This window comes from Stenotrophomonas sp. CASM114 (assembly GCF_049384325.1).
Lineage (GTDB): Bacteria > Pseudomonadota > Gammaproteobacteria > Xanthomonadales > Xanthomonadaceae > Stenotrophomonas > Stenotrophomonas muris.
The window spans coordinates 1-57,181 of the sequence record NZ_JBMRGJ010000025.1; the positions used below are offsets into that span (position 1 = coordinate 1).

The following is a 57,181-nucleotide window of genomic DNA, read 5'->3' on the forward strand; positions in this document are numbered from 1 at the left end:
ACCACACACGCGCATCAGGATTCATGAGGTTGCCGGCCAGCGGCCGGCACTACCTGCATCGCCGATGGAAACCAGCGTGTCGCCAGCTCCACATGCGGCCCCGCTAGAATGACTGCATGACCGAATTCATCCCGCCCGGCACCCGCTTCCACGCCCTGCCCTCGCCGTTCCCGTTCAAGCGCGGTGGCGCCCTGCATGGCGCACGCGTGGCTTACGAGACCTGGGGCACGCTGGCCGCTGACGCCGGCAATGCGATCCTGATCGTGACCGGCCTGTCGCCGGATGCGCATGCGGCGGCCAACGAGGCCAATCCGGCGCCGGGCTGGTGGGAAGCGATGGTTGGCCCCGGCAAACCCATCGATACCCGCCGCTGGTTCGTGGTCTGCGTGAATTCGCTGGGCAGCTGCAAGGGATCGACCGGCCCCGCCTCGATCAACCCGGCCAGCGGTGAGCCCTACCGCCTGGACTTCCCCGAGCTGTCGATCGAAGACGGCGCTCGCGCCGCGATCGAAGTCGTGCGTGCGCTGGGCATCGCGCAGCTGGCCTGCGTGGTCGGCAATTCCATGGGCGGGATGACCGCGCTGGCCGTGCTGATGCTGCACCCGGGCATCGCGCGCAGCCACGTCAACATTTCCGGCAGTGCGCAGGCGCTGCCGTTCTCGATCGCGATCCGCTCGCTGCAGCGCGAGGCGATCCGTCTCGACCCGCGCTGGAATGGCGGCCACTACGACGATGCCGAGTACCCCGAGTCCGGCATGCGCATGGCGCGCAAGCTGGGCGTGATCACCTACCGCTCGGCACTGGAATGGGATGGCCGCTTCGGCCGCGTGCGGCTGGATTCGGACCAGGCCGACGACGATCCGTTCGGGCTGGAATTCCAGGTGGAAAGCTATCTGGAAGGCCACGCACGGCGCTTCGTGCGTTTCTTCGATCCCAACTGCTATCTGTACCTGAGCCGTTCGATGGATTGGTTCGACCTGGCCGAGTACGCCGACGGCGACGTGCTGGCCGGGCTGGCGAAGATCCGGGTGGAGAAGGCACTGGCCATCGGCGCCAACACCGACATCCTGTTCCCGGTGCAGCAGCAGCAACAGGTCGCCGACGGCCTGCGTGCCGGCGGTGCCGATGCGCGCTTCATCGGCCTGGAATCGCCACAGGGCCATGATGCCTTCCTCGTCGATTTCGAGCGTTTCGGCCCGGCCGTGCGCGGCTTCCTCGACGCGCTGTAAGTGGCGTGGCGGCGTAACCTCGCGCTGGCCGCCTTCGGCGCGCTGACCGCCTTGATGATCAGCGGCGTGCTGCCGCTGTGGCTGGGTGGCTGGTGTCTGCTGGCCAGTGCGGTGTCGTTCGGCCTCTATGGCCATGACAAGCGCGCGGCGCAGCGAAAGCGATGGCGCATTCCCGAGCGCACCCTGCAGCTGCTGGCCTTCGCCGGAGGCTGGCCCGGCGCGCTGCTGGGCCAGGCGCTGTTCCGCCACAAGCATCGCAAAGCCGCATTCCAGTGGGTGTTCTGGCTGTGCGTGCTGGCCAACGTGGCCTCGATCGCGGTGATGCTGCGCGAGTTCTCCCATTGACCGGCCTGTAGAGCCGAGCCCATGCTCGGCTGGCTTGCTTCCGGAGCCGAGCATGGGCTCGGCTCTACAGTAGATCCACGCCATGCGTGGATGTGCCGACCAAGGTCGGCATCTACCGAAGCACTTCGCGCTCCAACGCCCCGTCGCGCAACCGGTACTGCGCATCGACCACGCCTTCGGGCAGGTCGTCGTGGGTGATCATCAGCAGGCTGCGCCCGTCCAGCAACCCGGAAAGGTCCTGCAACAGCGCACGTGCGGTATCCACGTCCAGGCCTTCGGTGGGTTCGTCGAGCAGCAGGATCGGCGCATTGCGCAGCAGCGCGCGCGCCAGCGCCAGGCGTCGTGCCTGGCCCGCCGACATCGTCGCGCCGTTCTCGCCCACCCAGGCCTGCAGGCCACCGTTGCGCTCGGCCCAGTCGCCCAGGCGCACGCGACGAAGGACCGCCCACAACGCGGCATCGCGGGCGTCGGGATCCCCCAGCTGCAGGTTCTCGGCCACGGTACCGGCAAACACCGGTGCGTTCTGCGGAAGCCAGGCCAGCTGGCGGTGCCACTCGGCCTGGGCGACGTCGCGCAGGTCGCGTCCGCCATAGGTGATTCGCCCCTGTTGCGGATCCCACAACCGCAGCAGCAGGCTGGACAGCGTGGTCTTGCCGCTGCCGCTGTCGCCACGGATCGCGATGCGTTCCCCCGGTGCCAGGGTCAGCTGCAGGCCGGACAACACCGGCCGAGCGGCACCTGGCCACTGGAAGTGCACGTCATCCCAATGCACGCGCGCCACCTGGGGTACCGGCTGCGGCGTCTGCGGATCCTCCACCGTCGGCGGTTGTTCGACGATGGCCTGCAGGCGGTCGGCAGCAATGCGCCCGGACTGCAGCGACTGCCAGGCCAGGCCCATGCCGGCCCAAAGTTCGATCAGCGCCACGGTCAGGAAGACGAGGCCTGCGGCCATTTCCGGCGCGATGTGCTGCTGTTCGGCGGCGTGCAGGGCCAACGCCAGCATCGCCACCAGGCCCAGCCCCGCCACCAGGCCGTGCAGGGTCGAGGCCGCGATCAGGCGCCAACGCCGACGACGATCACGCGAGGCCAGCTGCTTGGCGGCCACGCGTACCTTCAGCTGCCAAGCCGCATCGGCATGCAGCGCAGCCAGGTCACCGGCCCCCTCCAGCCCTTCGAATGCAGCGGTGCGCAACGCCGCGCGGTGCGCGGCACGATCGGCCTCTTCGTCATCGTGGCCACGCACGCCCAGCCACGGCACGCCGAAGGCGATCAGCAGCGCCAGCACCGCCAGCAGTACCGCCGCCGAGGGCAGGATCAGCGCTGCCGAGGCAACCGCCACCAGCGACAGCGCGCCCAGCGCCACCAGCGGCCCGATCGCACGCACCAGCAGCCCATCCACTTCGCCGATGTCCCCCAGCAGCCGCGCCAGCAGCTCGCCGGTGCGCGTGGCGCCCAATCGTGCCGGCGCCAGTGGCAGCGCGCGGCGGAAGAACCACACGCGCAGGTCGCGGGCGATGCGCAGCGTGGCATCGTGGCCGACCAGCTTTTCGAAGTAGCGCGACACGATGCGCGCCATGGTCAGGCCACGGATGCCGGCCGAGGGTGAGAAGAAGTTGAAGCCCTGGCCGAGGCCGGCCGCACCGGCCAGCGCGGCCGCCGTGAGGAAACCACCGGACAGGCCCAGCAGCGCCGTGCCGGCCAGCATCGTGGTCCACAGCAGCAGCAGGGTCAGCAACAGGCGCGGCCGGTGGCGCAGGAATACCGCGCGCAGCGAATCAGGCGAACGGCTCATGCGCGCACCGCCTGTGCCGGCTCGACCAGGCGGCCTTCCGGCAACAGCAGGCAACGATCGGCCCAGGCGATCACCGCCGGGCTGTGGGTGGCGACCACTACGCTGCGCCCGCGCGCATACGCGGCCAGGCTGCGCAGCAGCGCCGCCTCGGTATCGGCATCGAGGAACGCGGTGGGTTCGTCCAGCAGCAGCACCTGCGGGTCGCGCAGCAGCAGGCGGGCCAGGCCAATGCGGCGGGCTTCACCACCGGACAGGCCGAAGCCGCGTTCGCCGATCACCGTGTCCAGCCCCTGCGGCAGGCGCTGGGCAAACTGCAGGACCTGCGAAGCCTCGGCCACCGCGCGCAACCGCGCATCGCTGGCTGCGGGATCGGCCAGGCGCAGATTGTCGGCGATGCTGCCATGGAACAGGTACGGTCGCTGGCTGGCATAGGCCACCTGCACGCCGGGGCGCAGCTGCAGCTTGCCGGCACGCGGCGGCAACCAACCGGCCAGCGCCTCCAGCAGCGTGCTTTTGCCGGACCCGCTGGGACCGACCAGGGCCAGGCGCTGGCCCGGCTCCAGCAGCAGGTCCAGATCCCGCAGCACATCCTGCGGCGCACCCAACGGGCGCAGTACCAGTCCTTGCGCCTGCAGTGGCGGCAAGGCGGCCTCGGCCGGCTCCACCGCCAGCGGCGCAACCTCGTTCTCGATCAGGCCCTGCTCGTCCGGCAGCGACTGCAGCAGGCGCTCCACTTCGGCGGCGGCGGCCAGTGCATTGGCGCGATCATGGTAGTGCGCAGCCAGCCGTCGCAGCGGCGCATAGAACTCCGGCGCCAGCAGCAGGCAGAACAGGCCCGCACCCAGCGTCGGCACCGCTGCATGCAGCGACATCATGCCCAGATAGCTCAGGCCCAGGTACAGCGCCACCATCGCCACGCTCACCGAGGCGAAGAATTCCAGCACGGTGGACGACAGGAACGCGATGCGCAGCACCTTCAGGGTGCGCACGCGCACGCCTTCGGCGGCGGCCTCGATGCCGGCCAGTTCGGCTTCGCCGCGGCCATACAGGCGCAGCAGGCCCAGGCCCTTGATGCGGTCGGCGAAATGGCCGCTCATGCGCGCCAGTTCGCCCAGCTGCGCGCGCCCGGCGGCTTCAGCGCCCCAGCCCACCAGCATCATGAAGAACGGCACCAGCGGCGCGGTGAACAGCAGGATCAGCGCCACCACCCAGTCCACCCAGGCGACAGCGGCCAGGATCAGCAGCGGCACCACCACCACTTCGGTGCGCACCGGCAGGAAGCCGCTGTAATAGCTCTCGATCGCATCACCGTGATGCAGCATCAGTTCGCCCAGTTCACCGGTGCGGCGCTGCCGCAGCCAGAGCGGGCCCTGGCCCAGCAGGCGCGCGAACACGCGTTCGCGCAGTGCCAGCCGGGCGGCGTCGGCCACGTCACCGGCGGCGGCCTGGGTGGCGCTGCCCAGCAGGGTGCGCAGCACCAGGATCACCGCCAATCCCGCCAGCACCGGCAGGCCAGAGGCCAGCGGCACGCGCTCCACCAGCACCTGCTGCACCAGCCAGGCGATGGCGGCAGCCTGCCCGATCAACAGCGCGCCGGACAGGCTGATGCACAGCGCGGCCAGGCGCTGGCGGCCCCGGGCGGAGCGTGCCAGGTCGGCCAGCCAGGCCGTGCGCACACGCCGCTGGCGGGCGGTTTCAGCTTCCGGGGACAGGCCGTCAGGGGTCGTTTCGGCAGCGCTCAAGAGGTCTTCACGGGCAGCGGGGGAGACACGGCATTGTAGGCGCAGGCAATAGCCCGCCCCTGCGGCCGGCGGTCGCAGTCTTCATCAGGTTGGCATACGATCAACCGGGGCACCTGTTCATACATTGATCTGGATCAAGGCTGTTTGAAGTAGTCGGTCACATCATTCACGTCGTAGACCACCCTTCCCGCCACCTGCAACGGCACTATCCAACGAGGTAGCCAGGCCATGATTGATCAGACAGTCGTAGAACTGTCGCGGCTGCAATTCGCGCTGACCGCGATGTACCACTTCCTATTCGTACCGCTCACCCTCGGCCTGTCCTTCATGGTGGCCATCATGGAGAGCGTGTACGTGATGACCGGCAAGGAGATCTGGCGCAGGATGACCCTGTTCTGGGGCGTCCTGTTCGGCATCAACTTCGCCATGGGCGTTGCCACCGGCATCGTCATGGAATTCCAGTTCGGCATGAACTGGTCCTACTACAGCCACTACGTGGGTGACATCTTCGGTGCGCCACTGGCGATCGAAGGCCTGATGGCGTTCTTCCTGGAAGCGACCTTCGTCGGCCTGTTCTTCTTCGGCTGGAACCGCCTGAGCAAGGTCAAGCACCTGATGGTGACCTGGCTGATGGCGCTGGGGACCAACCTGTCGGCGATCTGGATCCTGGTGGCCAATGGCTGGATGCAGAACCCGACCGGTGCGGTGTTCAACCCGGAAACCATGCGCATGGAAGTGGTCGACTTCATGGCGGTGGTGTTCAACCCGGTGGCGCAGGCCAAGTTCGTGCACACCGTCAGCGCCGGCTACGTGACCGGTGCGGTGTTCGTGATGGCGATCAGCGCCCTGTTCCTGCTGCGCAACAAGCACAAGGACCTGGCCCGTCGTTCGTTTGCGGTGGCCGCGGCGTTCGGCCTGCTGTCATCGCTGTCGGTGGTCGTGCTGGGTGACGAGAGCGGTTACGCCGCCAGCGAACACCAGAAGATGAAGCTGGCCGCGATCGAGGCGATGTGGGAGACCGAGCGAGCGCCGGCCGACTTCACCGCCTTCGGCATCCCCAACCAGGAGACTCACCAGAACGACTACGCGGTGAAGATCCCCTACCTGATGGGCCTGATCGCCACCCGCTCGTTGAACCAGCCGATTCCCGGCATCCTGGAACTGGTCGAGCGCGCCGAACACCGCGTGCGTGGCGGCCAGCTGGCCTACGGTGCATTGGAACGCCTGCGCGCCAACAAGAACGACGTTGAAGCGCGCGAGATGTTCGACCGCCACTGGCAGGACCTGGGCCACGGCCTGCTGCTCAAGCGCTATCGCGATGACATCCTCAACGCCACCCCGCAGGAGATCTCGCAGGCGGCGATGGACACGGTGCCGCGCGTGATGCCGTTGTTCTGGACCTTCCGCGTGATGGCCGGCCTGGGCTTCTACCTGATCGCCTTCTTCGCGCTGGCCTTCTACTACTCCTGCCGCAACAACTTCCAGGACAAGCGCTGGTTCCTCAAGCTGGCCCTGTGGACGCTGCCGGCACCGTGGATCGCGATCGAGTGCGGCTGGTTCGTGGCCGAGTATGGTCGCCAGCCGTGGGCGGTCGATGGCGTGCTGCCGACCTTCTATGCGGCGTCGGGCCTGGCCCTGCATGAAATCGTGCTGACCCTGGCCGGCTTCACTGCCATCTACACCGCGCTGATCGTGGTCGAGATCAAGCTGATGCTCAAGGCGATCCGCAAGGGTCCGGACGAGGTGCTGCCGTCGCTGCAGTCGCCCCAGCCGCATGCTTCCCACAATGCCTCGGCGCCGGCCGCCGGCCAGGCCTGAGGCAGGAGAACCAAGATGGATTTCATTCTTCTGGACTACACCACGCTGCGCGTGATCTGGTGGCTGCTGCTCGGCATCCTGCTGATCGGTTTCGCCGTGATGGATGGTTTCGACCTGGGCGTGGGCACCCTGCTGCCCTTCGTCGCCCGCAACGACGCTGAGCGCCGGCTGGTGATCAATACCATTGGTCCGGTCTGGGAAGGCAACCAGGTGTGGCTGATCCTGGGCGGCGGCGCGATCTTCGCCGCCTGGCCGCCGCTCTACGCGGTCAGCTTCTCCGGGTTCTACCTGGCGATGTTCGTGATCCTGTTCGCCCTGATCCTGCGTCCGGTCGGCTTCAAGTTCCGCAGCAAGATGCCCAGCGAGCGCTGGCGCAACACCTGGGACTGGGCGCTGTTCATCGGTGGCTTCATCCCGGCGCTGATCATGGGCGTGGCGGTGGGCAACGTGGTGCTGGGCGTGCCGTTCCACTTCGATGACAGCATGCGCATCTTCTACACCGGCTCGTTCTTCGGCCTGCTGATGCCCTTCGCACTGCTGGCCGGCCTGCTCAGCGTGTCGATGCTGGTCGCCCACGGTGCCGCCATGCTGGTGCTGAAGACCGACGGCCCGGTGGCCGAGCGTGCGGCCCGCTTCGGCAGCATCGCCGCGATCATCGCTTTCGTGCTCTTTGCGGTCGGCGGCGCCTGGGTGGCCTTCGGCCTGCCGGGCTACCAGATCACCTCGCAGGTGGTCACCGACGGCGCCACCAATCCGCTGCTGAAGACCGCCGAACTCGGCGCCGCCGGTGGCTGGATGCGCAACTACAGCACGATGCCGGCCACGATCCTGGCCCCGCTGCTCGGCCTGGCCGGCCTGCTCGCCAGTGCGGTGCTGCTGCGTGCCCGCCGCGGCGGCCTGGCCTTCATTGCCTCCGGTGCGGCCATCGCCGGCATCATCCTGACCGTCGGCTTCGCCATCTTCCCGTTCCTGCTGCCGTCCTCGAGCCAGCCCACCTCCAGCCTGACCGTGTGGGATGCCTCGTCCAGCCACCTGACCCTGTGGATCATGCTGCTGGCCACGGCGGTGTTCCTGCCGATCATCCTCGCCTACACCACCTGGGTGTACCGCGTGCTGAAGGGCAAGACCACCACCGAAGAGATGGGCAACAACCCGAACGCGTATTGATTGCTTGCACGTGTGCCGACCAACGGTCGGCACCTACCCGGAATGAAGGAGACTGATCATGTGGTATTTCGCCTGGATTCTCGGTGCCGGCCTCGCCTCCACGGTGGCCATCCTCAACGGCATGTGGTTCGAAGCCCGCGAGCAGAACCGCATCGAGAAAGAAAATCGTCGCTGAGCTGTAAAAAAACCTTGCCGCCTTGGCCTTCACACGGTATCTTAGGCGGCTCCTTCGGGGTGTAGCTCAGTCTGGTAGAGCGCTACGTTCGGGACGTAGAGGTCGCAGGTTCGAATCCTGTCTCCCCGACCACTTCGGTGGTCGCATTGAAGCCTGGTGAAGTCGTCCAGGCTTTTTTGTTCCCTGAAGTGGCACTGCTTCGGCAGTGTGAAGAAAACAGCATTCACCCCTTGCCGCCATCGGGGTGAATCGCTAGAATAGGCGGCTCCCTTCGGGGTGTAGCTCAGTCTGGTAGAGCGCTACGTTCGGGACGTAGAGGTCGCAGGTTCGAATCCTGTCTCCCCGACCACTTCGGTGGTCACCAAGAAGCCTGGAAGACATCACTGTCCTCCGGGTTTTTTTGTATCAGGCACCTGGCCGCCCGCATGACGGGACCTTGCCGGAGCCCGCACGTACAATGGCCGCGCTGCCGGCCCGCCAGCAGCCCCTCCCCCACCTGCCGCTTCGGCGTAGACCGATGCCGGCGCTGCATGCCATTGCCCCGGCGTGCGACACCTGCAAGGACCACCGATGAGTTCCTCCCCTTCCGATTCGCCGTCGCTGCTGCACGGCCGCGTCCTCGCATTCGCCGCGATCCTGCTGGCAGCGATCAACCTGCGCACCGCGGTCACCTCGATCACTCCGCTGCTGGACGTGCTCGGCCAGCAGTTCGGTTTCGGTACCACCATGACCGGCGTGCTGGGCATGCTGCCGACCGCGTCGTTCGCACTGTTCGGCGTGGCCACGCCGGCACTGGCGCGGCGCCTCGGGCTGGAGCGCACCACGCTGCTGGCGATGGTGATGGCGATGGCCGGCCTGCTGCTGCGTTCCAGCGCCGGCAACGTCGGCACGCTGCTGTTGGGTTCGGTGGTGGCACTGGCCGGCATGGGCATCGGCAACGTGGTGGTGCCGCCGCTGGTGAAGCGCTATTTCGCCAACAAGGTCGGCACCATGAGCACGCTCTACATCAGCGTGCTGCAGCTGGGCACGATGCTGCCGGCACTGCTGGCGGTGCCGGTGGCCAACGCCGCAGGCTGGCGCGTGTCGCTGGGCATGTGGGCGCTGCTGGCGCTGGCTGCCGCACTGCCGTGGCTGGTGCTGGCCACGCGCGCGCCGAAGCCGCAGTCCAACGTGTCCGATCCGACCGCGCAGCCGCATGGCAAGGTCTGGCGCACGTCACTGGGCTGGAGCATGACGCTGATGTTCGGCATGACCTCGCTGATGACCTACTCGATGTTCACCTGGCTGCCGCGCATCGTGGTCGAGGCCGGTGGCACGCCCGCGTTCGGTGGCGTGATGGTCGCCGTGTTCTCGGCGCTGGGCCTGCTGCCATCGCTGGTCATTCCGTCGATGGCGGTGCGCATGCAGAACCCGTTCCCGCTGGTGCTGATCGGCTTTTTCTCGTTCGTGATCGCCTTCACCGGCCTGCTGCTGGCACCGATGAAGGCCCCACTGCTGTGGGCCTGCCTGCTCGGCGTCGGCCCATCCACCTTCCCGCTGGCACTGACCCTGATCAACCTGCGCACCCGCACCCCGACCGGCTCGGCGGCGCTGTCCGGCTTCATGCAGGGCGTGGGCTACAGCTTCAGCTGCCTGGGCCCGTTCCTGGTCGGCTGGCTGCACACGGTCAGCGACGGCTGGACCCTCCCGTTCAGCTTCCTGTTCGGCTGCGCCGCCCTGATGCTGTGCGCCTCGTGGGTGGCCTGCAAGCCGCGCAAGCTGGAAGATCTCTGGTAAGCCACGTGGGGCCCGCAACCGGGCCCACCTACCATTCGTCAGCCCGTCTGCGCATTTTGACGCCGGGCTGACAATTCCGGGCGGATAGTGCCCACGAATGCCCATCCTTGCCGCGTGCCGGCATCGGGCATGGGGGCGGCAGCGCCGCCCGGGCCACCACTCGGTGTGCGGGGGACTTTCGTTTCAGACAAGACATCGCAGGTCGCTGTCCGGGTTGTATCCGTCTTCGCTGGGCGGGAATGCACGAAGGGAGTGACGCGGGCCACGGCCACGCCAAAAGCTGGCATGTGATGTGCGTCACATTTTTCAGGTTGTCTGGTTCGGAAGCCAAGGGGGTCCCCAATGGTTGTCCACCGCCGGCTGGCGCTCTGCGTCGGCCTCGCCTGCACCGCCCTGGCCTGGGCCAGCAGCGCTGCCCCGCCCGACCGCGAAGCAGCGTTGGCCGAGATCGGCCGCTATCGAGACCAGGCGCGTTGGCTGGACGCCCTGGGCACGATCGAGCGCGCCAGCCAGCAGCAACCCAACGACGACCTGCTGTTCAAGCTGCGCGTATTGACGCTGGGCGACATCGGCAACGCCTGGCGTGCGTGGGAGCTGTACCAGCAGCGCCCGCAACTGTTCGACGCTGCGCAGAAACAGCGCCTGGAAGGCGACTACCTGGCCAAGCTGGTGGTCTGGAGCCTGGCCTACAGCAGCAGCGAGGACAGCCGCCTGGAAGAAGCCGAATCGACCCTGGCCCGCATGCAGCGCTACCTCGGCGGCGAAGGCACCCCGTCCTCGCAGGCACCACTGCGGATCCGCATGGACCGGCTGATCCTGCTCAACCGGCTGGGCCGCCATGCACAGGTCCGCGAGGAAGCGCGGGCACTGCAGGCCGAAGGCCACACCCTGCCCGACTACGTGCTGCCCGCAGTGGGCGATTCGTTGATGGGCACCCTGCACCCGGAAGAAGCCATCCCGGTGCTGCAGGCGGCCGTCGCTGGCGACCCGACGCGCGACGCCTCGCATTCGGAACTTGCTTACGCCTACCTGGAAAGCGAGCAGCAGGAAAAGGCCATCGACCTGCTGCAGGCATGGCGCGACAAGGAGCCGGCGTGGCGCTGGAGCAACGGCAAGTCGCCGTACGCGAACTGGTCGCGCTACGAGGCCGATCTCAACCTGGCGATGGTGCGCGCCTACAGCGGCGACCTGCACACCGCGCAGCACGACCTGGAGTCGATGGTCGAGATCGCACCCGGCAACGGCGGGCTGCAGAGTGCGCTGGGCAGCGTCTACATGATGCGCGGCTGGCCACGCCGGGCGCTGCAGCGCCAGCAGATGGCACACGCGCTCGATCCGCGGGACATCGAACCGCGGCTGGGCATGGAAGAGGCCTATGTCGCCCTGCAGCGCGACGACCTGGCGCGGCCGCTGCACGATGACCTGGTCGCACGCTACCCCACCCAGCCGGCAGTCGAACGCATGGACCAGGCCTGGCGCGCGCATCGCGGCTGGCAGCTGAAGGCATGGACCGACATCGGCCGCAGCTCCGGGGGCGGTGGTACTTCGCCCCTGGGCAACAACGACCGCCACTACGGCGTGGACGTGGAGACGCCGGTCCTTGATGACCGCTGGCGGTTGTTCGCCCTCGCCGACCGTCGCGTGACCGACTTCCAGGACCAGCGCATCGATCCCCTGTGGCTGGGTGCGGGCGTGCGTTACCGCTTCGGGCAGCTGGATGCGGAAGCGGCGGTCCTGCGCGCCAACGATCACATCGGCGACACCGGCCTGCGCGTCGGCGTCGGCTGGCAGTTCAACGATTCCTGGCACGCCGGCGTGGTGGTCGCACGCAATGACCCGGAGGCCTCGATGCAGGCGCGCGCGGCCGGCATCACCGCCGACAGTGTGAGCGCACAGGTGGACTACCGGCGCAGCGAGCTCACCCACTGGACGTTCGGCGCGAGCCGCTTCCGCTATGACGACGGCAACCACCGCGAGCTGTTCGGCACCAGCGTCCAACAGCGCCTGCTGACCCGCCCACGCTGGCTGGTCGATGGCCTGGCCAGTGCCTACACCAGTCGCGGCAGCCGCGATGATGCGCCCTACTTCAACCCGAAGCGCGACCGCATGGTCGAGATCGGCATGCGCATCGACCAGCAGCTGTGGCGGCACTACGAGCGCCACTTCCGGCACCGGCTGACCGTCTCGCTGGGCGACTACTGGCAGGACGGCTTCGGCAGCGCGTTGGTGCCGTCGGTGTCCTACATGCACGAGTGGCAGCTGGGCCCTGGCCGCGTGTTCGAGTATGGCGTGCGGTGGTCACGACCGGTCTACGACGGCCATCGCGAGCGCCATATCGGCTTCGAAGCCGCATTGCGCTGGGGAGACTGACATGGCCCGCTTCCTGCGACTGATCGTGCTCCTGCTGCTGGCCTGCGTGCCACCGGCGTTCGCGCAGCAGCCCCTGCATCTTGATGCGATCGACAACGGCCTGCTGATCCTCAGCTACCACGACATCCGCGACAAGGTGGCCGCCAAGGGTGATGCCGATTCCTATGCGGTGAGCACGCAGAACTTCGCCGCGCACCTGGACTGGCTGGGCGCGCACGGCTACCACCCGGTTTCGCTGTCGCAGCTGATCGAGGCCTCGCAGGGCCGCGCCACGCTGCCTCCCAAGCCGGTGCTGCTGACCTTCGACGATGGCCTGCGCAGCGTCTACGACAAGGCGTTCCCGCTGCTGCAGGCCTACCACTACCCGGCCCTGGTGGCGGTGATCACCGATTACGTGGACATGGCACCGGGCCGCACCATCGACTACGGCTACCGCCCGTTCGGCCATGATGACTTCGTGACCTGGGCGCAGCTGAAGCAGATGCACGACAGTGGCCTGATCGAAGTGGCCAGCCATACCGACGACCTGCACCACGGCGTGCTTGCCAATCCGCAGGGAAACTCCACGCCCGCCGTGGTCACCCGCATCTACACCCCGGCCACGCGCAGCTACGAGAGCGGGACACAGTATGAGCAGCGCCTGCGCGCTGATCTTTCGCGCAGCGTGCAGCGCATCCAGCAGCACCTGGGCGTGCGCCCGCGCGCCATCGTCTGGCCATATGCCGCGTACAACCAGTTGAGCAACGACATCGCCGAGCAGCTGGGCATGCCGGTTTCGTTCGACCTGGAAGGCCGTAGCACGCCAGTGGCCAGCGACCTGCACGGGCTGGCACGATTGCTGGTGAGCAACAACCCGACCGTGGAAGGCCTGGCCTACGAACTGCGCCGTGACGTGGCGCTCGATGGCATCCGCGCCCTGCAGATCGATCTGGATGACATGTATGACCCGGATCCAGCGCAGCAGGCACGCAATCTCGATGCATTGATCGAGCGGGTCAAGCGCATCGCGCCGACCCATGTCTATCTGCAGGCCTTTGCCGACCCGGACGGCAACAACACCGCCGATGCGCTGTATTTCCCGAACCGGCACATGCCGATGCGGGCGGACCTGTTCAGCCGCGTCGCCTGGCAGCTGAAATCCCGCGCGGGCGTGAAGGTCTACGCGTGGTTGCCAGTGCTCGGCTTCGAACTGCCCGACCCGGAGCAGCGCAAGGTGCTGGCGATCCGCAATGGGGATGCCGACGGCATGTACCGGTTGGATTTCACCAACCCGAAGGCCAGGCAGATCATGCTCGACATCTACGAGGACCTGGCGGTCAATTCCTACTTCGAAGGCCTGCTTTTCCATGACGACGGCTACCTGCGCGACACCGAGCTGCCCGCCCTGGCGGCCGGCGAAGATGGCAGCGCACGTACCCAGGCACTGATCGACTTCACCCTGGCCCTGCGCAACAGCGCGCAGCGCTGGCGGCCGAAACTGGCAACGGTGCGCAACCTGTATGCCGAGCCGGTACTCCGCCCGCAGAGCGAAGCCTGGTTCGCGCAGCGCCTGGACCTGTTCAACAAGGCCTACGACCAGACGGCGCTGATGGCGATGCCGTGGATGGAAGGCAGCAGGCACCCCGAGCGCTGGCTCGGCCAGTTGCTGGCCGCGGTACGCGCGCACGACCCGCAGCTTCAGCACACGCTGTTCGAGCTGCAGACCGTCGATTGGCGCAGCGGGCAGCCGATTCCCGCCGGGCGCCTGCGTGCGCAGATCCGCCAGTTGCAGGCGCAGGGCGTGCACCACTTCGCCTGGTACCCCGATGACTTCATCGCCGACCAGCCCTCCACCCGCGATGCCCGCGCGGCAATGTCCGCCGGCAACTTCCCGTACCCGGAGAAGTGACGTGGACATGCATCCGCTGCTGCAGGTCCTGTTCCAGTTCGCCTTCTACTACCCGATGGTGATGGCGTTCTTCTGGATGTCCGGTGGCCTGTACTACTACTTCCGGCGCGAGCGTCACTCACGTCCGCGCAACGATCCGCCCTTGATGATCGCCCCTCCCTTCGCGACCTTGCTGGTGCCCTGCCACAACGAAGCAGAAAACCTGGACGACACGCTCACTGCGGCGCTGGCCCAGCGCTACCCCGCCGATTACGAAGTGATCGCCATCGACGATGGCAGCAGCGATGACACCGGCGCACGGCTGGATGCGCTGGCGGCAAGGCATCCACGGCTTCGCGTGCTGCACCTGGACCGCAACCTGGGCAAGGCCAATGCGCTGCGCATGGGCGCACTGGCCGCACGCTCGGAGTACCTGGTGTGCATCGATGGCGATGCGATGCTGGAAGAGCATGCACTGCACTGGATGGTCTGGCACCTGGTCAGTGGCAACCGGGTCGGTGCGGTCACCGGCAACCCGCGCATCCGCAACCGCTCCACCCTGCTCGGACGCCTGCAGGTGGCGGAATTCTCCTCGATCATCGGCATGATCAAGCGGGCACAGCGCGTGTATGGCCGCATCTTCACCATCTCCGGCGTGATCGCCGGCTTCCGCCGCACTGCCCTGCACCAGGTCGGCTGGTGGTCGGATGACATGGTGACCGAGGACATCGACATCAGCTGGCGCCTGCAGCGCGCGCACTGGGACATCCGCTACGAACCCAATGCGCTGTGCTTCATCCTGATGCCGGAGACGCTCAAGGGCCTCTGGCGGCAGCGCCTGCGCTGGGCCCAGGGCGGCGTGGAAGTGATGCTGCGCCACGCGCGCTCGCTGCTGCACTGGAAAGAGCGGCGCATGTGGGGCGTGCTGCTGGAGTACGTGTTGAGCGTGGTCTGGGCCTACACGATGCTGTTCATCGTGCTGCTGTGGGTACTGGGCAAGTTCATCGAGCTGCCGCCGCAGCTGCATATCGCCAGCCTGCTGCCGGAGTGGCATGGCGTGATCCTGGCGCTGGTCTGCCTGCTGCAGTTCGCCAGCAGCCTGATCATCGACCGGCGTTACGAAACACAGATTGGACGCAATTACTTCTGGGTCATCTGGTACCCGATGGCGTACTGGCTGATCAGCCTTTCCACCACCCTGGTGGCGCTGCCCAAGACGCTGCTGCGCCGTCGCAGCAAGCGCGCCACCTGGACCAGCCCTGACCGGGGGATCCGATGAACGCGCAACGCCCGTCCAACCGCTTCGACTCGCGGATGATCCGCAAGCCGCATCGCCAGCCACACTTCCAGCGCACGGCCTGGGGCTTCGTCACCCTGGCGTTCTGGGGCTTCTACTTCTATCTGTGGGCCCCCTTGGTGACCCTGCTCTCGTGGTTGATCGGTGGCCAGCTGGCCTGGCGGCAGCTCTACGAACGGCAGAACCAGTTCGACCCGTACGTGCTGGTCGCGCTGCCATTGATGCTGCTGTGCGCCAGCGTGCTGCTGATCACCTGGGCCGAGTACAACCGCGCCCGCTTCCGTGGCCGCGAACGCCGCCTGCCGCGGCCCCTGGCCAGCCTCAACGAAGTGGCCGCCGATCTGGGCGCCAGCACCGGGCTGGCCGAACGCCTGATGGGCTGCAAGGCCGCCACGCTGCACATGGATGATCACGCACGGCCGGTCGGAATCCGCCGCGAGGTGGTGTAACCCGACGACCTGGTAGCTGCCGGCCTTGGTCGGCACCGGGGTTTGCCGCGAAGAGCATCCACGCGCGGCGTGGATCCACTTATGTACGCGTCTGCCCTTCGCCGCGCACGACAAATCGTTCAACGGTGAGGGCTTCCAAGCCCATCGGGCCGTAGGCGTGCAGGCGCGTGGTGGAAATACCGATCTCACTGCCCAGGCCCAGCTGGCCACCATCGGAGAAGCGCGACGAAGCGTTGACCATCACCACCGCCGAGCGCAGCGCGTTGACGAAGCGCTCGGCGTGGCCGGTGTCCTCGGTGGCGATCACTTCGGTGTGGTCGGAGGTATAGGTGCGGATGTGCGCGATGGCTGCATCAAGATCATCGACCACGCGCACCGCCAGCACCAGATCGAGGAACTCGGCGGCGTAATCCTCCTCGGTCGCCGCCGTGCTGCCCGGCAGCAACGGCTGCGCCTGCGCATCGGCGCGCAGCTGCACCCCACGCTCACCCAGCGCCTGCGCCACGCGCGGCAGGAACGCATCAGCCACGGCGCGGTGCACCAGCAGCGTCTCCAGCGAATTGCACGCCGCCGGCCGGCTGCACTTGCCGTCCACCAGCAGGTCGATGGCCTTGCCGAGGTCGGCGCTGGCGTCCACGAACAGGTGGCACACCCCCTTGTAATGCTTGATCACCGGCACGCGCGCGTGCTCGGCCACGAAACGGATCAGGCCTTCGCCGCCACGCGGAATGGCCAGGTCGATCAGCTCATGCAGCTGCAGCAGTTCCAGCATCGCCTCGCGGCGCAGGTCGGTGAGCACGGTCACCGCCGCCGGCGGTACGCCGTTGGCCTTCAATGCACCGGCCAGCGCCTGGGCGATGGCGGTATTGGAGTGGATCGCTTCGGAACCACCGCGCAGGATCACGCCATTGCCGGCCTTCAGGCACAGCGCGGCGGCTTCGGCCGTCACGTTCGGGCGCGCCTCATAGATCATCGCGATCACGCCCAGCGGCACGCGCACCTTCTGCACGCGGATGCCGTTGGGACGTACGTCGTCGCGCGTCACCTGGCCGACCGGGTCAGGCAGCGCGGCCACCTCGCGCACCGCCTCGGCCATCGCGAACAGCCGCGGCGGGTCCAGTGCGAGGCGGTCGAGCATGGCACTGCCAACGCCCTTGTCGCGCGCGGCGGCGAGGTCGCGTGCGTTGCCGGCCAGGATCAGTCCGGCATTTACTTCCAGGGCCTGCGCCATCGCCAGCAGCAGCGTGCGTCGCGCCGCACTGTCCAAGCCGGCAACGATCTGCGCTGCATCACGGCAGGCGCGCGCCTGGGCTTCGATTTCGCTCATCGGGGTGTCCTTCAAACCGGTCATGGCAGCACCAGGTCGTCACGATGGACGACGCTACCACCGTAGTTGTAGCCCAGCACGGCCTGGATGTCGCGCGAATGATGGCCGGCGATCCGGCGCACGTCGTCGGCCGCGTACTGGCTGACGCCGCGGGCGACACAGACACGCCCCTGCGGTGCGATCCAGCACACCTGCACCATGTCGCCGCGGCGGAATGCCCCCTCGGCAGCGGTGATGCCGCCGGGCAGCAGCGAGGCGCCCTTCTCCCGCATCGCCTGTGCCGCACCGGCATCGACGACGATCGCGCCCTCGGCCAGCGGCGCGTGCCGCAGCCAGTGCTTGCGGGCAGCCTCGCGGCTGCGTGCGGCGTGGATGCGGGTGCCGAACAGGCGGTCCTGCGCCAGCGCGCGCACCACATCGCTGCTGCGGCCGTTGAACAGGTAGGTCTCGATGCCGAGGCGGCCCGCCTTGGCCGCCGCCTCAAGCTTGGTACGCATGCCGCCGGTGCCGGCGCGCGAGCCGGCGCCGCCGGCCATCGCCAGCACATCGTCACTCAGTTCCGGCACGTCGTGCAGTGGCCGCGCGTCGGCCACGGTGCGCGGATCTGCGCTGTACAGGCCGTCGATGTCGGTGGCGATGAACAGTGCATCGGCATCGACCAGCGCGGCCACGGTCGCGGCCAGGTTGTCGTTGTCACCGAGCTTGAGCTCGTCCACCGATACGGTGTCGTTCTCGTTGACCACCGGCAGCGCACCCAGCCGCAGCAGTTCGCTCAGCGTGGCGCGTGCATTGAGGTAGCGGCGGCGGTTGCGCAGGTCGTCGTGGGTCAGCAGCACCTGCGCCACCGGGCGCTCGAAGAAGCGCTGCCAGAGCCCGATCAGCTGCGCCTGGCCGAGCGCGGCCAGGGCCTGGCGCGCCGCCATCGCCGCACCGGGTTCATCGGCCCGCGGCAGGATCGCGCGCCCCGCCGCAACCGCGCCGGAGGAGACGATCACCACCTCGCGCCCAGCCAGTACGTTGGCGGATACAAACTGGGCCAGGCCCAGCGCGTGGCGTGGCGACAGGCCGCCACCATCGGCCGCCAGCAGGCTGCTGCCAACCTTCAGCACCGCACGCCGCCATGGCGGCAGCGCCTGTTGCGGGAACGGCGAAGCGACGGTGGCGGCGTGCAGGGTCATCGGTCAGGGCCTCAGCGGGTATTCCATTCGTGCACGGTCAGCTCGGAAGCGTGCATCGTCACCAGCGGATCGGTGGCGACGATCGCCCGCGCCTGTTCCAGGCTCTCGACGTTGCACAGCACATAGGCGCCACCGCTGCCATCGGCGAAACCACCGGTCAGCTGCAGCTTTCCCTGTGCCTGCAACGCCTCGAGGAAATCGCGGTGCGGCTGCACCGCCGCATCGTTGAAGTCCGGCCGGCGCATCGCCATCACCAGGTAGACAGTGCCCGCCATCAGGACAGCGCCTGCCAGCGTGCGCGCAGTTCGTCCAGGCGCAGATCGGCGGCCGAGCCCGGCGATACACGCGCAGCCAGGCTGCCTTCCGGGGTACGTCCCTGCCCTGCGCTGTCGGCACCGGCTGCAGCGGCCTTGTAGGCCTCGCGGAACGGCACACCGGCCACCGCCGCTTCCACGGCGACGTCGGTGGCATACATGCCCGAATCGATCGCTGCGCGCAGCCTGTCGTCACGCCACTCCAGATTGGCCAGCAGCGCCGGCAGCAGTTCCAGCGCGGCCAGGCCACGGCCGAAGCCGTGGAAGATGGCGCCCTTGGACGACTGCAGGTCACGGTGATAACCCGAAGGCAGCGACAGCAGCTGCTCGATCTCGGTGCGCGCGGCGGCGACGCTGGCGTGGGTCGCACGCATCAGCTCGATCACGTCCGGGTTGCGCTTGTTGGGCATGATCGAACTGCCGGTGGTGTACTGCGCCGGCAGCGCGACGAAGCCGAACTCGGCGCTGGTGAACAGCGACAGGTCCCAGGCGATGCGGCGCAGGTCCAGCGTAGCGCCACCGAGCGCTTCCAGCGCGGCCAGCTCGAACTTGCCGCGCGACAGCTGTGCGTAGATCGGCGAGATCTGCATGCGCGCGAAACCGAGCGCGGCCGTGGTGTGCTCGCGGTCCAGCGGCAGGTTCACCCCGTAGCCGGCGGCGGTGCCGAGCGGATTGGCGTCGACCAGCGCATGGGTGTCACGGGCGCGGATGGCGTTGTCGATGAAGGCCTCGGCCCATCCGGCCCACCACATGCCGGCCGAAGAAACCACGGCGCGCTGGATATGGGTATAGCCGGGAATCGGCAGGTCCTTCTCGGCCTGCGCACGGTCCAGCGCGATCTTGGCCACGTCGGTGCTGAGCCCGGCCACGCGCAGCAGCTTCTCCTTCAGCCACAGGCGGGTGGCGACCAGGATCTGGTCATTGCGGCTGCGGCCGGTGTGGATCTTGCGGCCAGCGTCGCCGAGGCGTTCGGTCAAACGCGCTTCGATTGCTGAGTGACCGTCTTCGTACTGCGTATCCAGCACGAAGCGGCCTTCACGGAAATCCTGCGCCAGCACGTCGAGCTCGCGCAGCAGGCCTGCCAGCTCGTCGGCGCTGAGGATGCTGATGTGCTGCAGGCCCTGCGCATGCGCGGCGCTGGCAGCGATGTCATGCAGGAAGAACTCGCGGTCGAGGATCACGTCGTCGCCGGCGAGGAAGGTCTGGATCTGGGCGTCGACAGCGACGCCGGGCTTCTGCCAAAGAAGGTCTGCCATGGGGGCTCCGGAAGGCGTGTTCAGTGCGGGATCGACGTCAGTTCGTCGATGCCCAGCGCAAGGTTGAGGTTCTGCATGGCCTGGGTGGCCGCGCCCTTGAGCAGGTTGTCCAGGGTCGCCACCACCACCACCCGCTTGCCGCCCGGGGCCAGGGTGAAGCCACCGACCTGGGCACCGTGGCGGCCGGCGATGCGGCTGACCCACGGCGCTTCATCCACCACTTCGATCAGGGGTTCGCCGGCATAGGCCTGCTGGAAGCGCTCGACGATCTGTTCGCGGGTCTGCACGCGGTTCAGCCACAGGTTGGCGGTCAGCGTGATGCCGCGGAAATGCGGCGCGACGTGCGGCATGAACTCGACGGCCACGCCCAGCTGCACCGACACCTCGCGCTCGTGCACGTGGTTGGTCAGCGCATACGGCATCAGGTTGTCGGCCAGCAGTTCGACGTTGTTCTTGTCCGACGGCGTGGTACCGGCACCGGAGTAGCCGGAGACACCGAAGCACTGCGGCGGGCCGGCCAGCAGGTCCAGCAGCGGATGCACCGCCAGCTGCATCGCCGTGGCATAGCAGCCCGGGTTGCTGATGTGCTTCTGGCCGTTGTAGCGGCCGCGGGTCAGCTCCGGCAGGCCGTAATACCAGCTGTTGTCGAAGCGGTAGTCGGCCGAGAGATCGACGATGACGGTGTCCGGCTTGGCGGCTTCAAGCGCGGCCACGAACGGTGCGGCCAGGCCGTTGGGCAGGGCCAGGATCACCGCGTCCACGCCTTTGGCGGCCACCGCGTCGGCATCCAGGTTCTCGTACTGCAGCTCGCCCTGGAATTCCGGGTGGTGGTCGGACAGGCGCTGCCCAGCGCGCTCGCGCGAGGAGACGAAGGCCAGTTCCAGGCGCGGATGGGCGGCCACCAGCTTGATCAGCTCGGCGCCGGTATGGCCGCGGGCCCCGACGATGCCCAGGGTGAAAGTCGAATCGTTCATGCGTGGCTGTCCAGGCGGTACTGCAGGTGGCGCTTCACGCCCTGCCATTCCGCATCGATGATGGAGAAGATGACGGTGTCGCGCGGCGTGCCGTCGGCGTGCCGCTTGTGGTTGCGCAGCACGCCATCCTGCTTGGCGCCGAGGCGTGCGATGGCGGTGCGCGAAGTGAAGTTGAACCAGCTGGTCTCGAACACGACGCTCAGGCACTGCAACCGCTCGAACGCGTGGCTGAGCAGCATCAGCTTGGTCTCGGTGTTGACCCCGGTGCGTTGCGCAGACTCGCCATACCAGGTGTAACCGATACTCAGGCGCGGCACGTCCGCTTGCAGATCGTAGTAGCGGGTGGTGCCGACAATCTGGTCGTTGGCATCGAACACCACGAACGGCAGCACCCTGCCTTCGGCCTGCGCCTGCAGCGCTGCCTGCACGTAGCCGGCCATGGTCTTCGCATCGGGCACCTGGGTGTACCAGAGCCTGGACAACGCGCCATCGCCAAGCGCGCCGCGCAGGCCATCGATATGCCCCATCTGCAGCGGCTCCAGCCGCGCATGGGTGCCCGCCAGCGTAGGGACCTTGGTCCAGTCGGCATGGTTCATGTGTTCAGCCCTGCAGGCTCGGCGCGCGCCGGGCGCAATGGTCGACATAGGTCTTGATCCGGTCGATGCCGTCGGCGCCGAACCAGAACACCTTCCAGTGGTCCTGCTTGTAGCAGCCGTCGGATTCAGCGTAATAGAAGTGGTTGATCGGATTGCCATGGCGCGAACGCCAGAACAGCTGCGGGGTTTCCTCCAGCATCACGTTCCAGACCGCGCGGCCCAGGCCCTCGCCCTGCGCATCGTCGAGCACGGCGAACTTGTCCAGGTACACGCCCTCGGCCTCGTCGGTGAGGATCACCGCGGTGCGGTAGTTCTCGCTGACGTAGGCGCGCAGCAGCTTCGTCTTTTCGAAGTACTCCGGCACCAGGGTGCGGCCGAAGCTGGATTCGATCAGGCCTTTCAGGCGCGGCAGGTCCAGCTCGTTCCAGGCGGTGGCGCGCAGCACCTTCTCGCCCTTGCGCACCAGCGTGCCCGACCCCTTGTGGGTGAACAGTTCCTTGGCCAGGTCGGCCGGGCGCGTGATCGACACCGACGATTCCAGCGGCAGGCGATCGAGCAGATCCTTGATCTGTTCGATCTTCACCTTCATGCCGCCGTGGATCCACGGCTGCGCGATCAGGTGGTCGTACTCGGTGGACAGGTTGATCGAATCGATCACGTTGCCCTGCTCGTCCAGCAGGCCGCCAGTGCCGGTCAGGAAGATGATCTTGTATGGCTGCAGTTCCTGCACCAGCTCGTTGGCGGCGAAGTCGGCGTTGACGTTGAGGATCTGGCCGCCAGCGGTCTCGCCCAGGCTGGTGATGACCGGGATCGACCCGGCACGCAGGCTGGCCTCGATCGGTGCCAGGTTGACCTTCTTCACCTCGCCGACCAGGCCGTAGGTGTCCACGTCCAGGTACTCGGCCTCGAACACGCCGCCGGTGATCGAGGTGGCGCGCGCGCCGTTCTGCTGCAGCGCCTCGACCAGGCGCAGGTTGGACTGCTGGAACACCCGGCGCACGATCGCCAGCGCTTCCGGCGACGTCACGCGCAGGCCGTTGACGGTCTGCTTCTCGATGCCGGCGGCCGACAGTTCGGCATCCAGCTGCGGTCCGGCACCGTGCAGCACGATCGGGGTCAGCCCGACTTCCTGCAGGAACGACAGCGAAGAGGTCAGCGCGTCGAGGTCGTCGCGCAGCACCGCGCCGCCGACCTTGACCACGGCGAAGCGCTTGGCGTCCAGCTGCGAGAAGCGCTTGAGGTACTGGCTGATCTCCTTCGCGCTGGCCATGCTGGAAAGCAGGCGCACGATGGTCTGGCGGGTCTGGCGGTGGGGCTGGAGGGCAGGAGACATTTCGGTTTCGTCACAGGCGGCGGTCGCCGCGTTGCAGTTCCACCCGGCCAGGGCCGGGCGGCGTTGTAGGGTCGATCAGGCGCCGGCGGCGATGATGCGATGCACGGCGTCGGTGTAGCGCTGCAGCTGCTCCAGCGTCACGAACTCATCGGCGGTGTGGGCCTGGGCGATGTCGCCCGGGCCGAACACCAGCGTGGTGTAGCCACCGGCGGAGAACAGCGAGGCCTCGGTCCAGAAGTCCACCGCGTTGCCGATCGGCAGCTCCAGCGCATCGGCCACATCGCGCGCCAGCAGGCGGCGGTTCTCGGCCTCGGCGATGTCACCGGCCGGCAGGCTGGGGCCACGGAACGTTTCGGTGAAAACGGCGGCTTCCGGTTCGGCGAAACCGGCGAAGGTCGCCAGCAGGCCATCGATGTCCATCGACGGCAGCGGGCGGAACCCGAAGCGCACCTCAGCAGCCGGTGCGATCATGTTGGCCTTGATCCCGCCTTCGACGCGACCGATGTTGAAGCGCAGCCCGGTCAGCCCGCCGAAGCGGGCCGAGGCCAGCGATTCCACATGGTCCAGTGCACGGTTGCCCCAGCGCATGGCCTGGTGCAGCGCGCTGGCGGCCGCGTCCTGCTTGCCGGACGCATGGCCGGCACGGCCGGCGAACTGCATCAGCACCGAGCTGATGCCACGATGCGCCAGCACCGCTTCACTCATGGTCGGCTCGGCCACCAGCACCGCTTCATACGGCAGGCCACGGGCCAGGAACGCGGCGATACAGCGCGGATCGTTGGCTTCCTCGTCGCTGGAGAACAGGAAGGCGGCATCGCCATCGCTGGCATTGGCCGCCGCCACCAGCGCAGCGGCGGCGCCCTTGATGTCACACACGCCCAGGCCGACCACGCGGTCGTCCAGGCGGCGCATCACATGCGGGTCGGCACTCCAGTGCGGCGAGTCCGGCACGGTGTCCAGGTGCACGTTGAACAGGTACTTCGGCGTCCCGCGCACGGCGTACAGGCTGACTGCGCCCGCGCCATGGTCGATCACCTCGACGTTGAAGCCGGGCAGGTTGTCGCGCAGGTAATCGAAGATGCCACCGGTGGTGATCGCACGCGGCGGGTTGCGGGTGTCGAAGGACACCAGGGCCTGCAGGTGATCGAGCGTCTGTTCAAGCATGTGTCTGAATATCCGTAGGGTTCGAAATCGGTAGTGCCGGCCGCTGGCCGGCTCCGCAATGATCCAGCGGTGCCACGAGCCGGCCAGCGGCCGGCACTACCCTCCATCGACGTTGCGAGGCGCCGGCCAGCGGCCGGCACCCCGTCACAGGTCAACCGCGGTTGACCTGCGCGTAAACGGTGGAGCTCATGCCGAACAGCTTGATGAAGCCTTCAGCCTCCTCCACGCCCCAGTCGGCCGACTGCGCGTAGGTGGCGCCCTTGGTGTTGAGCAGGTGCGGCGACTTCACGGCCACCGCATCGACGCGGCCACCACGGGTTTCCAGCACCACTTCACCGTTGACCTTGGCCTGCGAGGACTTCAGGAAGGCTTCGATGTCGGTCTTCAGCGGGTCGTGGTAGAAGCCTTCGTACACCAGCTCCACCCACTTGCGCGCCACGTCCGGCTTGAAGCGGTTCTGCTGCTTGGTCAGCACCGCATCTTCCAGCGCACGGTGTGCGGCCAGCAGCGAAACCAGGCCCGGGGCCTCGAACACGATGCGGCCCTTCAGGCCGATCACGGTGTCGCCGGTGTAGACGCCGCGGCCCACGCCGTACGGCGCGAACAGCTTGTTGAGCTGGGCCAGGATCTGGTCACCCGGCAGCGCCTTGCCGTCCAGTTCGACGGCTTCGCCTTCAACGAACTTCAGGGTCACGGTCAGGGCCTGCTCCGGCCACTCGCTGCGCGGTGCGCACCAGCCACGCGCACCCTCGCCCGGGGCTTCCCACCGGTCGATCTCGCCGCCGGACATGGTCAGGCCCAGCAGGTTCTCGTTGATGGTGTAGGCCTGCTGCTTGGCGCGCACGCCGAAGCCACGCTCTTCCAGGTACTTCTGCTCGTAGGCGCGGGTCTGGGTGTGTTCCTTCTGGATCTCGCGGATCGGCGCGATGATCTGGTAGTCGCCCAGCGCCTTCACGGCCAGGTCGAAGCGGACCTGGTCGTTGCCCATGCCGGTGCAACCGTGGGCGATGATGTTGGTGCCCAGCTCGGCAGCACGCTTCAGCGCGGCATCGACGATCAGGTAGCGGTCCGAGACCAGCAGCGGGTACTGGCCCTGGTAGCCTTCGCCGGCCCACACGAACGGCTTGACGAAGCCTTCCCAGATGGCCGGGCCACCGTTGACGGTAAGGTGGCTCGCCACGCCCAGTTCGGCGGCGCGCTTCTCGATGAAGTCACGCTCTTCATCATCGACGCCGCCGGTGTCGGCGAACACGGTGTGCACGTTGTAGCCGCGCTCCTGCAGGTACGGCACGCAGAAGCTGGTATCCAGGCCGCCGGAGAAGGCGAGAACGACGTCTTTGTTGCTCATGGGGGTCAGGTCCACTTGGGGGATGGGAATTCGGTAGAGCCGACCGTTGGTCGGCTGGAATATTGGATGCGCCGCTGCGGGAGCAGCCGACCAACGGTCGGCTCTACCCCTTGTTCGATCTAGCGCCCGGCAACCGCCGCCATGATCGCCTTCTGCACGTGCAGGCGGTTCTCGGCTTCGTTGATGGCGATGCACTGCGGCGAATCCATCACCGCGTCGGTGGCCTTCACGTTGCGGCGCAGCGGCAGGCAGTGGCTGAACACACCATTGTTGGTCAGCGCCATCTTCCGCTCGTCCACGATGAAGTGCTTGAACTGGTCGCGGATCGGCTTCTCCGGTTCCCAGTTGCCGAAGAACGGCAGCGCGCCCCAGCTCTTGGCGTAGACCACGTCGGCGCCGGCGTAGGCGCTGTCGATGTCATGGCTGATCTTCAGCGAGCCGCCGCTCTCGGCCACGTTCTGCTCGGCCCAGCCCATGTAACGCTCGTCGAGGATGTAGTCGGCGGTCGGGCACAGCAGGGTCACGTCCATGCCCATGCGGGTGGCGATGGTCAGCGCCGAATTGGCAACGGCGGTGTTCAGCGGCTTGGGGTGGTAGGTCCAGGTCAGCACGTACTTCTTGCCACGCAGGTCCTGGGTGCCGAAGTGCTCCTGCAGGGCCATGATGTGGGCCAGCTCCTGGCACGGATGGGTGATGGTCTCCATGTTGATGACCGGCACCGGCGAGTACCTGGCGAAGCTGTTGAGGACGATGTCCTGGCGGTCGTAGGCCCAGTCGATGAACTTGGGGAACGCACGCACGGCGATGATGTCGCAGTAGCGACCCAGCACCTTGGCCACTTCAGCGATGTGCTCTTCGGTATCGCCGTCCATCACCGTGCCGAGGTTGAACTCGATCGGCCACGCATCCTTGCCCGGCTGCAGCACCACCGCGTGGGCACCGAGCTGGAACGCGCCCAGTTCGAAGCTGGTGCGGGTGCGCATGGACGGGTTGAAGAACACCAGCGCGATCGACTTGCCCTTGAGCTGGTCGCCGAGCTTGTTGCGCTTGAACAGCGCCGCCTGGGTCAACAGCGCGTCGAGATCGCTGCGGCTCCAGTCCTGGGTGTTCAGGAAGTGCTTGGGGGACATCATCTTTCCTTGCGTGGCGGCGCCGGTTTCGACGCGGTGGAAGGGAAAACAGGAATCAAAGGTGGAGCGGGAAGATTGCAGTTGCAGCTTTCAGAAGATGCATTTTCGAAGCGCGGAAACGAAAAAACCCAGCCGGCGGGCTGGGTTTTTTCGGACGAACAGCAAAAAGCTCCGGTTACCCAGCGAGGATGTGGGGTTCCGGTCGACGCGCACGCGAGGTCATGCCCGACGCCTGTCGGGCTGCGCTGCTGTCGTGCTGGAAGTCGGTGAGCTTCATGGTCAACCATCTTTGCATGCGGCCGAGGCCGGCGCAAGGGCCGGGGTCCCAGAATCAGGGATTGCTGGCCGTGCCCTGCTCCGGGCCGACCCAGGGCGTGATCGACACCCGGATCTTGAGCCGGTTGCCGGGGTCTTCCGGCAGCCGCGAACGGTACTTGGTGCCCTTGTAGACGTAATCCACGTCGTAGGCGATGGGCCGGCGGAATTCACGCCCCACCGGCACGATGCGGCAGTCGCGGGTCAGCATCGGGCCAGTGTTCGCCGGTGCCGGGGCCGGCGTCTCGGCTCCGGGCTCCTCAACGGCCTCTTCGTCGCTGCGCTTGAACATCGAGCGCACCGAGTCCCAGAAGCGGCTGATCCGGCCCTTGTCCTCGACCGGCTCCTCGCCGGTCACGTTCACCGGGGCCAGGGTCCGGGTCGACACTGGCTCGCAGTGCTCCTCGGTGCGGGTCGCGCGCAGGGTCTGGAACACCGGCTCCACGTTCAGCACCTGGGCGTAGTCGAACTTCACGTTCTCAACGATCACCACCCGGTTGCGGGGCTCGGCCTCCTGCGCCAGCACCACGGCGGGCAGCGCCGACAGGCAGGCCAGGGTCAGCAACGCGGTGGATTTCATTGGCGACGGGAGCAAGGACACGGCAATAGTGTAGGCAGTGGCGAGCGCAAGGGGCTGAACATTACCCGTCCACGCCGCTCCTGCCCACCCCACCCCGGGTGGCCCCGGCGTCCACCGGTGGCAACGGGTGCCCCCAAAGGGGGCCGACACGTTCTAAAATCACAGGCTTGTCCCCCAGCCACAGCCCCATGACCCTGCGCCTGCACAACAACCTGACTCGCCAGCTCGAACCGTTCACCCCGCTCGATCCGGCCTGTCCGACCCTGTATGTGTGCGGCCCGACGGTCTACAACTACGTGCACATCGGCAACGCCCGTGGCCCGGTGGTGTTCGGGGTGCTGGCCGACCTGCTGCGACGCCGTTTCGGTGGCCTGCGCTACGCGCGCAACATCACCGACGTGGACGACAAGATCAACACCGCCGCGCGCGAGCAGGGCGTACCGATCAGCACCATCACCGACAGGTTCGCCGCCGCCTACCGTGAGGACATGGCCGCGCTGGGCGTGGTGCCGCCGGACATCGAGCCGGAGGTGACCGCGCACATTCCGCAGATCATCACCATGATCGAGCAGCTGATCGCCAACGGGCATGCCTACGCTGCCGAAGGCCACGTGCTGTTCGCGGTGGCCAGCTTCGATGGCTACGGCAAGCTCTCGCGCCGCGATCCGGACGAAATGCTGGCCGGCGCCCGTGTCGACGTGGCCCCGTACAAGCGTGATCCGGGTGATTTCGTGCTGTGGAAGCCGTCCAGCGACGACCTGCCCGGCTGGGCGTCGCCCTGGGGCCGTGGCCGCCCGGGCTGGCACATCGAGTGCTCGGCAATGGCCGCCGCCCACCTGGGCGAGACCATCGACATCCATGCCGGCGGCGTCGACCTGCAGTTCCCGCACCACGAGAACGAGCTTGCGCAGAGCGAGTGCGCCCACGGCGGCAAGATCTTCGCCCGCTTCTGGCTGCACAACGGCATGCTCAACTTCGGCGGCGCCAAGATGAGCAAGTCGCTGGGCAACATCGAGCGCGTGCACGACCTGGTGCGCCAGCACCCGCCGGAAGCACTGCGCCTGGCCCTGCTGTCGGCCCACTACCGGCAACCGCTGGACTGGTCCGATGGCCTGATCGAACAGTCGGTGCGCACCCTGGACCGCCTGTACGGCACCTTGCGCGAACTGGCTTCAGTCGAGGCGGTCGTTGCGATCCCGGCCACGGTCGAAGCGACCCTGGATGACGATCTGAACACCCCGCAGGCACTGGCCGAAGTGGCCCGCATCGCCGCCGATGCGCGTCGTGCCACCGATCCGGCCGAGCAGGCGCGCCTGAAGGGTGAACTGCTCGGCGCCGGACTGGCACTGGGCCTGCTGCAGGCCGATCCAGCGCAGTGGTTCGGCACTGCGGCCAGCGACGGCGGCGACGATGCCCGCATCCAGGGCCTGATCGATGAGCGTGCCGCTGCCAAGAAGGCGCGCGACTTCGCCCGTTCCGACGCCATCCGCGACCAGCTGGCCGCCGAAGGCATCGTGCTGGAAGACACCCCGCAGGGTGTGCGCTGGTCGCGCAAGCGCGGCTGACCCGCCCTGCCCCGTGGCCGGTACGCCGGCCACGCCCCCACCGTAGAGACTGTTGTGATCGACTCCCCGTTCCCGCTTGAACCCACCGCCGCCGAGGCACAGGCCGCCATCGCCGAGGAATTCGGCTTCTTCGGCGACTGGTCCGAGCGTTACCAGTACCTGATCGACCTCGGCCGCAAGCTGCCGGCCTTCCCGGAAGAATGGAAGACCGAAGAGCATCGCCTGCTCGGCTGCCAGTCGATGGTCTGGATCGTGCCCGAAGGCAACGCGCAGTCGCTGCGCTTCCATGCCATCAGTGATTCGGCGATTGTCTCCGGCCTGATCTTCCTGGCCCTGCGTGTGTACTCCGGGCGCTCGGCGCAGGAGATCCTGGCCACCGAGCCGAGCTACATCCAGGACATCGGCCTGGCCCGCCACCTCTCGCCGACCCGCAGCAACGGCGTGGCGGCGATGCTGGCCTTCATCCGCGAGACCGCGCAGGCCCAGCTGCAGCGCGACCCGTCGTGAGCGAGCCTGCCACAGCCGAAGACAGCGCGCTGGGCCTGCTGTCCCGGCCCGGTTTCGCCAGGCTGCTGGCGTACCGCATCTTCGCGATGCTGTCCTACCAGGTGGTCGCGGTCACCGTCGGCTGGCACATCTACGAAGTTACCCGCAATCCGTTCTCGCTGGGCCTGATCGGCCTGGCCGAGGTGCTGCCGTTCTTCTGCGTGGCGCCGTTCGCCGGTTACCTGGTGGATCACCTGCCGCGCCGCCGCCTGGGCATGGTCGCCTGTTGCGGACTGATCGCCACCGCACTGGTATTGACCAGCGTGGCCATGGGCTGGCTGCCGATCGACGGCGTGTGGCCGATCTACGCAGCCATTGCGCTGACCGGCATGGTCCGCGCCTTCCTGTCGCCGATCTACAACGCCCTGTTCGCCCGCGTACTGGCCCGTGACCAGTTCGCGCGTGGCGCCGGCCTGGGCGCGGTGGTATTCCAGGCCGGCATGATCGCCGGCCCGGCACTGGGCGGCGTGCTGGTCGGCTTCGGTGGCAAGGGTCGGTCCTACGCGGTGGCCACCGCCTTCGCGCTGGTGGCGATGGCCTGTCTGGCCACGCTGAAAGTGGAGGAGCCGGTGCACACCGGCCCTGCCGCGCCGATCTTCAAGAGCATCGCCGAAGGCGCGCGCTTCGTGGTCGGCAACCGGATCATGGTCGGCGCGATGGCGCTGGACATGTTCTCGGTGCTGCTGGGCGGCGTGGTGGCGATGCTGCCGGCGTTCCTGCACGAAATCCTGCACCACGGCCCGGAAGGCCTGGGCATCCTGCGCGCGATGCCGGCGCTGGGCTCGGTGTGCGTGGGCCTGTGGCTGGCCCGCCACCCGCTGCACCGCAATGCCGGCCGCGTGCTGCTGTTCGCGGTGGCCGGCTTCGGCCTGTGCGTGATCAGCTTCGGGCTGTCGCAGCACTTCTGGCTGTCGGCGCTGATCCTGCTGTTCTACGGCGCCTTCGATGGCGTCTCGGTGGTGATCCGCTCGACCATCCTGCAGCTGGCCACGCCGGAAGAAATGCGCGGTCGCGTATCGTCGATCAACGGCATCTTCATCAGTTCGTCCAACGAGCTGGGCGCGTTCTATGCCGGCACGATGGCGAAGCTGCTCGGCCTGGTACCGGCCGTGGTGCTGGGCGGGTTCGCGGTGCTGAGCGTGGCCGGGATCACCGCGTGGAAGAACCCGACGCTGCGGAAGTTGAATCTTCGCGACCTGCAGTGAGCCTGTAGAGCCGAGCCCATGCTCGGCTGCGTATTTCCGTGCGCCCACGCGCCAATAGCGCCGGGCCATGCCCGGCGGGCTCTTTCCGCGACCGCGGTGGGGTGTCACGTTTCTTTTCGCGCGAAAAGAAAAGTAACCAAAGAAACGCTCCGCCATCCGCGAGCCGGCGCTGCGCGCCGATGCCCTGTGCTCCTCGGTGAATCAGGGGACGGCGCGGAGAGCCAGCCGACCAGCAGTCGGCTCTACAGGATAGAGCCGCCTCTTCGCGCCTGATTCCCCTGCGGTGCTCGGCTCGCTACAAGGCGGACTCAACAGCCGCGAGCGCACGCAAGACCGCTCCTGTCGGCCTGAGCCGAGCGTGGGCTCGGCTCTACATCGGCCGCGCACGCAGGAAACCGTCGAGAGCCTGCGGGTGGGTCCGGGCAGGACCGTCCGCGGCATGGATGCCGCGGCCGAGCTTACAGGGATGTACTTGCATCGTGTCCTGCCCGGACCCACCCGCAGGCTCCGCCCGATACCCGGAAGACGCTGCTCTACACAGCCAACTCGAACCCAACAAAAAACCCGGCCGAAGCCGGGTTTTCTGCATGACCAGACAACGATCAGGAATCAGTCGCCCTGCTGCTTCTGCAGATGCTCCCAACGCTCCTGGGCATCGATGGTGCGCTCGGCGGTCAGGCGCGCCTCCAGGCGCTCCAGGCCGATTTCTTCGCCGGTGTCGACGCAGTAACCGTAGTCGCCCGCTTCCAGGCGCTTCAGGGTGCTGTCGATCTTGCCGATCAGCTTGCGGTAGCGGTCGCGGGTACGCAGTTCCAGCGAGTTCTCGGTTTCGCGGGTCGCGCGCTCGGCTTCGTCGCCGATGTCACGCACTTCCTCGCGCAGGTTCTCGATGGTCTGCTTGGACTCTTCCACCAGGTCCGCGCGCCAGTTCTGCAGGCGCTGGCGGAAATACTCCTGCTGCAGCGGGCTCATGTATTCCTCTTCCGAGGACGGCTTGTAGCCAGCCGGCAGGATCGGGCGGCCGGTGGCCTCGTCGGTCTTGTATTCGACCACCTTGTACTTGCTGCGCGGGGCCGGTGCTGCCGAGCGGGCGGCGACGGCCACGGCAACCTTGCCGACAGGGCGCGACACGGTCTTCGGGGCGGAATCGGATTTCACGGCGGTTTTGGCAGGCGATTTCGAAACGGGCACGGGATTCTTGGATTGCGGGGCCTTCGAAGCGGCAGGAGCGGCGGCCGGGGCCGGCTTGGAGGCCGGTTGGGCTGCTGCCACTGCCACGGTCTTGGCCGGGACAGGCTTGGCCGGAGCCGGCTTGGCAGCAGGCTTCGGTGCGGACTTCACTACTGGGGCCGGGGCCGGCTTTACGGCCGGTGCGGCAACATTCTTGGCAACCTTCTTTGCAGCGGCAGGCGTGGCGACCGGCTTGGCCGCAGCGACCTTCTTTGCCGCCGGCTTGGCGACCGGCTTGGCTGCAGCCTTCTTCACCACCGCCTTCGGCGCCGGCTTGGCTGCTGCCTTCTTGACCACCGGCTTGGCGACGGTCTTCTTCACCGGCGCAGCCTTGCTGACGGCCTTTTTCACCGGCGCCTTCTTGCTGGCAGCGGCTGGCTTGGCCTTGGCGGGCGCAGCGGCTTTCTTCGCCACCGGCTTGGTTGCCTTGACCGGCGTTTTCTTTGCGGTGGCCTTCCTGGCCGCCGGTTGCGAGGACGCTGCCTTGGTCGCCGGCTTGCTCGCCGGCTTCTTGGCAACGGGCTTTGCCGCCAACTTCTTCACAACAGGCTTGGCGGTTTTCTTGGCGGCCGTTGCGGCCTTCTTTGCAGTTTTTTTAGCAGCCACGAAACGCTCTTCCTTGGATTCCCCGGGGCCCGGGAAAGCGGGCCTTTATAGCCTACCCGACCCGCAGCAGCAACCTCGGCACCCTGCTCCATTCAGTCCTGGAGCCAAGGCGCCCAATGGGCAGTCCGACGAACACGGACCGCCTTGCGCGGTACGGAACCTGGCCAGCACCCGACGGTGCTGGTACCGGTCGCAGGCCATCGGCGACATGCGACCAACGGCCCATCCTGCACAAATGCGGCCTTCATGCCAACTGGCATAAGATGACTGGGTGATCTCGCGCCTGCTCATTGCCCTGCTGCGCTTCTACAAGCGCTTCATCAGCCCCTTGCTGGGGCCCCGCTGCCGTTTCGTGCCGAGCTGTTCTGAATACGCGATGGACGCGATCTCGCGGCACGGCCCGCTGCGCGGCAGCTGGCTGGCTGCGCGCAGGCTGGGCCGCTGCCACCCGTTCCATCCCGGCGGCTTCGACCCCGTGCCCGAGTCCCCCAACGCCCCCTCTTGCCGTTGCACAGGAAAACATTGACATGTCCTCCACCCTCATCACCAATGCCCGCATGGTCAACGAAGGCCGCACCTTCGACGGCGACCTGCGCATCGAGAACGGCCGCATCGCGCAGATCGGCAACGGGCTGGCGCCGCGCGACGGCGAGCAGGTGGTGGACGCGGCCGGGCGCTGGCTGCTCCCGGGCATGATCGATGACCAGGTGCACTTCCGCGAACCGGGCCTGACCCACAAGGGCGACATCGCCAGCGAATCGGCGGCGGCCGTGGCCGGTGGCCTGACCAGCTTCATGGACATGCCCAACACCAACCCGCCGACGCTGGATTCGACCATCCTGGAAGCCAAGTACGAGCTCGCGCGCGGCCGCGCTTGGGCCAACTACGGCTTCTACCACGGCGCCAGCAATGACAACCTGGACGCCATCCGTGCGCTGGACCCGAAGAAGGCGCCGGGCGTGAAGGTGTTCATGGGTGCTTCGACCGGCAACATGCTGGTCGACAACCCCGAAACGCTGGACGCGATCTTCCGCGAATGCCCGACCCCGATCATCACGCACTGCGAAGACACGCCGATGATCGATGCCAACCTGAAGGCCTTCCAGGAAAAGTACGGCGATGCGCTGACCCCGGACATGCACCCGGACATCCGCTCGCGCGAAGCCTGCATCAAGTCGACCCGCCTGGCGATGTCGCTGGCGCGCAAACACGGCACCCGCCTGCACGTGCTGCACATCTCCACCGCCGATGAACTGGCGCTGTTCGAGAAGGGCCCGCTGATCCGCGCCGATGGCAGCCGCAAGCAGATCACCGCTGAAACCTGCGTGCACTTCCTGCACTTCGCGCGCCCGGACTATGCGACCAAGGGCAACCTGATCAAGTGCAACCCGGCCATCAAGGAAGTGTCCGACCGCGAGGCGATCACCGCTGCGCTGGCCGACGACGTGCTGGACGTGCTGGCTACCGACCACGCGCCGCACACCTGGGAAGAGAAGCAGAAGCCCTACGCGCAGGCCCCCTCCGGCCTGCCACTGGTGCAGTACGCGCTGGTGGCCGCGCTGGAGCGCGTGCACGAAGGCAAGCTGACCCGCGAGCAGGTGGTGCAGAAGTTCGCCCACGCCCCGGCGCAGCTGTTCGACGTGGAAGAACGTGGCTTCCTGCGCGAAGGCTACTTCGCCGATCTGGTCCTGGTCGAAGACGTGCCGTTCACGGTCAAGCGCGAGGACGTGCTGTCCAAGTGCGGCTGGTCGCCGTTTGAGGGCACCACCTTCCGTTCGCGCGTCGCCTCCACCTGGGTCAACGGCCAGCTGGTGTGGGACGGCAGCAACCTGGTGGGCGAACCCGCCGGCCAGCGCATGACCTACAACCGCTGATGCGCTCGGCACTTCTGATCGGGGCGCTGCTGGCCGCGCCCCTGTTTTCCGTACCCGCGGCGCAGGCGCAGGATGGCATTGGCAGCCTGATCGACAGCCGCGTGGTGTTCCCGGCCAGTGCGTCGCAGGGCGCACTGGTGATCGGCAAGGTTCCCGCCGGCAGCCGCGTGCAGTACGCCGGTCGCCAGCTGCGGGTGAGCGGCTACGGCAGCGTGGTGTTCGGCATCGGCCGTGACGAGAAGGGCCCGCTGCGCGTGCAGGTGCAGCGCCCCGATGGTGGCAGCGAGACCGCGACCATTGCGGTGACGCCGCGCGACTGGCCCACCGAGCGGGTCAACGGCGTGCCGCCGAAGACGGTCAATCCGCCGCCGGCGATTGCCGAGCGGATCAAGCGCGAACAGGCGCAGGTGACCGCCGCGCGTGCCCGCGATGACGACCGCACCGACTTCACCCAGACCTTCATCTGGCCGGTGCAGGGCCGCATCAGCGGTCGCTTCGGCAATGCCCGCGTGTACAACGGGCAGCCCGGTGCCGGTCATTCGGGCATGGACATCGCGGTACCGACCGGCACCCCGGTGAAGGCACCGGCCGCCGGCATCGTCACCTTCGCCGGGCCGGACCTGTACCTGACCGGCGGTACGCTGCTGCTCGACCACGGCTTCGGGGTCAGCTCCAACTTCCTGCACCTCTCGCGCATCGACGTAAAGGTCGGCGACCGGGTTGAACAGGGCCAGGTGATCGCTGCGGTCGGCGCCACCGGCCGTGCCACCGGCCCGCACCTGCACTGGGGCATGAACTGGTTCGAGACCCGTATCGACCCGCTGCTGGTGCTGGAGCGCAAGTAACGGTAGTGCCGGCCGCTGGCCGGCAACCTCATCCTCTTCCGCGCCCTGCTGGATGCCGGCCAGCGGCCGGCACTACCAGGTACGTTGGATCAACCGCGCGCGGCCCACCACACGCGCAGCAGGGTGCGCACCGGGGTGGCCTCGATCGGCTTGCCTGCGGCCTGTGCCGCCACCCGCGCACGCGCCAGGCTGGACCACACACGGCGCGGGCGCGGGCCGGGCACGCGGGTGCCCCACCCCTTCAACAGATGCTGCGCCCAGCGCTGTGCGGCATTGCTGGCGTCCTCGTCCAGCAGGCTGCGCGGCACACCCGCCACGCCAGCGTCCTGCAGGCGCTGCGCCAAGGTCTGCAGCTGCACCGCACGACCGGCGCCGGTGCGCGGCTTGTCAGCGAACAAGGCCGCCTCCACCGCGGCTACGGCCTCGGCGTAGTTCGCCAGCGCGCGCTCGGCGCCGGCCGCATCCAGCGCGACCGTGCGCGCTGCAACCAGATCCGGAAGTGCTTCGGCCAACTGGGCCCACGGTGCACGCACCGGCTCCAGCAGCCTGCCCAGCGGATGGCGCGAGCGATGTCCCGCCCAGCTGCGCAGCTCCTCGCCCCACCACGCCAGCTTGGCGTCGGCCGGCAGCGGATCGCCGCTGGTGTTGAGCATGTCGTCGAACTCCTGCAGCAGCGCGAACCACGCCACTGCAAGCTCGCGTTGCGATTCGGCCACGAACGGGGCGGCCACCGACCATTCCGGCCAACGGCTGCGCCACTTGTCGAGGAAACTGTCCAGCGCGGTACTGCTCACTACACCATTCCTTACGGCTGGGCCGGGGCTGCCGGCCGGGTCGGCCAGAGACTGGCCAGTTGCAGAAGTTCAGCGTTCTCGACCAGCACGTCGGCCTGCCAGGCCAGCGGATCGTCGCTGTGCAGGCGGTAGCCCCACAGGGCTGCCACCGACGGCATGGCCGCGGCCCGCGCGGCGATGATGTCGCGCTCGTCGTCACCCACGTACACGCAGTCTTCGGCAGCAACGCCAATGGCCTGCGCAGCGTGCAGCAGCGGCAGCGGGTGAGGTTTGCGCTCGGCCAGGCTGTCACCGCCGACCAGCACTGCACAGCGCTGCTGCCAGCCGTGCTGCGGCAGGATCAGCCGCGCCAGGTACTCGGGCTTGTTGGTGACGATGCCCCACACGGTGCCGGCGTCATCCAGCGCGGCAAGCATGCCGGCCACGCCATCGAACAGCACCGCGTGCTGGCCGATCAGCGCTTCGTAGCGCTGCAGGAATTCCGGAATCAGTGCATCTCGCGCAGCGGTATCCAGGTCCGGGAAAGCGGCCCCGACCATCGCGCGCGAGCCCTTGGAGACCACCGGGCGCAGCACCGCCGGATCGATCGGCGCACGACCACGCTCGGCCAGCATCGCGTTGCAGGTGGCGACGAAGTCCGGCGCGCTGTCCAGCAGGGTGCCGTCCAGGTCGAACAGCACCGCACGCGGGAAGCGGGCGGCGGTCATGCCGGCTTGACCGCGTAGGCCAGGTAGTTGATGTCGGTGCGGCTGCTCAGGCGGGCATGGTTGCGCCACGGCTCGTAGGCCATGCCGCTGACATCCACCAGCTGCAGGTCGGCCTCGCGCAGCCAGCGCGCCAGCTCGGCCGGCTTGATGAATTCCTGGTAGTGGTGCGTGCCCTTGGGCAGCAGGCGCGCCACGTACTCGGCGCCGACGATCGCCACCGCGAACGCGGCGGCGGTGCGGTTGATGGTCGACAGGAACAGGTGGCCGCCCGGCTTCAGCAGGCGCTTGCAGGCCTCGATGATCGCGCCCGGGTCCGGCACGTGCTCCAGCATTTCCATGCAGGTGACCACGTCGAAGCTGCCCGGCTGCTCGGCGGCCAGATCCTCGGCCGCCTGCACCCGGTAATCGACCTGGGCGCCGCTTTCCAGCGCATGCAGGCGCGCGACCTTGACCAGCTCCGGGGCCAGGTCGATGGCGGTGACGTCAGCACCGGCCTGGGCCAGCGCTTCGCTCAACAGGCCGCCACCGCAGCCGATGTCGAGCACGCGGGCGCCGCGCAGCGGCACGCGGTCAGCCACGTACTGCAGGCGCACCGGATTCAGCGCATGCAGCGGCTTCTGCGGGCCGTCAGCGTCCCACCAGCGGTTGGCCAGCGCAGCGAACTTGTCCAGCTCGGCCTGATCGAAATTTGAGGAAGCGTGGGGGGCAGTCATGTGGGATGTCCTTGCGGCGCCAGGGTTCAGGCGCGGATATGGCGGATGCGCTCGCGCCACTGGCGCGCGTTGGCGATGATGCCCGGCAGGTCCATGCCGACCAGCTCGCGCTGCACCAGCTTCGGCTTGCCGGCGATCCAGACATCGCTGACCTGCTGGCGGCCGGTGGCGTACACCAGCTGCGACAGCACGTTGTGCAGCGGCTGTGTTTCCAGCGCGGACAGATCAACGCAGACCAGGTCGGCCTGCTTGCCGACTTCGATCGAGCCGATGCGGTCGCCGAAGCCCAGCGCGCGTGCGCCACCCAGCGTGGACGCGCGCAGCGTGGTTGCCGCGTCCAGTGCAGTGGCGTCGTCGGCCACGGCCTTGGCCAGGATCGCCGCGGTGCGGTTCTCGCTGAACATGTCCAGGTCGTTGTTGCTGGCGCAGCCATCGGTACCGATCGCCAGGTTCACGCCTGCGCGCTGCAGGGCGCAGGCCGGGCAGAAACCGGAGGCCAGCTTCAGGTTGGATTCCGGGCAATGCACCACGCTGACGCCACGTTCGGCGCACAGGTGGATTTCCGCATCGGTCAGCTGGGTCATGTGCACCGCGATCAGGCGGTCGTTGACCAGGCCGAGCCGATCCAGCCGCGCCAGCGGGCGCTGGCCGTGCAGCCTGATCGAATCGTTGATTTCCTGCGCGGTCTCGTGGGTGTGCAGGTGCACCTGCATGTCGAGCTGGTCGGACAGCATCCGTACCCGCTCGAAGTTGGCATCATTGACCGTGTAAGGCGCATGCGGCGCGAACGCGGTGCCGATCAGCGGATCGGTGCGCCACTGGTCGTGCAGTTCACCGGCCTTGGCGAAGTACTCGTCGTCGGTCTTGGCCCAGGCGGTGGGGAAATCGATGATGACCGCGCCCACCAGCGCGCGGAAACCGTGTTTCTTGTAGACCGCGGCCTGCACGTCGCCGAAGAAGTAGTTCTCGTTGGCGCAGGTGGTGCCGCCGCGCAGCATCTCGGCGATGGCCAGGGTGGTACCGTCGGCAACGAATTCGGGGCCGATCACCGCCGCTTCCACCGGCCAGATGTGCTGCTGCAGCCAGGTCATCAGCGGCAGGTCGTCGGCAACGCCGCGCAGCAGGGTCATCGGGTTGTGCGTGTGCGCGTTGACCAGGCCCGGCATCAGCGCAGCCTCGGGTCGGCTCACCACCTGGGTGGCGCGGAAGCGTGCGCGCGCCTCGGCACGCGGCAGGATGGCCACGATCTCGCTGCCACGCACGGCAACGGCATGGTCTTCCAGCACCACCGCATGCGGCTCGATCGGAACGACGTAACCGGCTTCGATGAGCAGGTCGCAGGCTTCGGGGAGGTGCGGGCTATCGCTCATGCGGGCTCACTGGCTGGGGGGCGGCGAGATACTTCTGGGGGACACGCCCCTGAGTCAGGGGCTGCCGCGAAGCGGCGGGGTCTGGAGACCCGTGAAGCGGGGGCCCATGATCTGCCGAAGCAGATCATGGGAGCGCCAGCGCGAATGCGATGGCGCGTATCCGGCCAGCGGCCGTCACTACCGTAATCCGGCTGCGCCGGATTACTTGACGCGTGCGGAGTATTCGCCCGAACGGGTGTCGACGCGGATCACTTCGTCCTGGTTCACGAACAGCGGCACGCGGACCACGGCGCCGGTTTCCAGGGTGGCCGGCTTGCCGCCGCCGCCCGAGGTGTCGCCACGGACGCCCGGATCGGTTTCGGTGATCTTCAGCTCGACGAAGTTCGGCGGCTGCACGAAGATCGGCTCACCGTTCCACAGGGTGACCACGCAGGACTCCTCGCCCTTCAGCCACTTCTCGGCGCCGCCCATGCCGGCCTTGGTGGCCTGGACCTGCTCGAAGGATTCCGGGTCCATGAAGTGCCAGTACTCGCCGTCGCTGTACATGAAGTTCATGTCGGTATCGACGACGTCGGCTGCATCCAGCGAGTCGGTCGACTTCATGGTCACTTCCTGGGTACGGCCGTCCTTGATCAGGCGGTACTTCACGCGGGTGAAGGCCTGGCCCTTGCCCGGCTTGACGTATTCGGTGTCGATGATGACGGCCGGTTGGTTGTTGACCAGGATCTTCATCCCGTTCTTGACGTCGTTCATGCCGTAGCTGGCCATGCGTAAACTCCTGAGTGGCAAAAACGCCGCGGGTGCGGCGAGCCGTTAGAATGGAAAGCCCACCGGGTGCCGGTGGGCGACTGTTTTTCTGCCCCCATGATAACCGCAGGCCCCCTCTCCATGCAGCTTTCCGCCTTCCCCCGGCCCCAGTCGCCAGGCGCGCCCGCGCGCTGGCAGCAGCTCTGGCGCCAGGCGCTGCGCGACCCGCACGCCCTGCTGGCCCGGCTGCAGCTGGACCCGGCCGCGCTGGGTGTCTCGGAGGCGGCCATTGCCCAGTTCGCGCTGCGCGTGCCGGAGGGCTTCGTGGCGCGCATGCGCGTGGGCGACGCGGCCGACCCGCTGCTGCGCCAGGTGCTGCCCGTCGACGAGGAAATGCGCCCGGCACCCGGGTTCAGTTTCGATGCGGTGGGTGATGGTGCCGCCAGGAAGGCCACCGGCGTCATCCAGAAGTACCGTGGACGCGCCCTGCTGGTCGCCACCGGCAGTTGCGCGATCAACTGCCGCTACTGCTTCCGCCGCCACTTCGACTATGCCGCGGAAAACGCCGCCAAGGGCGGCTGGCAGGAGGCCGTAGCGGCCATCGCGGCCGACCCGGACATCGACGAGGTCATCCTGTCCGGCGGCGACCCGCTGTCACTGGCCACGCACAAGCTGGCCGAGCTGACCGATGCGCTGCGCGCGATCCCGCACATCCGCCGCCTGCGCATCCACACCCGGCTGCCGATCGTGCTGCCGGAGCGCGTGGACGAGGAGCTGCTGGCCTGGCTGGGCAGCCTGCCGTGGCCGCTGGCGATCGTGGTCCACGCCAACCATGCCAATGAGTTCGACGCCAGCGTGGACGCTGCGATGAGCCGCCTGCGCGGCGTCGGCGCCCAGCTGCTGAACCAGGCCGTCCTGCTGCGCGGGGTCAACGACAGCGTGCAGGCCCTGCAGGACCTGAGCGAGCGCAGCTTCGCCGCCGGCGTGCTGCCCTATTACCTGCACCAGCTGGACCGGGTCGAGGGCGTGGCCCACTTCGAAGTGGACGACAGCCAGGCCAAGGCGCTGATTGCCGGCCTGACCGCACGCCTGTCCGGCTACCTGATCCCCAAGCTGGTGCGCGAACTGCCCGGCGACCCGAGCAAGCGCCCGCTGTAATTCCGCAGGGGGTCAGATCCCTTTTTCCTGCGGAAAAGGGATCTGACCCCGACACAACAACCGTCGGTCAGAGACCCGATTCGATCATCCGCACCACTTCGGTGGCGGTCACCGGGTGGCTCAGCCAGTAGCCCTGGCCAAGATCGCAGCCGCGCTGCACCAGCAGTTCGAACTGCGCCTGCTGCTCGATGCCTTCGGCCACCACCGTGATGCCCAGCGCGTGGGCCATGGCGATGATGGCCGTGGTCAGTGCCAGATCGTCGGGATCGCGCTGCATGTCGGCCACGAAACTCTTGTCGATCTTCACGCCGTCCACCGGCACCTGGCGCAGGTGGCTGAGACCGGAGAAGCCCGTTCCGAAATCATCCAGCCAGACCTTCACGCCAGTGCGGTGCAGCTTGTCCAGCAGCTGCGCGGCAACCATCTCGTCGCCGATCACTGCGGTTTCGGTCAGCTCCAGGTGCAGGCGCGAGGCCGGTAGCCCGGACTCATGCAGGCACTGTGCAACCAGCGCCGGCAGCTCGCCGCCGCGCAGCTGCCGCGGTGATACGTTCACCGACACGAACAGATCGTCGCCGCCCGCACCCCGTGGCCACTGCGAGGCTTCCATGCAGGCCGCACGCAGCACCTTCGGGCCGATGATCTCGATCAGCCCGCTCTGCTCGGCCACTTCGATGAACACCGACGGCGGAATCGTACCCAGGGTCGGATGCTGCCAGCGCAGCAGCACTTCGACGCCGACCATGCGGCGGTCGCGCATGCGGAAGATCGGCTGGTAGGCCAGGCGCAGCTCGCCGCGCTCCCAGGCCCCGCGCAGTTCCTGCTCCATGTGCACGCGGCGCTCGACCGCATGGTCCATCGCCCGGCTGTAATGGCGGTAGCAGTTCTTGCCGGCCATCTTCGCCTGGTACATGGCGATGTCGCCGTTCTTCAGCAGCGTGGTCGCATCGGCGGCATCGTCCGGGAACAGGGTCACGCCGATCGAGGTCCCCAGGAACAGCTCCCTGCCCTGTACCACCAGCGGCTTGCCCAGTTCGCGCACCAGCACCTCGGCCAGCAGCCGGGCGTTCGCGGCCACGTCGCCATCGCCGACCAGGATCACGAACTCGTCGCCGCCGAAGCGGGCCAGCAGCGCCTCATCGCCTCCCGCTTCGGCAACCGCGCGCCCGATGCGCTGTGCGAACTGCAACAGCGCTTCGTCACCGGCCTCATGGCCAAGGGTATCGTTGACGCGCTTGAAGTCGTCGATATCGGCGAACAGCAGGCCCAGCCGATGATTGGATGCGCGCGCCGCCATCAGGCGATGGTCCAGTGCTTCCCGGAACGCCAGCCGGTTGGTCAACCCGGTCAGCGCATCGGTATAGGCCATGCGCCGCACCTCGCGGTCATGGCGGGCGATGGAATCGCGCATCCGGGCAAAGCCGCGCACCAGCTCGCCGACCTCGTCATTGCGGGTGTTCTCGGCCAGCGGCGCCTGGTAGTCGCCAGCCTCGATGCGGCGTGCCGCAGCGGCCAGGTCCCGGATCGGCGCCACCAGGGTGCGCTGCACGTACAGGATCACCGCCACGCCGATCACCACCAGCAGGCCCAGCATCAGCAGCAGCCAGCCCAGGTGGCGGCTGCCGACCTGCTGCAGGCGCTCGCCGAGCGTGGCATTGGCTGCCTGTTCGCGCTGCTGCACCTCGTCCAGCGCCATGCCGACGCGGACGCCGCCGATGCGCTGGTTGCCGACCATGATCGGCATGGTGTTGTCGAGCACCTTGGGCGATTCCTGCACCACCAGCGCCTGCGCCACCGCGGCCTTGGGAGCGAGCGGGTCGGCCATCGGCTGGCCGAAGCCGGACACCTCGATCGAGCCGTCATGCACCAGCCGGCCACGGTCGTCGAACACCAGCACATAGCGCACGACCGGCTGCCGTGCGGTGCTGCGCACCAGCGCACCGACCTGGTCCAGGTCGCGGTAGTACAACGGGTTGGCCAGCGCGTCGGACAGCTCGCGCGCCATCGCTTCGCCGCGGCTGCGCACGCTGCGGTCGAACAGTTCATGGATGACGCCACCACTGAGGTTGCGCACCTCGCCCTGCATCGCCGCCTGCCGCCCCAGCAACACTGCCAGGATCGCCACCACCACGACCATCGCCCCGCCCATCGCGAGCAGGAACCGGGCCTGCATTCCCGAGCCGAGCCACTTCATTCCACTTCCATCCGCACGCGCGTCAATCCTTGTTTCAATTCATCCAGCCGCTGCTGCGCATGCGCATCGACGCGGTGGAAACCGGAAGTACCGAAAAACCGATGCAACGCCCCCTGCGCCTGCGGGTCACTGGCCGCCTGCAGCAGGACGTCCTGCAGCCGGTCACGCACCCGCGGGTCGAGGTCGGCGCGCACCATCTCCACCGCCCGCGGGTAGGGCCTGGTGCGCAGCAGCTCGCGGAAGTCGCGCCGGAATGCCGCCGGCATCCGTCGCTCGTCGTTCCAGTCCACGCTGCTCACCGCCCCCACGTCAACCACGCCCTTGTGCACGAACGTAGCGATGTTCAACTCGCTGCGCGCGAACACATACCCCACACTGTCCCGGCCCGGCATGTCCCACACGCCGGCCAGGATCTGCGGCGCGAGCCCCTCCTGCAGCAGCGTCATCACCGGCACCAGGTAGGCACTGGTGGACGCCGTGTTCTGCAACGCCAGGCGATGCCCACGCATATCCTGGATGCGCTGGACCGGACTGTCGCGGCGCACGAAGAACACGGTCTGGTACTCACGCACACCATTGCGCTCGGTCAGCAACAACGGCCGCGCGCCACTGCGCTGGCCGAGTGCCACCGCCGTACCCGACGTTTCCGTGACCCAGTCGACCCGCCCCCGCCGCAGATAGCTGGCCATCTGCTGCGGGTCGCGCGCCATCAGGATCCGCCCCTCCTTGATGCCGACGTCATGCATGCGTGCCACCACATAGTCCAGCAACGGCTGCAGCTGCTCGTAATGGGCCTTGGGATCATCGCTGATCCGGCCCAGCACCAGCACCGGGTCCGGTGCTGCATGCACCGTCCCGGCCAGCAGGATCATGACCAGGCTCAGCAGTCCCCTCTGCACTGCCCTTCGCAGACCCGACACAGGCTTCATCCCCCCTGGGTATCCGGACAGACTACCCGAAAAAATGAGAACGTCGTCAGCTGTCCTTGTTGCCCGCTTGTGCCAGTCGCGCCATGCGCTGGGTGTCGGCCAGGATGCCGCGCAACAGGCGCACTTCCTGCTCGCTCGGCTCGCTGCGCAGGAACAGGCGGCGCAGCTTGCGCATCGCTGATTCCGGTGCGCGGCCCTTGTGGAAATCGATCTCGTCCAAGGTGTCGCCGAGCTGGGCGAAGAAGCTCTCCATCTGCTCATGGCTGGCGGCCTGTTCGCGGAAACCCGGCTCGGCGTCGGCGGCCGGCTGCGCGCCCAGCAGCTGCATGCGCGTTTCATAGGCCAGCACCTGCACCGCGGCTGCCAGGTTGAGCGAGCTGAACGCCGGGTCGGATGGAATATGCACCGCCGCATGGCAGAGCTGCAGTTCCTCGTTGGTCAGCCCGGTGCGCTCGCGACCAAACACCAGCGCCACCTCGGCGCCCTCGCCCGCCTTGGCCACCGCACGGGCGGCGGCATCGGCCGGCAGGTACTCCTCCAGCTGGACGCGGCGGGCACGGGCGGTGCAGCCCAGCACCAGTCGGCAATCGGCCACGGCCTCGGCCAGGGTGGCCACCACCGGGGCGTCCCCCAGCACGTCTTCGGCACCGGCCGAGCGGCGGAAAGCCTCCTCGTCCAGCGGTTTTTCGGGGGCGACCAGCACCAGGCGGGCCAGGCCCATGGTCTTCAGGGCACGGGCGGCAGCGCCCATGTTGCCGGGGTGCTGGGTACCGACCAGGACGAATCGGAGGCGGGTGGCGGCGGGAAACTGGGACATGAACAGGGAAAAGGTCGAGCTGGACGATGACCAATGGTAAACTGTGCGGCCGGCCACTGCGCCGGACCCGCTCTTTTCCCCCGCCAGTCCATCTCTTCTGCCTTTCCGGGAGCCCACGCCATGCAGAAACCCGCCGTCACCGTCATGGTCAAGGCCGCCCGCCTCGCCGGCAACGTCCTGTTGCGCAACATCAACAAGCTCGAGGCACTGAACGTGGTGCAGAAGGGCCGGATGGACTACGCCAGCGAAGTGGATGCGGACGCGGAAAAGGTCATCGTCAAGGAACTCAAGCGCGCTTACCCGGACTACGGCATCTTCGGCGAAGAAGGTGGCGTGCAGGGCGAGCGCCGCCAGATGTGGGTCATCGACCCGCTGGACGGCACCAGCAATTACCTGCGCGGCGTGCCGCACTACTGCGTGTCGATCGCTCTGGTCGAGAATGGCGAACCGACCGATGCGGTCATCTTCGACCCGCTGCGCAATGAACTGTTCACCGCAAGCCGTGGCGCTGGCGCTGTGCTGAACGACCGCCGCATCCGCGTGGCCGATCGCAAGGACCTGGAAGGCACGATGATCCACACCGGCTTCGCGCCGCGCGAGCGCAGCCGTGCCAGCGCCCAGCTGAAGGCGGTTGACGCCCTGCTGGTGCACGGCGAGGACATCCGCCGCACCGGCTCGGCCGCACTGGACCTGGCCTACGTGGCCTGCGGCCGCGCCGACGCCTACTTCGAAGCCGGCGTGAAGGCATGGGACATCGCCGCCGGCCTGCTGCTGGTCCGCGAGGCGGGTGGCAAGGTCTGCGACTTCAAGGGCGCGACCCTGGGCCGCATGGACAACCGTGGCCCGGAGACCCACCAGATCGTGGCCGGCAACCTGAAGGTGGCCGAGTCGCTGCAGAAGGTGCTGGTCAACACCGGTTATGCGGCGGAGTTCGACGCGAAGTTCTGAGGTTTCGCGTAATGCGGTTCATGGAGACGGCACCTGCGAGGGTGCCGTTTTCGTTTGTGCGCACGGAGAGTCGTTTCCGCGACCGCGGAGGGGTGTTACTTTCTTTGCTCGTGCAAAGAAAGTAACCAAAGAAACACGCCGCCAGGGCGCGAGCCGATGCTACGCATCGGTACCCTGCGCTCCTCGGCCCGTCGAGGGACGGTGCGGGAACTCGCTGCGCTCAGACACCCGCACCTCTTCGCCCTCGCCGGACCTGCGGTGCTCGGCTCGCTCAAGGCGGACCCAAGGTCAAATGCCACAGCTGCACCCAGTAAATCCACGCCACGTGTGGATGCTGTTGTTCTTGATCTTGATCTTGATCTTCCAGTCCGCCTTGAGCGAGCCGAGCATCGCAGGGGAATCAGGGGCGAAGAGGCGCCGGTGTCTGAGCGCAGCGAGTTCGGCGCCGTCCCCTGATTCGCCGAGAAGCACAGGGAACCGTCGCGCAGCGACGGCTCGCGCCCCGGCGGCGTGTTTCTTTGGTTACTTTCTTTGCACGAGCAAAGAAAGTGACACCTCCCCGCAGGCGCGGAAACGATCCGCCGGGCACGATCCGGCATCAGCAATGCATCGCGCAAACAAAAACGCCCGGCGCGAAGCCAGGCGTTCCTGCACTACCGTGGAGCGGTGGCTTACGCCGCCGTCGACGCCCGCAGCGCGGCGATGCGCTCTTCCAGCGGCGGGTGGCTCATGAACAGCTTCTTGGCCGTCGAACCGGAAATGCCGAAGGCGGCGATCTGGGTCGGCAGCGTGCTCTGGCCGTGGTTCAGCTGCAGGCGCTCCAGCGCGGCGATCATCTTCTGGCGGCCCGCCAGCGAGGCACCACCCGCATCGGCACGGAACTCGCGGTGGCGCGAGAACCACATCGAGATCATCGTGGCGAACAGGCCGAACACCATCTCCAGCACGAACACGATGATGTAGTAGGCGAAGCCGCGGCCGCCGCCTTCGCGGTTGCCCGACAGCGCGCTGTCGATGATGCCGCCGACCACGCGGGCCAGCACGATCACGAAGGTGTTCAACACGCCCTGCAGCAGTGCCATGGTGATCATGTCACCGTTGGCGACGTGGGCGATCTCGTGGCCCAGCACCGCTTCGGCCTCGTCTTCACTCATGTTGTGCAGCAGGCCGGTGGACACCGCCACCAGCGCGTTGTTGCGGTTGGCACCGGTGGCGAAGGCATTGATCTCCGGGCCGTCATAGACCGCCACCTCGGGCATGCCGATGCCGGCCGCCTTGGCCTGCCGCTCGACGGTGGCCAGCAGCCAGCGCTCGGTCTGGTTGCGCGGCTCGGTGATCACCACCGCACCGGTGGAGCGCTTGGCCATCCACTTGGACAGCAGCAGCGAGATGAAGGAGCCACCGAAGCCGAAGATCGCGGCCATGACCAGCAGGCCACTCATCTGGCTCGGATTGACCCCCAGCAACGACATCACGATGCTGGCGAGGATCAGGACCGCGAAGTTGGTCGCCAGGAACAGGGCAATGCGGGTAAACATGGGAAAATCCGGCTCGGAAGGGGTCGATACCAGTCAATTTGCGGTGTGGTCAGCTTGAATTCAAGCGCCAACCTGACCGACGATTCAGCCAGCATGACCTCCCCCATTTCCTGCGGCCGCTTCGCGCCCTCGCCGACCGGCCTGCTCCACCCCGGATCCCTGCTTGCCGCCTTCGGCAGCTGGCTGCTCGCCCGCCATCACGGCGGCCTGTGGCGGCTGCGCATTGAAGACGTCGATCCGCCGCGCACGGTGCCTGGCGCCGCGGAGGCACAACTGCAGGCGCTGGCCGCCTTCGGCCTCACCCATGAAGGCCCGGTCCTGTGGCAGAGCGCGCGCGGGGAGGCCTACCAGGCCGCGCTCGACGTGCTGCTGGCCAGCGATCTGGCCTTTGTCTGCCACTGCAGCCGCAGCGAACTGGCCGCCAGCGGCGGCATCCACCACCGCTGCGTTGCGCGACAGCCACGACCGGACCCTGCCGTCCGCTTCCGCGTGCCACGCGGCAGCGTCGTGCACTTCGATGATGGCCTGCGCGGCCCGCAGCGACAGGACGTGCATGCCGAGGTTGGCGACTTCGTGCTGCGCCGTGCAGATGGCTGCTGGGCCTACCAGTTGGCCGTGGTGGTCGATGACGCCGCACAGGGCGTGACCGAAGTGGTGCGCGGCGCCGACCTGCTCGATTCCACCGCGCGGCAGATCCTGCTGCAGCAGGCGCTGGGCCTGGCCGTGCCACGCTACTGGCACCTGCCTCTGCTGCTCGATGCACCGGGGCACAAACTGTCCAAGTCGCTGGCGTCGCTGCCGGTGGACAGCACGCGGCCGGTGCCGGTATTGCGCGCGCTCTGGCAGCTGCTGGGCCAGGCGCCTGCCGCACTGGACGGCGCCGATGAGCGGGATGCGCTGCTGGAGGCTGCGCAACGGGCGTTCGACCCGGCGCGGCTGCCGCGGACCGACATCCTGTTGCCGGCCGGCGCACTTTCCGCGCCGATGTTGCAGAATCCCCCTTCCCCCACCTGATACCCGGACAGCACTCCATGACATCTCGCGTCGCACTGGTCACCGGCGGAACCGGCGGCATCGGTACCGCCATCTGCCAACGCCTGGCCGACCAGGGCCACCGGGTCGCCACCAACTACCGCGACGAGGCCAAGGCCCGCGCCTGGCAGCAGGCGATGACCGAGCGCGGCTACCACGTGGCGATCTTCCCGGGCGATGTCTCCGATCCGGACAGCGCCGAAGCACTCGTGCGCGCCGTCGAGGCCGAGCTGGGCCCGGTCGAGATCCTGGTCAACAACGCCGGCATCACCCGTGACACCACCTTCCACCGCATGCGCGCGGACCAGTGGCACGATGTGATCAACACCAATCTCAACTCGGTGTTCAACGTCACCCGGCCGGTCATCGAGGGCATGCGCCGCCGCGGCTGGGGCCGGGTCATCCAGATCAGCTCGATCAACGGCCTGAAGGGCCAGTACGGCCAGGCCAACTACGCTGCGGCCAAGGCCGGCATGCACGGCTTCACCATCTCGCTGGCCCGCGAGAACGCCGGCTTCGGCATCACTGTCAACACCATTTCGCCCGGCTACGTCGCCACCGACATGGTGATGGCGGTTCCGGAGGACGTGCGCGCCAAGATCATCGCCGACATCCCGACCGGACGCCTCGGCAAGCCGGAAGAAATCGCCTATGGCGTGTCCTTCCTGGTGGCCGAGGAAGCCTCGTGGATCACCGGCAGCAACCTGGACATCAACGGCGGCCACCACATGGGCTGGTGAGCCGCGCAGGGGGCGCCGCGGCATGCACCGGCGGCCCCTGCCGATGGTCATGCTGCGCAGCACGCAAACCCTTGTTGCGCAACATGATCGCCCCTGAAAGCCAAGCCTGGCGGGGGCTGGGGCGGTTGCAACCGCTGCTGCACTGCGCCATGCTGCGCGTCTACTGTGACGAGTACCGCTTCATGGCTGCGACCCGCATCATCAAGAAGTATCCGAACCGCCGTCTCTACGACACCGAGATCTCCAGCTACATCACCATCGAGGACGTGCGCCAGCTGATCCTGGACGGTGAAGACTTCGAAGTCCGCGACGCCAAGAGCGGCGACGACCTCACTCGATCAGTCCTGCTGCAGATCATCGCCGACCAGGAACAGGACGGCGAACCGATGCTGTCCACCCAGCTGCTGAGCCAGCTGATCCGCTTCTACGGCGATTCCCTGCAGGGCTTCATGGGCAACTATCTGGAGCGCAGCATGCAGGTCTTCCTCGACCAGCAGCAGCAGTTCCGCCAGCAGATGGGCAACCTGCTGGGCCAGACCCCGTGGGCGATGATGAACCAGCTGACCGAGCGCAACCTGGAGTTGTGGCAGGAATTCCAGCGCAGCATGGGCAGCGGTTTCGGTGGCCCGCGCCCCGGCGGTACCGGAACGGGAACCGGCACCGGCAACAAGCCCGGCGAACCGGGCACCGGCACCGGCGGCAAGACCCGCCGCTGAACGGCAGCTACGGCTGATACGAAAACGGCGCGCCCCTGGCGCGCCGTTCTGTTTGGCATCGCGCCAACGATGCGTCAGCGTTTCGCCTTGCACCCCGTGCACACGCGCTCGACCTTGTAGCCCTTGGCCTTCAGCTTCTCGACCACGCCATCACTGCCCAGCAGGTGCAGCGTGCCGACCACCACCAGCGTACCGCCCTGCCCGGCCTGCAGGTACGGCTGCAGCTTCGGCACCCAGGCATCGTTGCGCCCGGTGTTGATGCGCTGGTACAGCTGCGGATACTGCTGGCGCATCTCCGCCGCCATCTTGGTCCACAGCAGGCGCTCGTCGCCGCGACGCCATGCATCATGCAGCAGCCGCGCCTGCTCATCGGCCTTGCCGGCCTGGTCCAGCGCTTCGGCCAGCATCTGCCGCTGCTCCTGCACCGTCATCCCGTCAAGCATGCCGATCTGGGTATCGATGTCCTCCAGGCCCGCCGTCTTGCGGCCGGTCTTCTGCGCACGCTCCATGAAGTGGCGGTCCAGGCCCAGCGCCGGGTCCAGGCCCAGCTTCTGCATCTGCCCGACCGAAATGCTCAGGCCGACAAACCAGGCCTTCATGCCCTGCATCTGCGCCAGCGGCAGCTGGTTCTGGGCAGCAAAGGCCTGCAGCTTCTGCCAGGTCGGCGCATCCAGATCACGCTTCAGCTCGCTGCCATCGGTGCGGGTCGCGGCCTGCACCATGCGGCTGGCCAGCTGCGGCGACTGCATGTCTTCCGGCGACAGTTCGAACACCACCCGCTGCGAGGCCTCGAACGCCTGCTCGACATCGGGCGACAGCGGGTAGTCCTGCGGCTTCAGCAGGTGGAACGACCCCAGCAGGTACACGCGTGCATCGCCCGGGCCGGTGACTTTCCACAACAGCGGTACGGGCGGCTTGGCCGCCGCGGCGGTCGCGGCCGCAGCCGTGGTGCCCGGCGCATCGCGGGCAGTGGCCAGGGGTGCCATCGCGCACGCCGCCATCAGCAGCGCGGCACGGAACAGGTGTTTGATCGGCATGGTCAGCCTTCTCCTTCAGGCAGGTGGTACGCCTTCTCGCCCGCTTCCACGCGCAGGTCCAGCCGGTTTTCCGGTGGCGCCAGCGGACAGGTGGCGTAGGCGGTGAACGCGCACGGCGGGTTGTAGGCATGGTTGAAATCGATGCGCACGGTGCCGTCTGCGGCGGGCGCACCGGTATCCAGGTAGCGACCGGCCGGATAGCTGCCGCGGCCGCTGGTGCGGTCGGCGAAGATCAGGAACAGCGGCTGCCCGGGCGCACCGATCGCTTCCAGCCGCCAGCTGCGGCCATCGCGTTCGAACTCGACCGCGCCGGCATTGGGCATCTCGGTGGTCAGGCCGGTGATGTCGACGATCGGCAGGGTCTTGCCCGGCGGGTGCGCGATGAAGCGCGCCTGCACCTGCCAGTCCACGCCGCCCGGCCAGTACTGCAGGCCGGCGAAGTCACGCCGCGCAGGCGCATCGGCATGCTTGACCCGCAGCGCGTCCCGCGGCCCCCGGCGGATGATGCTGAGCTGGCCCTTGCCGCCATCGAAGGCCAGCAGCGTCGGTTGCGCGTCCTTGTCGGTGTCGACGCGGATGCGGCCGCGCACCGGCTGGCCATCATGACTGACATCGACACCGGCTTCAGGCGTGAACCACCACTGCGTCCCTTCGCGACGCAGCAGGCCCAGCTTGTCCGGGCCAACCGTCAGGCGGATGCCGTTGGTGGCGCCGCTGCCAACGAAATGCGATTTGTTCTGCAGCCAGTGCAGGCCCACCAGCGCCGTCCAGCCATCGGGCCGGGTCAGGTCCTGGTAGCGCGCTACACGCCATTGCTGCTGCGCGGCCGCGTAGGCCGGATCTTCAGCGGCCGGCGGCACCGGCGGTGTTGCCGGGCTGCAGGCGGCCAACACCACGGCGGCCAGCAGGCCCGCCATTCCCCGATAACGCATCGATGCTCCCCTCAACGTCCGCGCAGGAACCAGCGGTCGATCTCCGCCAGCGAAAAACGGGCCCAGGTCGGTCGGCCGTGGTTGCACTGGCCGGACCGTTCGGTGATTTCCATGTCGCGCAGCAGCGCGTTCATTTCCGGCAGGGTCAAGCGCCGGTTGGCACGCACCGCGCCGTGGCAGGCCATGGTCGACAGCAGTTCGTCGCGTGCACTGGCCACGCGGCGGCTCTGGCCATGCTCGCGCAGGTCGGTCAGCACGTCGCGCAGCAGCCCTTCCGGTTCGGCATGCGCCAACAATGCCGGAATGCTGCGCACGTGTAGCGAACCGGGGCCGGCACGGGTCACCTCGAAGCCGAGCGCCGCCAGGGTTTCGGCTTCGCTTTCGGCGGTATCGGCCTCGCGCTCGCCCACTGCCAGCGTGATCGGCACCAGCAACGGCTGCGACTGCAGGCCGATGCCATCGTGCGCGTTCTTCAGGCGCTCGTAGCCGATGCGTTCGTGGGCCGCATGCATGTCGACCACGATCAGGCCTTCGGCGTTCTCGGCCAGGATGTAGATGCCATGCAGCTGCGCGATCGCATAGCCCAGCGGCGGCACGCCTGCGTCGGCACTGGTGACCGGCAGTCCGTTCTCGGTCGGCATCGGCGGCAGCGCAGCACCGCGCTCGGCGCCGGCCGGTGCGGCATACAGCGCGGCATAGGCAGCCGGTGCATCGGCCACCTGCAGGCCCAGCGGCTGCTGCGGGCGCCATCCGGAGAATCCGCCACCACCACCTCCCGAGCCGGCACCCGGCGCGGGCCCACGCACCAGCCCGAATCCCGACGCGCCTGCGCTCGATGCCATCGGCACGGCCGTGGCATCCACCGGCTGCGCAGCACCGGCACCGATCTCCTGCGCCGACATGCCGGCGCGGGTATCGGCCAGCGCATCCTTCAGCGTGCGGTAGACGAAATCATGGACCAGCCGCGAATCACGGAAGCGCACTTCGTGCTTGGCAGGGTGCACGTTGACGTCGACGCGGGTCGGATCCAGTTCCAGGAACAGCACATAGGCGGGCTGGCGGCCGTGGTACAGCACATCGCCGTAGGCCATCTTCACTGCGTGGGCGACGCTGCGGTCACGCACCGAGCGACCGTTGACGTACAGGTACTGCTGGTCGGCGCTCGCGCGCGAATAATGCGGCTGCGCGATCCAGCCATGCAGGCGCAGGCCGGCACCGCTGTGGTCCACGCGCACGGCCTGGTTGGCGAAATCCTCGCCCAGCGTTTCGGCAAGGCGCGCATCGGAATACAGATCGCCCGGCTTGTAACGACGCGAGGCCTTGCCGTTGTGCGACACGCGCAGCTCGACATCCGGCCGTGCCAGCGCCAGCGAACGCAGCCACTCTTCGATATGGCCCAGTTCGGTGCGCTCGGCGCGCAGGAACTTGCGCCGCGCCGGCACGTTGTAGAACAGCTCGCGCACTTCCACCGTGGTGCCCGGCGCGTGCGCGCGCGGGGTCACCTCGCCGATCTTGCCGCCTTCGATCTGCAACGCCGAACCGTGCTCGTCATGCGCGCGGCGCGAGGCCAGGGTGAAGCGGCTGACCGAGGCGATCGAAGGCAGCGCTTCACCGCGGAACCCCAGCGTTGCCACCGATTCCAGGTCGTCCAGGTCGGCGATCTTGCTGGTGGCGTGGCGCGATACGGCCAGCGGCAGCTGCTCCGGTGCGATGCCGCTGCCATTGTCACGGATGCGGATCAGGCGCACACCGCCCTCTTCCAGATCGATGTCGACGCGGCTGGCGCCGGCATCGATCGCGTTCTCGACCAGTTCCTTGACCACCGACGCGGGCCGTTCGACCACTTCGCCAGCGGCGATCTGGTTGATGAGGATCTCCGGCAACGGCCGGATCGGGCGCGGACCGGGCGCGCTCATGGGAGGTGATGGGCAGCAGACTTCATGGGTCGATGATAGCGGAGCTGCCGAGGATAGAGTCGAGCCATGCTCGACTGCGGGCTACCGACAAGGCCCAGTCGAGCGCGGCTCGACTCTACGGAAAGCAGCAACCCGGCTTCGGCGGCTTACTTGCTGCCGCCGGCCATGGTGCCGGCCGCGTCGATCTCGGCCTGGGCGCGGGCCGCATACAACGTCCCCGGCGGCGGCTGGCGGCTGAAGAAGGTGTGCACGCCGTCCAGCACGGCGCCAGCGATCTTGCGCTGGTACGCCGGGTCCATCAGGCGGCGTTCTTCATCCGGATTGGAGATGAACGCGGTTTCCACCAGCATCGCCGGCATGTCCGAGGTGCGCAGCACCGCGAAGTTGGCGCGCTCGATGTTCGGCTTGTGGTTGTTGCCGATCCGCTTCAGGCCGCCCAGCACGTGGCCGGCCGCGTCTTCGGACGCCTTCATGTAGCCGCTCTGCGCCAGGTCCAGCAGCACGTTGGCCAGGGTGCCTTCGGTCTGCTGCAGGCGCACGCCACCGACCAGGTCGGCCGCGTTTTCCTTGTCCGCCAGCCAGCGGGCGCGCTGCGAAGAGGCGCCCTTGGTCGACAGCACGTAGACCGATGAGCCCGTGGCCGAGCGGTTTTCGGCCGCGTCGGCATGGATCGAGATGAAGATGTCCGCCTTGTTCGCACGCGCCTTCTGCGCACGCATCGGCAGCGGAATGAACACGTCGCTGTCGCGCGTCAGGTAGGCCTTCAGGCCTGGCGTGGCGTTGACCTGGCGGGCCAGCTCGCGCGCCACTGCCAGAGTGACATCCTTCTCGCGCTTGCCGGTCGGGCCGATCGCACCCGGGTCCTGGCCGCCGTGTCCGGGATCGATCGCCACCACCAGGTGGCGCATGCCGGCCTGCATGCGGATACGCGACGCATCGCTGGGCATGACAGGACGCGGCGGTTCCACCGGCGTCGGTGCCGGTGTAGGCACGGTGGCCGGCGGCGTGGTCACCACCGCTGCGGTGCGCTGGCCGGCGAGGATCGCGGCCGGCGAGGACGACGGCGTGCTGCTGGCGGTGACACCGGCCGCAGCAACCTGGGCCGGCGCGGTGGTCGGTGCCGGGGTCGGCGTGGCCGGTGCGGCGGCAGTGGCGCTGGCCTGCTGCTGTACCTGTGCGGTCAGCAGGGCCGTGGCACGCGCGGCATCGGTGCGCGACTGCGCGCTCTCGGCCGGAGTCGGTACAGGTGCAGCTCCCGCCGCGGGCGCCTGCGGCTGCACGGCTGGCGTCGCCGCCGGGCGGCTGCTGGCCACGGCCGGGCCATCGCCCGGCCATTCGATCACCAGCTTGGATTCATTGCCCTCGCGCTGCATCTGCGGGCGGAACGGCGCCACCGATTCGGCGAGGTCGAAAACGACGCGGAACGTGCCCGGGACCGGCTGTCCGGTACGCACCGCCGTGACCACGCCCTGCGCGGCCGGCATCTTCAGGTTGCGTATGGCGCTGGAGTCGGGGAAATCGACCACCAGGCGGTTCGGGCCGGCCAGCGACAGGGTCTTGTAGCCGCCACTGCCGACCAGCGAGATCTCGGCACGGGTGCCGGTAGCGCCGGTGTTCAGCAGGACCTGTCGGACTTCACCCGCCCACGTACTGACGCTCGCCAGACCCAGTCCGACGGCGGCACAGATGGCGATGAGACGGTTCCCCGGGCGCATGGCTCAGGATTCAATCACCGCGCTGAACGGAATGCAACACCTTTTTCCTTAATAATCCGTAACCTGCCGGTCTTTGTTCTCGTCAGCCGACAGAAATGGCCTGCAAGTCGCCCCCTTGCGGCAGCCGTTCCAGCCATTCATGTCCTACGTCGCTGGCCCCAGTGAGACGGACGCGCCGTCCCTGCCCCTCGATCTCCAGCGCCACCACCAGGTCGGTCGGCGGCAGCGCGCCGGCGCCCCGTTCCGGCCATTCGACCAGCCACAGCACCGCGCTGCCCTCGTCCAGGCCGAGGAAATCCAGCTCACCGGCCTGGCCGATGCGATACAGGTCCAGGTGCCACGCCTCGCCGCCACTGGCCAGCGGATAGCGCTCGACCAGGGTGTAGGTGGGGCTGCGGATCGCGCCCTGCACGCCCAGCGCGCGCAGCAGCGCGCGGGCCGTGGTGGACTTGCCGGCACCCAGGTCGCCGCGCAGTTCGATCAGCGCCTGCGGCGGCCGGGTGGCCGCCAGCCACTGCCCGAGCAGTTCGGTGGCGTCGCTGTCGGCAAGGAAGAATTCGGTCATGGGGAGAGGTCCGGGTTGGCCAGTCGCCGCAGCGGCGCCAGCAGATCAGTAGGAAGCAGGCCGCGCGCGCCATCGGCGGCAGCTGCATCGCCCGCCAGCGCATGCAGCAGCGCGCCCGCGGCCGCGGCATCGAAGGCCGCAAGGCCCTGCGCGCGCAGGCTGGCGATGATGCCGGTGAGCAGGTCGCCCATGCCTCCCACGGCCATCCCTGGGTTACCGGCAGCGATCAACCGGGGCGTTTGCCCAGGCGCTGCCACGATGCTGCCAGCGCCCTTCAGCACCACCACGGCATGGAAGCGCTCGGCCAGCATGTGCGCACAGGTGTAGCGGTCGGCCTGGATTTCAGCCGTGCTGCAGCCGAGCAGGCGCGCGGCCTCGCCCGGGTGCGGTGTGAGAATGGCATCGGGCAACGCGCGCGGATCCTGCGCCAGCAGGTTCAGGGCGTCAGCATCGACCACCAATGGATTGTTGCTGGCCAGCACCCGCGCAAACAAGGCGCGTGCCCATTCGTCCTGGCCCAGACCAGGCCCGATCGCCACCACCTTCGCCTTGTCCAGCAGCGCCGGCAGCACATCGCCATCTTCCAGTGCATGGGTCATGGCCTCGGGCAACCGGGCCAGCAGTGGACCGACGTGGTCGCGGCGGGTGCCCAGGCTCAACAGCCCCGCACCCGCGCGCAACGCGGCTTCGGCCGCCATCGCGATGGCACCGCCGCTGCCATGGTTGCCGCCGACGCACAGCACGTGCCCGGATTCGCCCTTGTGGGTATTGGCGCGGCGCGGTGGCAACAGGGCCCGCAACCGCACCTGCGTCCAGTGCTCCGCAGCGGGTACCACGCCTTGCCAGGCCGCCGCGGGCAACAGCAGGGGCGCCAGGACCTTGTGCCCGCAATGATCCAGCGCATCGCCGGAATACAGCCCGCGATGCGCCACGATGAACTGCAGGGTCAGTGCAGCGCGCACTGCTACGCCCGGCACCGCCCCACGGTCGGCATCGACGCCACTGGGAACATCCAGCGCCAGCACCGGCGCAGTCTGCGCGTTGAGCGCGGTAATCAACGCCTGCGCCGTACCCTCCGGCGCGCGATCAAAGCCCAGCCCGAACAGGGCATCGACCCAGACGTCGGCCTCGGGCAGCATGCCGTCGAAATCGGTGATGGTGCCGCCGCCGGACCTGAATTCAGATGCTGCACGCTGTGCC

The 57,181-nt window shown here is 67.8% G+C and carries 50 protein-coding genes and 2 tRNA genes (1 of these 52 cut by a window edge); 23 read left to right on the forward strand and 29 right to left on the reverse strand.

What is annotated here, in order from left to right; all coding sequences use genetic code 11:
- Positions 1-116 precede the first annotated feature (116 nt).
- Positions 117-1,229, forward strand: coding sequence for a homoserine O-acetyltransferase MetX (metX, locus tag VG566_RS17930; protein WP_046431707.1), 1,113 nt, complete (start codon positions 117-119; stop codon positions 1,227-1,229).
- Positions 1,230-1,574 (forward strand): DUF1294 domain-containing protein, encoded by a 345-nt coding sequence (locus VG566_RS17935; RefSeq protein WP_014647770.1) that lies wholly within the window; start codon positions 1,230-1,232, stop codon positions 1,572-1,574.
- A 112-nt stretch (positions 1,575-1,686) separates the two neighbouring features.
- On the opposite strand, the gene cydC is transcribed toward VG566_RS17935, so the two are convergent.
- Together cydC and cydD are read right to left on the reverse strand one after the other, a co-directional pair.
- Entirely contained in the window at positions 1,687-3,366 is a 1,680-nt protein-coding gene (gene cydC, locus VG566_RS17940) for a thiol reductant ABC exporter subunit CydC (RefSeq protein ID WP_241884896.1), read from the reverse strand.
- Positions 3,363-5,108, reverse strand: coding sequence for a thiol reductant ABC exporter subunit CydD (gene cydD, locus VG566_RS17945; protein WP_014647772.1), 1,746 nt, complete (start codon positions 5,106-5,108; stop codon positions 3,363-3,365). The genes cydC and cydD overlap by 4 nt, the downstream gene beginning before the upstream one ends.
- 228 nt (positions 5,109-5,336) lie before the next feature.
- On the opposite strand from cydD, the gene VG566_RS17950 reads away from it, so the two are divergent.
- The 10 genes from VG566_RS17950 (at position 5,337) to pgaD (ending at position 16,027) form a co-directional block, all read left to right on the forward strand.
- Positions 5,337-6,926 carry a cytochrome ubiquinol oxidase subunit I gene (locus VG566_RS17950; protein ID WP_005410352.1) on the forward strand — a complete coding sequence of 530 codons (1,590 nt, stop codon included), beginning with the start codon at positions 5,337-5,339 and terminating at the stop codon, positions 6,924-6,926.
- A gap of 15 nt (positions 6,927-6,941) precedes the next feature.
- The gene (gene cydB, locus VG566_RS17955) at positions 6,942-8,093 is read left to right on the forward strand and encodes a cytochrome d ubiquinol oxidase subunit II (protein WP_014647773.1); all 1,152 of its coding nucleotides are present in this window, start codon (positions 6,942-6,944) and stop codon (positions 8,091-8,093) included.
- Between the two features lie 58 nt (positions 8,094-8,151).
- Positions 8,152-8,268 carry a cytochrome bd-I oxidase subunit CydX gene (gene cydX, locus VG566_RS17960; RefSeq protein ID WP_005410354.1) on the forward strand — a complete coding sequence of 39 codons (117 nt, stop codon included), beginning with the start codon at positions 8,152-8,154 and terminating at the stop codon, positions 8,266-8,268.
- 55 nt (positions 8,269-8,323) lie between these two features.
- Positions 8,324-8,400 (forward strand) — tRNA-Pro (locus tag VG566_RS17965).
- Positions 8,401-8,540: 140 nt separating this feature from the next.
- Positions 8,541-8,617: transfer RNA gene (locus VG566_RS17970), tRNA-Pro, on the forward strand.
- Between the two features lie 221 nt (positions 8,618-8,838).
- Positions 8,839-10,044 carry a CynX/NimT family MFS transporter gene (locus VG566_RS17975; protein ID WP_014647774.1) on the forward strand — a complete coding sequence of 402 codons (1,206 nt, stop codon included), beginning with the start codon at positions 8,839-8,841 and terminating at the stop codon, positions 10,042-10,044.
- Between the two features lie 342 nt (positions 10,045-10,386).
- Positions 10,387-12,414 carry a poly-beta-1,6 N-acetyl-D-glucosamine export porin PgaA gene (gene pgaA / locus VG566_RS17980; RefSeq protein ID WP_423172662.1) on the forward strand — a complete coding sequence of 676 codons (2,028 nt, stop codon included), beginning with the start codon at positions 10,387-10,389 and terminating at the stop codon, positions 12,412-12,414.
- 1 nt (position 12,415) lies between these two features.
- The gene (gene pgaB / locus VG566_RS17985; protein ID WP_241884894.1) at positions 12,416-14,302 is read left to right on the forward strand and encodes a poly-beta-1,6-N-acetyl-D-glucosamine N-deacetylase PgaB; all 1,887 of its coding nucleotides are present in this window, start codon (positions 12,416-12,418) and stop codon (positions 14,300-14,302) included.
- Between the two features lie 7 nt (positions 14,303-14,309).
- On the forward strand, positions 14,310-15,560 hold the full coding sequence (pgaC, locus tag VG566_RS17990) for a poly-beta-1,6-N-acetyl-D-glucosamine synthase (protein WP_204324681.1): 1,251 nt from the start codon (positions 14,310-14,312) through the stop codon (positions 15,558-15,560).
- On the forward strand, positions 15,557-16,027 hold the full coding sequence (pgaD, locus tag VG566_RS17995; protein ID WP_164109447.1) for a poly-beta-1,6-N-acetyl-D-glucosamine biosynthesis protein PgaD: 471 nt from the start codon (positions 15,557-15,559) through the stop codon (positions 16,025-16,027). The genes pgaC and pgaD overlap by 4 nt, the downstream gene beginning before the upstream one ends.
- 79 nt (positions 16,028-16,106) lie before the next feature.
- Here pgaD and VG566_RS18000 read toward each other — a convergent pair whose 3' ends face one another.
- The 11 genes from VG566_RS18000 to VG566_RS18050 form a co-directional block, all read right to left on the reverse strand.
- Positions 16,107-17,378: a glutamate-5-semialdehyde dehydrogenase gene (locus VG566_RS18000; protein ID WP_014647779.1), complete on the reverse strand. Its 1,272-nt coding sequence runs from the start codon at positions 17,376-17,378 to the stop codon at positions 16,107-16,109.
- The gene (proB, locus tag VG566_RS18005; protein ID WP_014647780.1) at positions 17,375-18,532 is read right to left on the reverse strand and encodes a glutamate 5-kinase; all 1,158 of its coding nucleotides are present in this window, start codon (positions 18,530-18,532) and stop codon (positions 17,375-17,377) included. Before proB ends, VG566_RS18000 begins: the two co-directional genes overlap by 4 nt.
- 11 nt (positions 18,533-18,543) lie before the next feature.
- The gene (locus VG566_RS18010; protein ID WP_014647781.1) at positions 18,544-18,807 is read right to left on the reverse strand and encodes a YciI family protein; all 264 of its coding nucleotides are present in this window, start codon (positions 18,805-18,807) and stop codon (positions 18,544-18,546) included.
- Positions 18,807-20,102, reverse strand: a complete 1,296-nt coding sequence (argH, locus tag VG566_RS18015; protein ID WP_069116091.1) for an argininosuccinate lyase — start codon at positions 20,100-20,102, stop codon at positions 18,807-18,809. The genes VG566_RS18010 and argH overlap by 1 nt, the downstream gene beginning before the upstream one ends.
- 20 nt (positions 20,103-20,122) lie before the next feature.
- Positions 20,123-21,076, reverse strand: coding sequence for an N-acetyl-gamma-glutamyl-phosphate reductase (gene argC, locus VG566_RS18020; protein ID WP_014647783.1), 954 nt, complete (start codon positions 21,074-21,076; stop codon positions 20,123-20,125).
- The gene (locus tag VG566_RS18025; protein ID WP_014647784.1) at positions 21,073-21,672 is read right to left on the reverse strand and encodes a GNAT family N-acetyltransferase; all 600 of its coding nucleotides are present in this window, start codon (positions 21,670-21,672) and stop codon (positions 21,073-21,075) included. Before VG566_RS18025 ends, argC begins: the two co-directional genes overlap by 4 nt.
- A 4-nt stretch (positions 21,673-21,676) precedes the next feature.
- Entirely contained in the window at positions 21,677-23,005 is a 1,329-nt protein-coding gene (locus tag VG566_RS18030) for an acetylglutamate kinase (RefSeq protein ID WP_014037858.1), read from the reverse strand.
- Between the two features lie 75 nt (positions 23,006-23,080).
- Positions 23,081-24,169, reverse strand: a complete 1,089-nt coding sequence (locus tag VG566_RS18035) for an acetylornithine deacetylase (RefSeq protein WP_014647786.1) — start codon at positions 24,167-24,169, stop codon at positions 23,081-23,083.
- Positions 24,170-24,320: 151 nt separating this feature from the next.
- On the reverse strand, positions 24,321-25,517 hold the full coding sequence (locus tag VG566_RS18040; RefSeq protein ID WP_014647787.1) for an argininosuccinate synthase: 1,197 nt from the start codon (positions 25,515-25,517) through the stop codon (positions 24,321-24,323).
- 119 nt (positions 25,518-25,636) lie between these two features.
- A complete protein-coding gene (locus tag VG566_RS18045; protein WP_014647788.1) occupies positions 25,637-26,647 on the reverse strand; it encodes an N-acetylornithine carbamoyltransferase in 1,011 nt (336 codons plus the stop codon).
- Between the two features lie 331 nt (positions 26,648-26,978).
- A complete protein-coding gene (locus VG566_RS18050) occupies positions 26,979-27,542 on the reverse strand; it encodes a hypothetical protein (protein WP_014647790.1) in 564 nt (187 codons plus the stop codon).
- A 188-nt stretch (positions 27,543-27,730) separates the two neighbouring features.
- On the opposite strand from VG566_RS18050, the gene cysS reads away from it, so the two are divergent.
- Genes cysS through VG566_RS18065 form a run of 3 tightly spaced genes read left to right on the forward strand, consistent with a single transcriptional unit; the run spans position 27,731 to position 30,858 of the window.
- Positions 27,731-29,107 (forward strand): cysteine--tRNA ligase, encoded by a 1,377-nt coding sequence (cysS, locus tag VG566_RS18055; RefSeq protein ID WP_014647791.1) that lies wholly within the window; start codon positions 27,731-27,733, stop codon positions 29,105-29,107.
- A gap of 54 nt (positions 29,108-29,161) precedes the next feature.
- Entirely contained in the window at positions 29,162-29,614 is a 453-nt protein-coding gene (locus tag VG566_RS18060; protein WP_032956126.1) for a SufE family protein, read from the forward strand.
- Positions 29,611-30,858 (forward strand): MFS transporter, encoded by a 1,248-nt coding sequence (locus VG566_RS18065; protein ID WP_241884348.1) that lies wholly within the window; start codon positions 29,611-29,613, stop codon positions 30,856-30,858. The genes VG566_RS18060 and VG566_RS18065 overlap by 4 nt, the downstream gene beginning before the upstream one ends.
- Positions 30,859-31,467: 609 nt before the next feature.
- Here VG566_RS18065 and dksA read toward each other — a convergent pair.
- Positions 31,468-32,694, reverse strand: coding sequence for an RNA polymerase-binding protein DksA (gene dksA, locus VG566_RS18070; RefSeq protein ID WP_075076325.1), 1,227 nt, complete (start codon positions 32,692-32,694; stop codon positions 31,468-31,470).
- 271 nt (positions 32,695-32,965) lie between these two features.
- On the opposite strand from dksA, the gene yidD reads away from it, so the two are divergent.
- The 3 genes from yidD to VG566_RS18085 are packed head-to-tail and all read left to right on the forward strand — an operon-like array spanning position 32,966 to position 35,413.
- Positions 32,966-33,220, forward strand: coding sequence for a membrane protein insertion efficiency factor YidD (yidD, locus tag VG566_RS18075; RefSeq protein ID WP_014037867.1), 255 nt, complete (start codon positions 32,966-32,968; stop codon positions 33,218-33,220).
- Position 33,221: 1 nt separating this feature from the next.
- Positions 33,222-34,568, forward strand: coding sequence for a dihydroorotase (locus VG566_RS18080; RefSeq protein WP_032956131.1), 1,347 nt, complete (start codon positions 33,222-33,224; stop codon positions 34,566-34,568).
- Positions 34,568-35,413 carry a M23 family metallopeptidase gene (locus tag VG566_RS18085; protein ID WP_032956132.1) on the forward strand — a complete coding sequence of 282 codons (846 nt, stop codon included), beginning with the start codon at positions 34,568-34,570 and terminating at the stop codon, positions 35,411-35,413. The genes VG566_RS18080 and VG566_RS18085 overlap by 1 nt, the downstream gene beginning before the upstream one ends.
- Positions 35,414-35,502: 89 nt before the next feature.
- Here the strand turns inward: VG566_RS18085 and VG566_RS18090 are convergent, their stop codons facing one another.
- The 5 genes from VG566_RS18090 to efp all read right to left on the reverse strand — a co-directional run bounded on the left by VG566_RS18090 (position 35,503) and on the right by efp (position 39,765).
- Positions 35,503-36,207 (reverse strand): squalene/phytoene synthase family protein, encoded by a 705-nt coding sequence (locus tag VG566_RS18090; protein WP_241884347.1) that lies wholly within the window; start codon positions 36,205-36,207, stop codon positions 35,503-35,505.
- Positions 36,208-36,218: 11 nt separating this feature from the next.
- Positions 36,219-36,914 (reverse strand): phosphoglycolate phosphatase, encoded by a 696-nt coding sequence (locus VG566_RS18095; protein ID WP_423172663.1) that lies wholly within the window; start codon positions 36,912-36,914, stop codon positions 36,219-36,221.
- Positions 36,911-37,627 carry a bifunctional 2-polyprenyl-6-hydroxyphenol methylase/3-demethylubiquinol 3-O-methyltransferase UbiG gene (gene ubiG, locus VG566_RS18100; RefSeq protein WP_014647800.1) on the reverse strand — a complete coding sequence of 239 codons (717 nt, stop codon included), beginning with the start codon at positions 37,625-37,627 and terminating at the stop codon, positions 36,911-36,913. The genes VG566_RS18095 and ubiG overlap by 4 nt, the downstream gene beginning before the upstream one ends.
- A gap of 26 nt (positions 37,628-37,653) precedes the next feature.
- Positions 37,654-38,997, reverse strand: coding sequence for a TRZ/ATZ family hydrolase (locus tag VG566_RS18105; RefSeq protein ID WP_014647801.1), 1,344 nt, complete (start codon positions 38,995-38,997; stop codon positions 37,654-37,656).
- 201 nt (positions 38,998-39,198) lie between these two features.
- Positions 39,199-39,765 (reverse strand): elongation factor P, encoded by a 567-nt coding sequence (gene efp / locus VG566_RS18110; protein ID WP_005410381.1) that lies wholly within the window; start codon positions 39,763-39,765, stop codon positions 39,199-39,201.
- Positions 39,766-39,861: 96 nt separating this feature from the next.
- On the opposite strand from efp, the gene epmB reads away from it, so the two are divergent.
- Positions 39,862-40,902, forward strand: coding sequence for an EF-P beta-lysylation protein EpmB (gene epmB / locus VG566_RS18115; protein WP_087948696.1), 1,041 nt, complete (start codon positions 39,862-39,864; stop codon positions 40,900-40,902).
- A gap of 67 nt (positions 40,903-40,969) precedes the next feature.
- Here epmB and VG566_RS18120 read toward each other — a convergent pair whose 3' ends face one another.
- The 3 genes from VG566_RS18120 to VG566_RS18130 form a co-directional block, all read right to left on the reverse strand.
- Positions 40,970-43,096, reverse strand: a complete 2,127-nt coding sequence (locus VG566_RS18120; RefSeq protein ID WP_014647803.1) for a putative bifunctional diguanylate cyclase/phosphodiesterase — start codon at positions 43,094-43,096, stop codon at positions 40,970-40,972.
- Positions 43,093-43,968, reverse strand: coding sequence for a phosphate/phosphite/phosphonate ABC transporter substrate-binding protein (locus VG566_RS18125; protein ID WP_227864238.1), 876 nt, complete (start codon positions 43,966-43,968; stop codon positions 43,093-43,095). The genes VG566_RS18120 and VG566_RS18125 overlap by 4 nt, the downstream gene beginning before the upstream one ends.
- Before the next feature lie 103 nt (positions 43,969-44,071).
- Positions 44,072-44,842, reverse strand: a complete 771-nt coding sequence (locus VG566_RS18130) for an RNA methyltransferase (protein ID WP_032956141.1) — start codon at positions 44,840-44,842, stop codon at positions 44,072-44,074.
- Between the two features lie 120 nt (positions 44,843-44,962).
- On the opposite strand from VG566_RS18130, the gene VG566_RS18135 reads away from it, so the two are divergent.
- Positions 44,963-45,790, forward strand: coding sequence for an inositol monophosphatase family protein (locus tag VG566_RS18135; protein ID WP_005417749.1), 828 nt, complete (start codon positions 44,963-44,965; stop codon positions 45,788-45,790).
- 671 nt (positions 45,791-46,461) lie between these two features.
- On the opposite strand, the gene htpX is transcribed toward VG566_RS18135, so the two are convergent.
- The gene (htpX, locus tag VG566_RS18140) at positions 46,462-47,328 is read right to left on the reverse strand and encodes a protease HtpX (protein ID WP_014647806.1); all 867 of its coding nucleotides are present in this window, start codon (positions 47,326-47,328) and stop codon (positions 46,462-46,464) included.
- 93 nt (positions 47,329-47,421) lie between these two features.
- Between htpX and gluQRS the strand changes: the two genes are divergently transcribed.
- From gluQRS to phaR, 3 genes are all read left to right on the forward strand, one after another.
- Positions 47,422-48,342 (forward strand): tRNA glutamyl-Q(34) synthetase GluQRS, encoded by a 921-nt coding sequence (gluQRS, locus tag VG566_RS18145; protein WP_241884346.1) that lies wholly within the window; start codon positions 47,422-47,424, stop codon positions 48,340-48,342.
- 17 nt (positions 48,343-48,359) lie between these two features.
- On the forward strand, positions 48,360-49,100 hold the full coding sequence (locus VG566_RS18150) for a beta-ketoacyl-ACP reductase (protein WP_014647808.1): 741 nt from the start codon (positions 48,360-48,362) through the stop codon (positions 49,098-49,100).
- A gap of 182 nt (positions 49,101-49,282) precedes the next feature.
- On the forward strand, positions 49,283-49,816 hold the full coding sequence (phaR, locus tag VG566_RS18155; protein ID WP_041864232.1) for a polyhydroxyalkanoate synthesis repressor PhaR: 534 nt from the start codon (positions 49,283-49,285) through the stop codon (positions 49,814-49,816).
- Between the two features lie 74 nt (positions 49,817-49,890).
- Here phaR and VG566_RS18160 read toward each other — a convergent pair whose 3' ends face one another.
- From VG566_RS18160 to VG566_RS18185, 6 genes are all read right to left on the reverse strand, one after another.
- Positions 49,891-50,853, reverse strand: a complete 963-nt coding sequence (locus VG566_RS18160; protein WP_049405938.1) for a TraB/GumN family protein — start codon at positions 50,851-50,853, stop codon at positions 49,891-49,893.
- 2 nt (positions 50,854-50,855) lie between these two features.
- Complete coding sequence (locus VG566_RS18165) at positions 50,856-51,785, reverse strand: DUF1684 domain-containing protein (protein ID WP_241884345.1); 930 nt, start codon at positions 51,783-51,785, stop codon at positions 50,856-50,858.
- Positions 51,786-51,796: 11 nt separating this feature from the next.
- Complete coding sequence (gene mutL, locus VG566_RS18170; protein WP_049405935.1) at positions 51,797-53,701, reverse strand: DNA mismatch repair endonuclease MutL; 1,905 nt, start codon at positions 53,699-53,701, stop codon at positions 51,797-51,799.
- A gap of 146 nt (positions 53,702-53,847) precedes the next feature.
- Positions 53,848-55,416, reverse strand: a complete 1,569-nt coding sequence (locus VG566_RS18175; protein WP_032956153.1) for an N-acetylmuramoyl-L-alanine amidase — start codon at positions 55,414-55,416, stop codon at positions 53,848-53,850.
- Positions 55,417-55,498: 82 nt separating this feature from the next.
- Complete coding sequence (gene tsaE / locus VG566_RS18180; protein WP_049405932.1) at positions 55,499-55,981, reverse strand: tRNA (adenosine(37)-N6)-threonylcarbamoyltransferase complex ATPase subunit type 1 TsaE; 483 nt, start codon at positions 55,979-55,981, stop codon at positions 55,499-55,501.
- A protein-coding gene (locus VG566_RS18185) for an NAD(P)H-hydrate dehydratase (RefSeq protein ID WP_241884344.1) crosses the window boundary here: on the reverse strand, positions 55,978-57,181 show its 3' portion. Its footprint extends 281 nt past the window's final position; the window shows 1,204 of its 1,485 coding nt (coding positions 282-1,485); the start codon falls outside the window, past its right edge; the stop codon is at positions 55,978-55,980. The genes tsaE and VG566_RS18185 overlap by 4 nt, the downstream gene beginning before the upstream one ends.

Bases quoted from the DNA above. Each gene is read 5' to 3' on its own strand.
- proB (WP_014647780.1), bottom strand. From the start codon at position 18,532: ATGACCCTGCACGCCGCCACCGTCGCTTCGCCGTTCCCGCAACAGGCG.
- epmB (WP_087948696.1), top strand. From the start codon at position 39,862: ATGATAACCGCAGGCCCCCTCTCCATGCAGCTTTCCGCCTTCCCCCGG.
- VG566_RS18000 (WP_014647779.1), bottom strand. From the start codon at position 17,378: ATGACCGGTTTGAAGGACACCCCGATGAGCGAAATCGAAGCCCAGGCG.
- pgaD (WP_164109447.1), top strand. From the start codon at position 15,557: ATGAACGCGCAACGCCCGTCCAACCGCTTCGACTCGCGGATGATCCGC.
- VG566_RS18165 (WP_241884345.1), bottom strand. From the start codon at position 51,785: ATGCGTTATCGGGGAATGGCGGGCCTGCTGGCCGCCGTGGTGTTGGCC.
- VG566_RS18080 (WP_032956131.1), top strand. From the start codon at position 33,222: ATGTCCTCCACCCTCATCACCAATGCCCGCATGGTCAACGAAGGCCGC.
- metX (WP_046431707.1), top strand. From the start codon at position 117: ATGACCGAATTCATCCCGCCCGGCACCCGCTTCCACGCCCTGCCCTCG.
- pgaC (WP_204324681.1), top strand. From the start codon at position 14,310: ATGCATCCGCTGCTGCAGGTCCTGTTCCAGTTCGCCTTCTACTACCCG.
- VG566_RS18030 (WP_014037858.1), bottom strand. From the start codon at position 23,005: ATGTCTCCTGCCCTCCAGCCCCACCGCCAGACCCGCCAGACCATCGTG.
- VG566_RS18050 (WP_014647790.1), bottom strand. From the start codon at position 27,542: ATGAAATCCACCGCGTTGCTGACCCTGGCCTGCCTGTCGGCGCTGCCC.
- pgaA (WP_423172662.1), top strand. From the start codon at position 10,387: ATGGTTGTCCACCGCCGGCTGGCGCTCTGCGTCGGCCTCGCCTGCACC.
- VG566_RS18095 (WP_423172663.1), bottom strand. From the start codon at position 36,914: ATGACCGCCGCCCGCTTCCCGCGTGCGGTGCTGTTCGACCTGGACGGC.
- cydB (WP_014647773.1), top strand. From the start codon at position 6,942: ATGGATTTCATTCTTCTGGACTACACCACGCTGCGCGTGATCTGGTGG.
- cydC (WP_241884896.1), bottom strand. From the start codon at position 3,366: ATGAGCCGTTCGCCTGATTCGCTGCGCGCGGTATTCCTGCGCCACCGG.
- VG566_RS18085 (WP_032956132.1), top strand. From the start codon at position 34,568: ATGCGCTCGGCACTTCTGATCGGGGCGCTGCTGGCCGCGCCCCTGTTT.
- mutL (WP_049405935.1), bottom strand. From the start codon at position 53,701: ATGAGCGCGCCCGGTCCGCGCCCGATCCGGCCGTTGCCGGAGATCCTC.
- ubiG (WP_014647800.1), bottom strand. From the start codon at position 37,627: ATGACTGCCCCCCACGCTTCCTCAAATTTCGATCAGGCCGAGCTGGAC.
- VG566_RS18035 (WP_014647786.1), bottom strand. From the start codon at position 24,169: ATGCTTGAACAGACGCTCGATCACCTGCAGGCCCTGGTGTCCTTCGAC.
- argC (WP_014647783.1), bottom strand. From the start codon at position 21,076: ATGAACGATTCGACTTTCACCCTGGGCATCGTCGGGGCCCGCGGCCAT.
- efp (WP_005410381.1), bottom strand. From the start codon at position 39,765: ATGGCCAGCTACGGCATGAACGACGTCAAGAACGGGATGAAGATCCTG.
- cydX (WP_005410354.1), top strand. From the start codon at position 8,152: ATGTGGTATTTCGCCTGGATTCTCGGTGCCGGCCTCGCCTCCACGGTG.
- tsaE (WP_049405932.1), bottom strand. From the start codon at position 55,981: ATGACCGAATTCTTCCTTGCCGACAGCGACGCCACCGAACTGCTCGGG.
- VG566_RS17975 (WP_014647774.1), top strand. From the start codon at position 8,839: ATGAGTTCCTCCCCTTCCGATTCGCCGTCGCTGCTGCACGGCCGCGTC.
- phaR (WP_041864232.1), top strand. From the start codon at position 49,283: ATGGCTGCGACCCGCATCATCAAGAAGTATCCGAACCGCCGTCTCTAC.
- VG566_RS18040 (WP_014647787.1), bottom strand. From the start codon at position 25,517: ATGAGCAACAAAGACGTCGTTCTCGCCTTCTCCGGCGGCCTGGATACC.
- htpX (WP_014647806.1), bottom strand. From the start codon at position 47,328: ATGTTTACCCGCATTGCCCTGTTCCTGGCGACCAACTTCGCGGTCCTG.
- VG566_RS18130 (WP_032956141.1), bottom strand. From the start codon at position 44,842: ATGTCCCAGTTTCCCGCCGCCACCCGCCTCCGATTCGTCCTGGTCGGT.
- VG566_RS17950 (WP_005410352.1), top strand. From the start codon at position 5,337: ATGATTGATCAGACAGTCGTAGAACTGTCGCGGCTGCAATTCGCGCTG.
- VG566_RS18175 (WP_032956153.1), bottom strand. From the start codon at position 55,416: ATGCGCCCGGGGAACCGTCTCATCGCCATCTGTGCCGCCGTCGGACTG.
- argH (WP_069116091.1), bottom strand. From the start codon at position 20,102: ATGGCAGACCTTCTTTGGCAGAAGCCCGGCGTCGCTGTCGACGCCCAG.
- cysS (WP_014647791.1), top strand. From the start codon at position 27,731: ATGACCCTGCGCCTGCACAACAACCTGACTCGCCAGCTCGAACCGTTC.
- gluQRS (WP_241884346.1), top strand. From the start codon at position 47,422: ATGACCTCCCCCATTTCCTGCGGCCGCTTCGCGCCCTCGCCGACCGGC.
- VG566_RS18125 (WP_227864238.1), bottom strand. From the start codon at position 43,968: ATGATCCTGCTGGCCGGGACGGTGCATGCAGCACCGGACCCGGTGCTG.
- VG566_RS18045 (WP_014647788.1), bottom strand. From the start codon at position 26,647: ATGTCCCCCAAGCACTTCCTGAACACCCAGGACTGGAGCCGCAGCGAT.
- VG566_RS18160 (WP_049405938.1), bottom strand. From the start codon at position 50,853: ATGCCGATCAAACACCTGTTCCGTGCCGCGCTGCTGATGGCGGCGTGC.
- VG566_RS18105 (WP_014647801.1), bottom strand. From the start codon at position 38,997: ATGAGCGATAGCCCGCACCTCCCCGAAGCCTGCGACCTGCTCATCGAA.
- VG566_RS18135 (WP_005417749.1), top strand. From the start codon at position 44,963: ATGCAGAAACCCGCCGTCACCGTCATGGTCAAGGCCGCCCGCCTCGCC.
- VG566_RS18010 (WP_014647781.1), bottom strand. From the start codon at position 18,807: ATGGCGGGCACTGTCTACCTGGTGATGGCGATGCGCCGGCCGGACTTC.
- pgaB (WP_241884894.1), top strand. From the start codon at position 12,416: ATGGCCCGCTTCCTGCGACTGATCGTGCTCCTGCTGCTGGCCTGCGTG.
- VG566_RS18150 (WP_014647808.1), top strand. From the start codon at position 48,360: ATGACATCTCGCGTCGCACTGGTCACCGGCGGAACCGGCGGCATCGGT.
- VG566_RS18025 (WP_014647784.1), bottom strand. From the start codon at position 21,672: ATGAACCATGCCGACTGGACCAAGGTCCCTACGCTGGCGGGCACCCAT.
- VG566_RS18120 (WP_014647803.1), bottom strand. From the start codon at position 43,096: ATGAAGTGGCTCGGCTCGGGAATGCAGGCCCGGTTCCTGCTCGCGATG.